This window comes from Pseudomonas thermotolerans DSM 14292, from assembly GCF_000364625.1.
Taxonomy (GTDB): Bacteria; Pseudomonadota; Gammaproteobacteria; order Pseudomonadales; family Pseudomonadaceae; genus Aquipseudomonas; species Aquipseudomonas thermotolerans.
The window spans coordinates 111,957-159,554 of sequence record NZ_KB822607.1 but is presented as its reverse complement, the minus strand read 5'-3'; the positions used below and the strand labels follow the sequence as shown (position 1 = coordinate 159,554).

The window sequence follows — 47,598 nt, the reverse complement described above, 5'->3', positions numbered from 1 at the left end:
CTGGCAGACAAGGGCTACGATGCCGAGCACTTGCGCCAGTACTGCGACCGTTACCGGATGCAGCCTGTGATTCCGCTGCGAACCATGAAACGCAAGCCCAAGCCCGGCCTGCCAAGGCTGTTTGACCGCCCCAAATACCGACAGCGCAACATTATCGAGCGGATGTTCGGCTGGCTGAAGGAGAGCCGCAGGATCGGCACTCGCTACGACAAGTTGGCAAGAAGTTTTGCCGCAATGGTCACGCTGGCTTGCACGCTGCGGTGCCTACGGCAGTACTTTTCGTACAGAACCTAATGCCTGGAGCCTGCCAGGGCGGCGGACTTCGCCCGGCGGGCCTGACGCACTGGAACCGACCGAGGCATTTCCATGGCAGGCAAGCTCATTCTCATCGTCGACGACGAAGCGCCGATCCGCGAAATGATCGCCATCGCCCTCGAGATGGCCGACTACGACTGCCTGGAGGCGGAGAACGCCCAGGATGCCCATGCGCTGATCGTCGACCGCCGGCCGGACCTGGTGCTCCTCGACTGGATGCTGCCCGGCACCTCGGGCATCGAGCTGGCCAGGCGCCTGAAGCGCGACGAGCTGACCCGCGCCCTCCCGCTCATCATGCTCACCGCCAAGGGCGAGGAGGACAACAAGATCCTGGGTCTGGAGGTGGGGGCCGACGACTACATCACCAAGCCCTTCTCGCCGCGCGAGCTGGTCGCTCGCCTCAAGGCGGTGCTGCGCCGCACCACGCCGGGCGGCGGCGACGGCCCCATCGAGGTGAACGGCCTGGTCCTCGACCCGCTCGGCCACCGGGTGACCATCGACGGCCGGCCGACGGAAATGGGCCCCACCGAATACCGCCTGCTGCAGTTCTTCATGACCCACCAGGAGCGCGCCTACACCCGCGGCCAGCTGCTCGACCAAGTGTGGGGTGGCAACGTCTACGTCGAGGAGCGCACCGTGGACGTGCACATCCGCCGCCTGCGCAAGGCGCTCGGCACACGCCACGAGAACCTGGTGCAGACCGTACGCGGCACCGGCTATCGTTTCTCCACCAAGGGCTGAGCCGGGGAACCCGGTGCAAGGAACGGACAGGTGAACCAGGACTGGCGCGGCACGCTGATCCGTCAGCTGCTGCTACTGCTTGCCGGCTGCCTGCTGGTCGGCCTGCTCAGCGGCCAGTACGCCTGGGCGCTGGCCATCGGCCTGGGCGCCTGGCTGGGCTGGACGCTCTGGCAACTGCTGCGCCTGCAGGACTGGCTGAGCAACCGCCCTGACGAACCACCACCCTACAGCCGCGGCTTGTGGGGGGAGGTGTTCGACAGCCTCTACCACCTGCAGCGCCGCCAGCAGCGTGCCCGCGAGCGCCTGCAGGCGGTGATCGAGCGCATCCAGGAGTCCACCACCGCGCTGCGCGACGCGGTGGTGATGCTCGACGCCGACGGCAACCTGGAATGGTGGAACCCCGCGGCGGAGCGCCTGTTAGGCCTGAAGAGCCCGCAGGACCGCGGCCAGCCGGTGACCAACCTGGTCCGCCACCCGCGCTTCAAGGAATACTTCGAGCAGTCCAGCCACCCCGAGCCGCTGGAGCTGCCCTCACCGCTCGACGATCACTGCCGCCTGCAGCTGCACATCACCCACTACGGCCACGGCCAGCGTCTGCTGCTGGCCCGCGACGTGACCCGCATGCACCAGCTGGAGCAGATGCGCAAGGACTTCGTGGCCAACGTCTCCCACGAACTGCGCACCCCGCTGACGGTGATCGGCGGCTACCTGGAAACCCTGCTGGACGCGCCCGACGACGCCAACCCGCGCCGGCGCCGCGCCCTGGAGCGGATGCAGCAGCAGGCCCGGCGCATGCAGGCGCTGCTCGACGACCTGCTGCTGCTCGCCCGCCTGGAGGCCAGCGACTACCCGGCGGACAACCAGCCGGTGCCGGTGGCCGCGCTGCTGCGCCGCATCCAGGCAGACGCCGAGGCACTGTCCGGCGCCCGCGGGCACCGCATCGAGCTGGAAGCCGATCCGCAGCTGCACCTCAAGGGCAGCGAGCTGGAACTGCACAGTGCCTTCGCCAACCTGGTGTTCAACGCGGTCAAGTACACCCAGGACGGCGGGCAGATCCGCATCCGCTGGCGGGCCGACGCCGAGGGCGCGCACCTGGCGGTGGAAGACGACGGCATCGGTATCGAGGAGCGTCACCTGCCGCGTCTCACCGAGCGCTTCTACCGGGTCGACGCCGGGCGCGCCAGTCGCACCGGCGGCACCGGGCTCGGCCTGGCGATCGTCAAGCACGTGCTGGCGCGCCATCGCGGGCGCCTGGAGATCGTCAGCCGGGTTGGCCAGGGCAGCACCTTCACCTGCCATTTCCCGGCCAGCCAACTGCTCCGCCATCAGGAACAGGCCTGAGCCGGGCGGATACTTGCAAAGCGCCTCGTCTGCCTTCACCCTTAGTCAGCCATCAACCACGCCTGCCCGCAATGGACCCTTCCAGTAGCCCCAACCTGCTCACCTACTTCGCCGATTTCGGCCTCGTTCTCTTCGCCCTCTTCCTGGTTCTGCTCAACGGTTTCTTCGTCGCCGCCGAGTTCGCCATCGTCCGCCTCCGCGCCACCAAGGTGGAAGCCCTGGCCGAAGCCCACGGCTGGCGCGGGCATATCCTGCGCACCGTGCACAAGCAGATGGACGCCTACCTGTCGGCCTGCCAGCTGGGCATCACCCTGGCCTCGCTGGGCCTCGGCTGGGTCGGCGAGCCGGCCTTCGCCGAATTGCTGACCCCGCTGCTGCACGCCATCGGCGTGGAGTCGCCGAACGTGGTGCACGGCATCGCCTTCTTCGCCGCCTTCTCGATCATTTCCTACCTGCACATCGTGGTCGGCGAGCTGGCGCCCAAGTCCTGGGCGATCCGCCAGCCGGAGCTGCTCTCGCTGTGGACCGCGGTGCCGCTGTACCTGTTCTACTGGGTGATGTACCCGGCGATCTTCCTGCTCAACGCCAGCGCCAACGCCATCCTGCGCATCGCCGGCCAGGGCGGGCCGGGGGACCATCACGAGCACCACTACAGCCGCGAGGAGCTCAAGCTGATCCTCCACTCCAGCCGTGCCCATGACCCGGGCGACCAGGACATGCGCGTACTGGCCTCGGCGGTGGAGCTCGGCGAGCTGGAAGTGGTGGACTGGGCCAACTCCCGCGAGGACCTGGTGTACATCGAGCGCAACATGCCGCTGCACGAGATCTTCAGCATCTTCCGCCGCCACAAGTACAGCCGCTATCCGGTGTACGACGAGAAGGCCGGCGAGTTCATCGGCCTGCTGCACATCAAGGACCTGCTGCTGCAGCTGTCCCTGCTGGAGATGCTGCCCAACGCCCTCAAGCTGGAGGAGCTGATTCACCCCATCGAGCACGTGTCGCGCAACATGCCGCTGTACGACCTGCTCGAGGAGTTCCGCAAGGGCGGTTCGCACTTCGCCCTGGTCGAGGAGGCCGACGGCAAGGTGATCGGCTACCTGACCATGGAGGATGTGCTGGAAGTGCTGGTTGGCGACATCCAGGACGAGCACCGCAAGGCCGAGCGCGGCGTACTCGCCTACCAGCCCGGCAAGCTGCTGGTGCGCGGCGACACCCCGCTGTTCAAGCTGGAGCGCCTGCTCGGCCTGGACCTCGACCACATCGAGGCGGAGACCCTCGCCGGGCTGGTCTACGAGACCCTCAAGCGGGTTCCCGAGGAGGAGGAGGTCATCGAGGTGGCGGGCCTGCGCATCATCATCAAAAAGATGAAGGGACCGAAGATCGTCCTCGCCAAGGTGCTCAAGCTGGACTGAGGCGCCCGGCCGATTCCGCCACGAAAAAGCCGGCTGCCGGCCGCTCCTGTGAGGGGTACCGGCAGCCGGCGTTTGTTCCGTACAGGCGGAGCCGGCCACCCGGCTCCGCGGCGCCCCTCAGCGGGCCGCCCAAGCGTTGAAGCGCTGCTCCAGCTCCTCGCCGTGATCGACCCAGAACTCGGCGTTGACCAGCTGTGCGTTGATCAGGTTCTCCGCCGCGGTGGGCAGCTGCTGGCGGGTCTGCTCGGGCAGCGCCGCGAGGGCCGCGAGGTTCACCGGGCCGTAGGGGATGTGCTCGGAGAAGGTCTTCTGCGCCTCCGGCTGGCTGGCGAAGGCGATGAAGCGCTCGGCCAGCGCCTTGTTCTTACTGCCGCGGACGATCGCCCAGTATTCCGGGTCATACAGGCTGCCGTCCCAAACGATGCTCAGGCTGGCGCCCTCGCGCTGGGCCACGGCCACCCGGCCGTTGTAGGCGGCGGACATGACCACGTCACCGGCCACCAGCCACTGCGGCGGCTGGGCACCGGCTTCCCACCACTGGATGTAGGGCTTGATCTCGTCCAGCTTGGCGAAGGCGCGGGACACCCCCTCGGCGGTGCCGAGCACCTTGTAGAGATCCTTACGGGCCACACCGTCGGCCAGCAGGGCGGCCTCCAAGGTGTACTTGGCGCTCTTGCGCAGGCCGCGCTTGCCGGGGAATTTCTTCACGTCCCAGAAATCCGCCCAGGAACTCGGCGCTTCTGCCAGACGCTTGGCGTCGTAGGCCAGCACCATGGACCATACGTAGGTGGCCACGCCGCACTCCGTGATCACATTGGGCAGGTACTGCTCGGCATTGCCCAGCAGATCGGGATTCATGGTCTCGAACAGGCCTTCCTCGCAGCCGCGCAGCAGCTCCGGGCTCTCCACCTCCACCACGTCCCAGTTGACCTGGCCGACGTCGACCATCGCCTTGATGCGCGACAGCTCGCCGTTGTACTCGCCGGCCACCACCTTGGCGGCACCGCTGGCTTCGAAGGGTTTGAAATAGGCAGCTTCCTGTGCGGCCTTGGTGGCGCCGCCGAAGGAAATCACCGTCAGCGATTCCGGCTCGGCCGCGCTGGCGGCACCAGCCAGAAGTGCCAGGACGAACCCGGTGCGCATGCACTGCAAGGACTTTTTCATTGGAACTCCCTCACCCACGCTTTCGTGGTTATGGTTGACAGACAAAGGGTTGGGGCAGTCGTGGCCGGCAGGCTGGCCAGGGCGCAAATCCCGCGCGGGTACTCCCTCTTGTTGTAGTTTCGGGACTGCCGTTGCTAGCGGCTCTCACCGCAACCGGAACCAAGCAGTCGGTTGCGCGTACCGATCGAAGGCGTGCGGCGACCGGCCACGGCCGTAGCCGGACTGCCTCGCGCCTGCGAAGGAAATACAGGGAACGAACTCGTCCCCGGTGTTCACCGGGGCGGTGCCGGTATTCAGCTTTCGTGCCACGCAGGGAACACGCTCGAAGCCAGCGTGGCGCCATGCGGCAAGGGTGACGGCCGTCGCCCCGTGTGGAGGGGGCTATCCGCGGCCAGGATGCCTTGTGCCACCAGTCGTCACGTTCGAACACCGCCATAGCCTCGTCGGTTGCTCGTTGTCGGAATGGTCGCGATGGTGGCGCAAGGTCGAAGCCAGGAAAAATATTAAAAATGTGCTTGGGCCATATGAAAAAGCTGTCCAGAGACGCACCAACAAAGAGCGCTTGCCTTGTTATGGTTCACGCAGGGCCGGCCCCGCACCTCACTTCGCCGCGCGGGGCCTGGATTTGCGGCGGTTAGGCAGGACTCTTGCTTGATCTCCGCCCCCGACTAGAACAGCAGGTGCGCGCCCCGGCCCGAGGCATGCCGCACCAAAGAGGAACCGCCCCATGGCGTTCTATACCTTGCGACAACTCAAGTACTTCGTGACCACCGTGGAGTGCGGCAGCGTGGCCGAGGCCTCGCGCAAGCTGTACATTGCCCAGCCGTCCATCTCCACGGCCATCAAAGGGCTGGAGGAGAACTTCGGCCTGCAACTGTTCATCCGCCACCATGCCCAGGGCGTCTCTCTCACGCCCGGCGGCGCGCGCTTCTACCGCAAGGCCCTGGAGCTGCTGCGCATGGCCAAGGAGTTCGAGCAGAACGCCCTGGCCGACAACGACGTAGTGGCCGGGCAGATCGACATCGGCTGCTTCGAAACCGTCGCTCCGCTCTACCTGCCGCGACTGATCGCCGGCTTCAACCGGAAGTACCCCGGCGTGGAGATCCGCCTGCGCGACGGCGAGCAGCAGGAACTGGTGCAGGGCCTGACCAGCGGGCGCTTCGACCTGACCCTCTTCTACGAGCACGACCTGGACAGCACCATCGAGACCGAGCCGCTGATGCCAGCGCAGCAGCCCTACGCCCTGCTCCCGGAGAACCACCGTTTCGCAGCTCAGGAGAAGGTGTCGCTGCGCGACCTGGTGCTGGAGCCGATGATCCTCCTCGACGTGCTGCCCAGCCGTACCTACTTTGTGAGCATCTTCGAGGAGCTGGGCCTGCAGCCGAACATCGTGTTCGGCTCGCCGTCCATCGAGATGGTCCGCGGCATGGTCGGCCAGGGCTTCGGCTTCTCCCTGCTGGTCACCCGCCCGCATACCGACCGCACCTACGACGGCCAGCGGGTGGTCTGCGTGGAACTCGCCGAGCAGGTCACCGGCTCCGGGCTGGTCGCCGCCTGGCTGAAGCGCAGCCAGCTGACCAAGCCGGCACGGCTGTTCGTGGAGTACTGCAAGGAAGAACTGGGCGGAAGTCAGGAGGCTCTGGCAGGAAACTCCTCCGCCTGAAAAAGACCTTCGGTTCGCCCCAGCCTTTAGCTAGGAAGCCAATACCGGAGGAACTTCGACAACTTCCACTCCAGGCGCCGGCCGGAAGACCCCGGCCGGCGCCGTCGCCTCAGAAGATCTCGTAGGGATACTCGATGATCAGACGGATCTGGTCCGCGGAGACGTCGGACTTGTCGTTGCCGATGCGGTGGCTGGCGTGGCGCAGGCGGAAGGACAGGTCCTTGGCCGGGCCTTCCTGGACCACGTACTTGACGTCGATGTCACGCTCCCAGTGGGTCTCGCTGTCCGCGTAGTAGGCGTAGGGGCTGGACGGATCCATCTTGCTGCCGTCCACGTCGGTGCCGCGGATGTAACGGGCGCCAAAGCTCAGCCCCGGCACCCCGTAGGCGGCCATGTCGAGGTTGTAGAGCAGCCCCCAGGACTTCTCGTTCGGGCCGTTGAAGTCGACCAGCTGCGAGGAGTTCGCCAGGTAGATGGAGTCGTGGTAGGTGCCCGGGCCCAGACCGAGGTAGTCGAACGGCTGGTCACCGTCGATCTCCTGGTGGGTCAGGGTGAAGGTGTGCGCGCCGAGGGTGTAGGCGATGGCCAGCGACCAGGCGGTGACGTCGATGTCCCCGGCCAGTTTCTTGCCGTCGTCGTCGGTCTGGTAGATGTTGAAGTCGAAGTTCAGACCCTGGGTGTCGCTCAGCGGCAGGTTGTAGTTGACGTTGGCGTAGTACTGGCGCCAGATGTCCTTGTACTCGGAGCCGTAGAGGCTGACGCTGAACTGGTCGTTGAAGCCGTAACTGCCGCCGATGAAGTCCACGGTGTCGGTGCTCACACCGGCGTAGGCGGCGTAGAAGTCGTCATCGCCATTGGTGCTGTTGAAGTCCTTGGCAGCGGTCAGGTGGGCCGCTTCCAGATCCAGCCCCTCCAGCTCGCTGCTGGTCAGCCACAAACCGGTGGCGGTGCCCGGCACCAGGCGCGCGTCGGCGGCGGCGAATACCGGGTTGTAGGGGCGCAGGTTGTTGCCGTACTTCAGCTCGGTGTCGGAGACGCGCAGCTTCACCGCGCCGCCGGCCGAGGTGGCCTCGCCGCGGGTGCCGTCACCGTCCGGCACCAGCACGTTGGCGGAGCCCGAGTAGCCGCGCCCGCCGTCCAGCTTGATCGCCGCGTAGGCACTCAGGTCGACGCCAAAGCCCACGGTGCCCTGGGTGTAGCCGGAGGTGTAGTCGAGCTGGAAGCCCTGGCCCCATTCGCGCCTGTCGGAACGATTCACCGGATCGCCCGAGGGGGTCTTGCTGTTGTGATCCCAGAAGATGTTGCGGGTCAGGAAGTTGAGGTGACCGTCCTCGATGAAGCCCTTGCTGTCCGCTTGGTTGGCCACGGCCAGGGGGCTGCCCGCTGCGGCGGCAACCGCCAGGGCCAATAGGCGGATTCTGCTGAATGGCATGTTCTTCTTCTCCGTATGTGTGGGACATCTGTTGGCGGCAGTGGAACAGATCGTCGGGCCCTCCCTTGCCTCCTGAACGGGGCGGGAGTGTTGTAATCGGCCGGACCGGACGGGCCCGGACACCCACGGAGGGACATGTGCGAGCTTACGGATCCGGGCAAGCGACGAATGGTCGAGAGCGACAGCCAGCTGCCTGAATCCGACCTGTCGGCGGCGCGGACGGGAAAACGGGCGAACATCGGCCAGCGTCGGGCGCAGCCGCCCTGCCGGAACCCTTCCATGGAGAAGTCGGTGCAGTGCGCCGGACCGTCCGCGCTGGACGAGCCGCGCCGGAAAAGCAAAAGGCCCGCATCTGCGGGCCTTTCGTCGGGAGCACCAGGATCAGTTGATCTTGGCCGCCAGTTCGCCGCTGGCGTAGCGCTTGTACATGTTCTCCAGGGAGATCGGCTTGATCTTGGAGGCATGGCCGGCAGTGCCGAAGGCTTCGTAGCGGGCGATGCAGATGTCGCGCATGGCCTCGATGGACTTGGCCAGGTACTTGCGCGGGTCGAACTCGCTCTTGTTCTGCGCCAGGAAGCGGCGGATGGCGCCGGTGGAGGCCAGGCGCAGGTCGGTGTCGATGTTCACCTTGCGCACGCCGTGCTTGATGCCCTCGACGATCTCCTCGACCGGCACGCCGTAGGTCTCGGGGATCTCGCCGCCGAACTCGTTGATGATCGCCAGCCAGTCCTGCGGCACCGAGGAGGAGCCGTGCATCACCAGGTGGGTGTTGGGGATGCGCTTGTGGATCTCCTTGATGCGCTCGATGGCCAGGATGTCGCCGGTTGGCGGACGGGTGAATTTGTAGGCGCCGTGGCTGGTGCCGATGGCGATGGCCAGGGCGTCGACCTGGGTTTCCTTGACGAACTGCGCCGCTTCTTCCGGATCGGTGAGCATCTGGCTGTGGTCCAGGGTGCCCTCGGCGCCGATGCCGTCTTCCTCGCCGGCCTGGCCGGTTTCCAGGCTGCCCAGGCAGCCCAGCTCGCCTTCCACGGAGACGCCGCAGGCGTGGGCCATTTCCACCACCTGGCGGGTCACCCGCACGTTGTACTCGTAGTCGGTCGGGGTCTTGCCGTCCTCGCCCAGCGAGCCGTCCATCATCACCGAGGAGAAGCCCAGCTGGATGGAGCGCTGGCAGACCGCCGGGCTGGTGCCGTGGTCCTGGTGCATGCACACCGGGATGTGCGGAAATTCTTCGATGGCGGCCAGGATCAGGTGACGCAGGAAAGGCGCACCGGCGTACTTGCGGGCGCCGGCGGAGGCCTGGACGATCACCGGGGAGTCGGTCTTGTCGGCCGCTTCCATGATGGCGCGCATCTGTTCCAGGTTGTTGACGTTGAAGGCCGGCACGCCGTAGCCGTGTTCGGCGGCGTGATCCAGCAACTGGCGCATGCTGATGAGTGCCATGTTTTCCTGTCTCCCGGTTTGGGGTCGTTGTTCGTGCCAAGCCTGCCCCAGGGGCAGGCGGTGTTCAAGCATAAAACTGGGCGGCCCGCCTCGCCGGAAGCGGCGCGGATCCATGCCCGCGCCGCCCGCCGGGACGGCCCGCCACTGGTCAGGGCGCCTGGCAGCCGCGACCGATCAGGTCGTCGTCGCTCACCCAGTAGACCAGGCCTTCCTCACCCTTGGTGTGGAAGGCGATGACGTTGTCGCTGTAGAAAGCGCCCGAGCCAGCCGGCGCCTGGTGCAGGCGGTACACCCGGTCGTCACCGCCGATGCGCAGGTCGACCACGTCCCGGCTGTCATCGGCGAAGCGCCAGAGCACCTCCGCCTGAGTGTCGCAGACCCAGCGGGTCCAGCCGCCCTCACGCTCCGCCGGCGGCAGCTCGCCGCTGGTGGAGCAGGCGCCGAGCAGCGGCAGGGCGGGCAGCAAGGCAATCCATGTCTTCATGGCATCTCCCGTACGGATAGGCTGCCGGTCCACGGGGCGCGCCGGTCAGGACCGGGCGCGCTGTTCCAGCACCTCCACGGCCGGCAGGACCTTGCCCTCGACGAATTCGAGGAAGGCGCCGCCGCCGGTGGAGATGTAGGAAATCTGTTCGGCCACGCCGTACTTGTCGATGGCCGCCAGGGTGTCGCCACCACCGGCGATGGAGAACGCCGGGCTCTGGGCGATGGCCTGGGCCAGGGCCTTGGTGCCGTTGCCGAACTGGTCGAATTCGAACACCCCGACCGGGCCGTTCCACAGGATGGTCTGCGAGGCCTTGAGCATCTCGGCGAACATCGCGGCGGTCTTCGGGCCGATGTCCAGGATCATGTCGTCATCGGCCACCTCGGTGATTTCCTTGACGGTGGCCTCGGCGCTCTCGGCGAACTCCTTGGCGACCACCACGTCCATCGGCAGCGGCACGGAGACCTTGGCGGCGATGGCCTTGGCGGTGTCCACCAGGTCGGCCTCGTACAGGGACTTGCCGACCTTGTAACCGGCCGCGGCGAGGAAGGTGTTGGCGATGCCGCCGCCGACGATCAGCGAGTCGCAGATCTGGCTCAGGGAGTTCAGCACGTCCAGCTTGGTGGACACCTTGGAGCCGGCGACGATCGCGACCATCGGCCGCGCCGGCTTGTCCAGGGCCTTGCCCAGGGCCTCCAGCTCGGCGGCCAGCAGCGGGCCGGCGCAGGCGACCTTGGCGAACTTGGCCACGCCGTGAGTGGAGCCCTCGGCGCGGTGGGCGGTACCGAAGGCGTCCATCACGAACACGTCGCAGAGCGCGGCGTACTTCTGGGCCAGCTCATCGGCGTTCTTCTTCTCGCCCTTGTTGAAGCGCACGTTCTCGAACAGCACGATCTCGCCCGGCTGGATCTCGACGCCGTCCAGGTAGTCGGTGACCAGCGGCACCTCGCGACCGAGGGCCCGGGACAGGTACTCGGCGACCGGCTTGAGGCTGTTCTCCTCGCTGTACTCGCCCTCGGTGGGACGGCCCAGGTGCGAGCAGACCATCACCGCCGCGCCCTTCTCCAGGGCCAGCTTGATGGTCGGCAGCGAGGCGACGATGCGCGCGTCGCTCTTCACCTGGCCGTCCTTCACCGGCACGTTGAGGTCTTCGCGGATCAGCACGCGCTTACCCTGGAGGTCGAGATCGGTCATCTTCAGAACGGTCATGGCATCAGTCCTTCACGGGGCTGGTGGAACGGTGGAGTGGGGCCGCGACGCGCAGGTAGTGGTCGGCGACGTCGAGCATGCGGTTGGCGAACCCCCATTCGTTGTCGAACCAGGCCAGCAGGTTGACCAGCCGGGGGCCGGAAACACGGGTCTGACTGCCGTCGACGATCGCCGAATGCGGGTCGTGGTTGAAATCGCAGCTGGCGTGAGGCAGCTCGGTATAGGCCAGCAGGCCGGCCAGCGGGCCCTGCTCGGCGGCCTCGCGGAGTACCCGGTTGATCTCCGCGGCGCTGGTCGGCCGGGCGGTCTGCAGGGTGATGTCCAGGGCCGAGACGTTGACCGTCGGCACCCGGATGGCCTTGGCCTGAATGCGCCCGGCCAGCTCCGGCAGCAGGCGCTCGATGCCGCGGCCGAGGCCGGTGGACACCGGGATCACCGACTGGAAGGCCGAGCGGGTGCGGCGCAGATCCTCGTGGTGGTAGGCATCGATCACCGGCTGGTCGTTCATCGCCGAGTGGATGGTAGTGATGGACACGTACTCCAGGCCGACGGCCTCGTTGAGCAGCTTGAGCAGCGGCACCCCGCAGTTGGTGGTGCAGGAGGCGTTGGAGACCAGCCGCTCGCGGCCGCTCAGGCGGTCCTGGTTGACCCCGTAGACGATGGTGGCATCGACGTCTGCCTCGCTGGCCATCGGCTGAGAGAACAGCACCCGAGGCGCCCCGGCGGCCAGGAAGCGCTCGCCGTCGGCGCGGGTGTGGTAGACGCCGGAGCATTCCAGCACCAGATCCACGTCCAGGGCGGCCCAGTCGACGGCCTCCGGGGTCTCTGCACGAAGCACCTGCAGGCGCTCGCCGTCGATCAGCAGGTCGCCGCCGTCGACCCGCACCTCGCCAGGGAAACGGCCGTGGGTGGAGTCGAAACGGGTCAGGTATTCGAGGCTGGCCAAGTCGGCCAGGTCGTTGAGCGCCACCACCCGGAAGCCGGCCTGGGCGCCGCGCTCGTAGAGGGCGCGCAGCACGCAGCGGCCGATGCGGCCGTAGCCGTTGAGGGCGACACGATAGGACGGGGTCCGGAACATGGGGGGCTGTCTGCTCGTCGACCTGGAGACGGGGAAAGGCGGCCGGCCGCGGCGCAGGGCCGCCGCGGCCTGGGCGCCGTCAGTCCTCCAGGAGCTCCTCGGCGACTTCCAGCACGTTCTCGACGGTGAAGCCGAAGTGTTCGAACAGGGCCGACGCCGGGGCGGACTCGCCGAAGCTGCTCATGCCGATCACCCGGCCCTCGAGGCCGACGTACTTGTACCAGAAGTCGGTGTGGGCGGCCTCGATGGCGATGCGCGCGCCCACTTCCACGGGCAGCACGCTCTGCTTGTAGGCGGCGTCCTGCTGGTCGAACACGCTGGTCGAGGGCATGGACACCACGCGCACGCGGCGGCCGCGCTGGCTGAGCTGGTCGGCGGCGGCCACCGCCAGGGCGACCTCCGAGCCGGTGGCGATGAGGATCAGCTCGGGCTCGCCGGCGCAGTCCCTGAGCACGTAGCCGCCGCGGGCGATGGCCTCTATCTGCGCGGCATCGCGAGGCTGGTGCGGCAGGTTCTGGCGGCTGAAGATCAGCGCGCTGGGACCGTCGCGACGCTCGATGGCGCACTTCCAGGCCACTGCGGATTCCACCGCGTCGCAGGGTCGCCAGGTGTTGAGGTTGGGGGTGCAGCGCAGGCTGGTCAGCTGTTCCACCGGCTGGTGGGTCGGGCCGTCCTCGCCGAGGCCGATGGAGTCGTGGGTGTAGACGAACAGCACGCGCTGCTTCATCAGCGCGGCCATGCGCACGGCGTTACAGGCGTATTCCATGAACACCAGGAAGGTGGCTCCGTAGGGAATGAAGCCACCGTGCAGGGCGATGCCGTTCATGATCGCGCTCATGCCGAACTCGCGCACGCCGTAGTGCAGGTAGTTGCCGGCAGCGTCCTCGGCGGAGATGGCCTTGCAGCCCTTCCACAGGGTCAGGTTGGAGCCGGCCAGGTCGGCGGAGCCGCCGAGGAATTCCGGCAGCAGCGGGCCGAAGGCGTTCAGGGCGTTCTGGCTGGCCTTGCGGCTGGCGATGGTCTCGCCCTTGGCGGCGACTTCCTGGATGTAGGCGGCGGCCTTGGCGGAGAAGTCGGCGGGCAGCTCGCCCTGCAGGCGGCGCAGGAACTCGGCGGCCAGTTCCGGATAGGCGGCCTGGTAGGCGGCGAAGCGCTGGTTCCACTCGGCCTCGCGGGCCGCGCCGGCCTCGCGGGCGTCCCACTCGGCGTAGATCTCCGCAGGGATCTCGAAGGGGCCGTGGTTCCAGCCCAGCGCGGCGCGGGTCAGGGCGATCTCCTCGGCGCCCAGGGGGGCACCGTGGCACTCCTCCTTGCCGGCCTTGTTCGGCGAGCCGAAGCCGATGGTGGTCTTGCAGCAGATCAGGGTCGGCTGGTCGCCAGTCTTGCGCGCGGTCTCGATGGCGGTCTTGATCTCCTCGGCGTCATGCCCGTCGACGTTGCGGATCACCTGCCAGCCATAAGCCTCGAAGCGCTTCGGGGTATCGTCGGTGAACCAGCCTTCCACCTCGCCGTCGATGGAGATGCCGTTGTCGTCGTAGAAGGCGATCAGCTTGCCGAGGCCGAGGGTGCCGGCCAGAGCGCAGGCTTCGTGGGAGATGCCTTCCATCATGCAGCCGTCGCCGAGGAACACGTAGGTGTAGTGGTCGACGATCCGGTGGCCGTCACGGTTGAACTGGGCGGCCAGGGTCTTCTCGGCGATGGCGAAGCCCACGGCGTTGGCGATCCCCTGGCCGAGCGGGCCGGTGGTGGTCTCCACCCCCGGGGTATAGCCGTATTCCGGGTGACCCGGGGTCTTGCTGTGCAGTTGGCGGAAGTTCTTCAGGTCGTCGATGCTGAGGTCGTAGCCGGTCAGGTGCAGCAGCGAGTAGATCAGCATGGAGCCGTGGCCGTTGGACAGCACGAAGCGGTCGCGATCGGCCCAGTTCGGGTTGCCCGGGTTGTGTCGCAGGTAGTCGCGCCATAGCACTTCGGCGATGTCGGCCATGCCCATCGGGGCGCCTGGGTGGCCGCTGTTGGCTTTCTGCACGGCATCCATGCTGAGGGCGCGGATGGCGTTGGCACGCTCACGACGGCTGGGCATTACTCGAATCTCCTGCGGACTGTAATCACGGCTGGCAAGGCCGGCGCTACGGGGGCGGCCGGGCATCTTGCGCGAAAGGGCGGGTATTTTCGCCCAGCCGCGGCATTGGGGCAATGACGCCGCGACGAGGCCCAGGCCGGAGAGTCAATATCAAAAAAATTTGATACAGCCGTTGCTGTATGAAAATTGACCGACTAGACTGCGTTCCCCATATGAGCCTGCGCCTTTCCCACCTCCCCTGCGAGCCCTGCGACGAGCTGGCCGCCCTCTGCAAGGCCGGCGGTGATCCGCTGCGCCTCAGGGTGCTGCGCGCCCTGGCCAACGACTCGTTCGGGGTGCTGGAGCTGGCGCAGATCTTCGCCATCGGCCAGTCGGGGATGAGCCATCACCTCAAGGTGCTGGCCCAGGCCGGACTGGTGGCCACCCGCCGCGAGGGCAACGCGATCTTTTACCGCCGCGCCCTGGCGCAGGGCGACAGCCTGGGAGGCCGCTTGCACGCCGCGTTGCTCGAGGAGGTGGACGGCCTGGAGCTGCCCGCCGAGGTGCGCCAGCGCATCGCCGTGGTGCATGCCCGGCGCGCCGCGGCGAGCCGCGACTTCTTCGCCCGCGCGGCGGAGCGGCTGCAGGCCCAGCAGGACCTGATCGCCGGCCTGCCGCAGTACCGCGACAGCGTGCTGGCCCTGCTCGACGCCCTGGACTTCGCCCCCGCCGCCACGGCGCTGGAGGTCGGCCCCGGCGACGGCGCCTTCCTCCCCGAGCTGGCGCGGCGCTTCGCGCGGGTCACGGCCCTTGACATCAGTCCGGAGATGCTCGAGCTGGCCCGTGCCCGCTGCGCCGCCGAGCGACTCGGCAACGTCGAGCTGAAGCTCGCCGACGCCCTGGCCGACGACCAGGAAGCGGCGGACTGCGTGGTGCTGAACATGGTCCTGCACCACTTCGCCGACCCGGCCGCGGCCCTGGTCCGCCTGGCCCGGCTGGTGAAGGCCGCTGGCAGCCTGCTGGTCACCGAGCTGTGCAGCCACGACCAGGGCTGGGCGCGCGACGCCTGCGGCGACCTGTGGCTGGGCTTCGAGCAGGACGACCTGGCCCGCTGGGCCGAAGCGGCCGGACTGGTCCCCGGCGAAAGCCTGTACATCGGCTTGAAGAACGGATTTCAGATTCAGGTGCGGCACTTCGCCAAACCCCCATACAACGGGCCCGAGGGCCGGCAAGATAGGAACCGATAGATGAGCGACTACTCCCTGTTTACCTCCGAGTCCGTGTCCGAAGGTCATCCGGACAAGATCGCCGACCAGATTTCCGATGCGGTGCTCGACGCCATCATCACCCAGGACAAGCACGCCCGGGTGGCCGTGGAGACCCTGGTGAAGACCGGCGTGGCCATCGTCGCCGGGGAAGTCACCACCAGCGCCTGGGTCGACCTGGAACAGATCGTCCGCGACGTGATCTGCGACATCGGCTACACCAGCTCCGACGTCGGTTTCGACGGCGCCACCTGCGGGGTGATCAACATCATCGGCAAGCAGTCGGTGGACATCGCCCAGGGCGTCGACCGCGCCAAGCCCGAGGATCAGGGCGCCGGCGACCAGGGCCTGATGTTCGGCTACGCCAGCAACGAGACCGACGTACTGATGCCGGCGCCGATCTGCCTGTCCCACCGCCTGGTGGAACGCCAGGCCGAGGCGCGCAAGTCCGGCCTGCTGCCCTGGCTGCGCCCGGACGCCAAGAGCCAGGTCACCTGCCGCTACGAGAACGGCAAGGTGGTCGGCATCGACGCCGTGGTGCTCTCCACCCAGCACAACCCGGACGTCAAGTACGCCGACCTGCGCGAGGCGGTGATGGAACTGATCGTCAAGCACGTGATCCCTGCCGAACTGCTGCACAAGGACACCCAGTTCCACATCAACCCGACCGGCCAGTTCATCATCGGCGGCCCGGTGGGCGACTGCGGCCTGACCGGGCGCAAGATCATCGTCGACTCCTACGGTGGCATGGCCCGCCACGGCGGCGGCGCCTTCTCCGGCAAGGACCCGTCCAAGGTGGACCGCTCGGCCGCCTACGCCGGCCGCTACGTAGCCAAGAACATCGTCGCCGCCGGCCTCGCCGAGCGCTGCGAGATCCAGGTGTCCTACGCCATCGGCGTGGCCCAGCCCACCTCCATCTCGCTGAACACCTTCGGCACCGGCAGGATCGCCGACGAGAAGATCATCCAGCTGGTCCGCGAGCACTTCGACCTGCGCCCCTACGCGATCACCCGCATGCTCGACCTGCTCCACCCGATGTACCGCGCCACCGCGGCCTACGGCCACTTCGGCCGCACCCCGCAGGAGGTCACGGTGAACGGCGAGACCTTCTCGACCTTCACCTGGGAGCGCACCGACAAGGCCGCCGCGCTGCGCGACGCCGCCGGCCTCTGAGCCCGCCCCCAAACGAAAAACGCCGCCTGGCCTTCCGCCGGCGGCGTTTTCGTTTGCCCGCAAGAAGGCCCGGGCTCAGTAGGCGCGGAACTCCTGGTGGCACGCCTCGCAGGCGTCCTCCACGCGCTGCATGGGCGCCTTGAGCCGTGCCGGCGCCAGCGGCGTGGCGGTGGTCGCCGCTAGCAGCGCGGCGGTGCTGTCCTCCATCTCGCGGACCAGCTCCTGGAAGCGTTCCTGGCGCTGCCAGATCTCATCCCGGGCACTGCTCCGGTCGTCCCGCTCGGCCTGCGGGAAGTGCTGCCAGGGCTGACGCGACAGCGCATCGAGCCTGGCCGCGCCCTCGGCGAAGCGCTTTTCGTCGAAGGCCAACCGGCCGCGCAGCATACCGCTCAAATCTTCGCTGGTGCGCAGCATCTGCTTGAACAGCGCCTTGCGCTGGCCCAGGGGGGAATTCGGATCGATCCGGTCGCAGCCGGCCAACAGCAGGCCGGCGGTCAGGAGCATAACGAGGCTTTTCACGGTCATGGCATCGGGATTCGGGTTGAAACGGCGGGCGACAGTATTCCCGTCCGCCCGGAAAATGCCAAACGCGCGGCACTGCCGCGGCTGACCGGCGGGCGCTCCGGAGCGCCCGGCCCGGCCGCCACAGGCGCACCTCAACGCGCCGGGATGGTGTCGTCCGCGGCGCGCCAGATCAGCTTGTCGACCTTGAAGTCGCGGCGTCGGGCTTCTTCCAGCAACCGCTCGCGGGTCGCCGGGTCCACCTCGGGGGTGCGGGCCAGCAGCCACAGGTAGTCGCGGTCCGGGGTGCCGACCAGCGCGGTGCGGTAGTCGTCGTCCAGGTAAAGAACCCAATAGTCACCCTTGGTCAGCCCCGGCAGCAGGCTGGAGGCCCAGGTGTCGAAGCGCACCCAGAGCTTGTCGGTGTGCTTCGGATGCACCGGCGCGGCCTGGCCGTGGACCTCGCGCCATTCGCCCTCCGCGGTACGGCAGCGGTTGCGCACGTCCAGTCCGCCGTCGGCACGCAGGCTGTAGTGGGCCTCGGCCTGCACGCAGGCGCGCTGCACGAACATCGGCAGGCGGGCCAGCTCGTACCAGGTGCCCTGGTAGCGCTGCAGGTCCACATCGCCCGCGGTCTTCGGCGGCACCGGGCCGGTTCCGGAATTGGCGCAGCCGGCCAGCAGCAGCGCGGCGGCCAGGGCCAGGAAACAAGCCTTGTTCATCACTTCAACCCCTTGCCGGAGAACATCACCACCTTGTCGCCGGCGAACTGCACGCTGATGAAACGTTCCTGGTCACCCCAGGTACAGCTGGTGAAGCCCGCCGCGCCGGCGCACTCGCTGGGATCGCCGAGCAGCTGCTCCACCTCGCCCTTGGCCATGCCGGCCTTGAGCTGGGAATAGTTCTTCTGATTGATCTTGTCGCACGCGGTCAGGGCCACGCAGATCGCCAGCAGGGCGAAACGACGTACGGACATGGACTTCTCCTTGGGCTGAGATTCGTCGACTGAGCATAGGCCAGCCGGTAGCCGCCGTTGGATTCAGAAACCGGCGCCGGGTTCCTGCAGGTAGGCCAGCTCCTCTGCCGTGGAGGCGCGGCCGAGGATGGCGTTGCGGTGCGAGAAGCGGCCGAAGCGGGCGATCACCGCGCGATGGCGCTCGGCATAGTCGAGGAAGTTGGCGAACAGCTCGCGCTCGGCAGGCCCGGCGCCGTCCAGCAGGGTCCGGAAGGCCGCCACGCTGCGCTCCTGGCGCACGGGGTCCTCGGCATGCTCGAGGACCAGGTAGACGAACACCTGGCGGATCGCCGGCAGCCGCTCTGCGAAGCCGCGTTCCAGGCCGTCGTCCACCAGCGCCTGGGCGCGGGCGTCGCCGGCGAAGGCGCGCGGGCCGTCGCGGTGGACCATGCGCGGCAGCTGGTCGAGCAGCAGGATCAGCGCCAGCCAGCCGTCGGGGCTTGCCGCCCAGTCGCCGAGACCACCCTCCAAGGCCTGCTCGACCCAGGCGCCGAAGCGCTCACGCGCCTCAGCGTCCTGGCTGCCGCGCTTGCCGAACCACAGCGAGTGGCGCTGCCCGACCACCTCGGCGGCCGTGCGCCCGGGGCCGAACCACCAGTCGTGCAGCGGCTGCCAGGGCGCCGGCATGGCTCAGGCCTGCTCGCGGTGATAGCGGGTGGCGCGCTCCACCTCTTCCTTCGAGCCGAGGAACACCGCCACGCGCTGGTGCAGGGATTCCGGCTGGATCTCGAGGATCCGCTGGTGGCCGTTGGTGGCCGCGCCGCCAGCCTGCTCGATGATGAAAGACATGGGGTTGGCCTCGTACATCAGGCGCAGCTTGCCGGGCTTCTCCGGCTCGCGGGCGTCGCGCGGGTACATGAAGATGCCGCCGCGGGTCAGGATGCGGTGCACGTCGGCGACCATGGAGGCGATCCAGCGCATGTTGTAGTTCTTGCCCAGCGGGCCCTCGGTGCCGGCCAGCAGTTCGCTGACGTAGCGCTTGACCGGCGGCTCCCAGTGGCGCTGGTTGGACATGTTGATGGCGAACTCGGCGGTGCTCTCCGGCACGCGGATGTTGTCGTGGGTGAGCACGAAGGAGCCCAGCTCGCGATCCAGGGTGAAGCCCTTGACGCCGTCGCCCAGGGTCAGCATCAGCATGGTCTGCGGGCCGTAGATGGCGTAGCCGGCGGCCACCTGCCGGGTGCCCGGCTGCAGGAAGGCCTTCTCGTTGAGGATGTCGTTCTGCGACATGTATTCGCCCGGACAGCGCAGCACCGAGAAGATGGTGCCCACCGAGACGTTGACGTCGATGTTGGAGGAGCCGTCCAGGGGGTCGAAGACCAGCAGGTAGGCGCCCTTCGGGTACTTGCCGGGAATCTGGTAGGCGTGCGCCATCTCCTCGGAGGCCATGCCGGCCAGGTGGCCGCCCCACTCGTTGGCTTCCAGGAGGATCTCGTTGGACAGCACGTCGAGCTTCTTCTGCACCTCGCCCTGCACGTTCTCGGTGCCCATGCTGCCCAGCACGCCGCCCAGCGCGCCCTTGGACACCGCATGGCTGATCTCCTTGCAGGCTCGCGCCACCACTTCGATGAGGAAACGCAGATCGGCCGGGGTGTTGTGGCAGCGGGTCTGCTCGATCAGATAGCGACTCAGGGTGACGCGGGACATGGAAAGCTCCAGAAGAAAGGAAAACCTGCGAAGTTTACCGCGGAACAGGAGCCGATGCCTCGCCGGTCCGACACCTGTTCCGGGTTCCCGCGCGTATGTCGGCCTCAGAAGTCCAGGCTGAGGGCCAGGCCGAGCCCCTGCTGCTCGAGGTCGTCGGCCTTGCGGTAGGTATAGCTGCCGCGCAGCACCAGCCCCGGCGAGAGCTGCTGGCTGAAGCCGAAGCCGGCACGAAGCAGGCGGTCGTCCGGAGTGTAGCCGCGGAGCTGGAAGTCGATGTCCGGCAGGCTGGTCAGCGACATGCGCAGCTCGCGGGTGTCGTCCTCGTACTCGCGCTCCTGGGCCAGCTCGGCGAACAGCGCGGTGGCCGGCGACAGCTGCAGGCGGCCCTGCAGGCCGACGCCGAGGCGCTTGGAGGTGCGCTTCTGGTCGTCGTAGCGCAGCGCGCTGGAGGAGTCGCCGCGCTCGGCGTAACCGTCCACCTCGACCCGCGCGTAGTCGGCGCTGACGAAGGGGCTCAGGTGCCAGTCGCTGCCCGCTTCGGCGATGTCGTAGCCGAAGCGCGCGCCGAACGCCCACAGCCGGCCGTCGGTGTCGCCCTTCTCGCTGCGGGTGGTGACGCCCATGTCGAACCGACGCCTGAGGTCGTGGTAGTCCAGATGGCCGCCGCTCAGCGCCGCCTCGCCCCACCAGCGTTCGTGCTGGTACTGGGCGAAGGCGGTGGCCAGGTAGCTGCGCAGGTCGTAGTCGGAGTCCGCCGCACCGACCTCCAGCTCCTGGCTGTAGAAGCCGGCGGCCAGGCCGATCCGCCAGTCCTCGGTGAGCCGGTAGCTGGCGCCGAGGTTCAGGTTGTAGCCGAAGCCGTCGCCGCTGCTGGCGCTGGCCTGATCGTCGAAGTCCAGGTGCTGACCGCCGGCATCGACGAAGCCACGCCACTGACCGACCGGCTGCCAGGCCTGCCAGTCGCTCTGCCATTGCGCCCGCAGGCGATCCTGGTGGGCCCGCAGGGTGCCGTGGGCCATCTCCGGCAGCAGGGTCAGCTCCCAGGGCGCGGCCAGCAGCGAGTAGGCGTAGTCGGCGAAGATGCGGTGCACCGCGGTGGTCGGGTGCACGCTGTCGTTGAAGACCAGCCGGTTCGGGTCCGGGGTAGCGCTGCCGATCCCCCAGGTGGGGTTCTGGCTGGCGCAGCCGTCGAAGCAGGTGCCGACCAGGTCCTGGCTGGCATCGAAGCCGAAGCGCGCCGCATCGCGGATCACCTCCTCGAACAGCAGCGGCACGTTGAGAGGAATGATCTCCGCATCGATGCCACGCAGCTGGGCGAGCAGCTCGGTATTCAGCGCCGTGCCCAGGGTGCCGAAGGTGTCGGCCAGCGACGTGCCGGACAGCGCCGGGGTGCGACCGACGTTGGGCAGCAGCGAGACCATGATGTAACGCGCCCCGGCGGCCTGCAGGGCGCGCACGCTGTCGGCCAGGCGCACCGCGGCCTCCTGGGCCTGGGCCTCGTTGAGCACGCGACCCTGGAGGAAATCGTTGCCGCCGCCGTTGACGTAGAACAGGGTGTTGGGGTCCAGGCTCAGGCCTCGGCTGGCGAGGTCCACCAGGTAGCCGTCGCGGCTCCGCGAGCCGACCACCGAGCCGCCGGGCTGGGTGATGGAGGCGAGGATCTGGTCGGTGCGGTAGCCGCCGACCGCCCAGTTGTTGCCGTCCGGCAAGCCCGCGGCGGCATGCACCGGGGAGGTCGAGGGGCCGTTATTCGCGACGCCCAGCATCTCGCCGAGCAGCACCGTTGACGGATAGCCGAATTCCTCGCCGCTACCGTGCTGGTAGGTGGGGCCGACCCGGTTGGTGAAGCGGGTGGTGGCATTCGCCGGACCATTGGGATCCGGGGCCTGGCCGGCGTCGCTGAGACTGTCGCCGAACACCACCAGCGCGCTGTAGGGCGCCGGGGCGGCGAGAAGGGGGCTGGCAGAGAGCAGGGAAAGCAGACAGACCGGGGCAAGCCGGTACAACCTCGTACTCATCGCTTTGGGTCCTTGATTGTTATTGGTAGTCGGACGTGCCTTCCACTTTAGCCTAGCGGGGCGCAAGCGCCAGCGCCATGCACGCCCCGAATGCCCCACCCTGCGTCTGGGCATCCCCCGGACGCCCGGCTATCATGCCGTCCCCTGCAGTGCCTCCCCCTCCCTATCCATGAGCAAGCTGATCGTCGGTGCCGATCTGGAGCGCACCGAAACCTGGATCAAATACGAGAAGCACCTCTGCGCCAGCTGCCGAGCCAGCTGCTGCACCATGCCGGTCGAGGCACGCTTCGCCGACCTGCTGCGCATCGGCGTGGTGGACGAGTTGAGCGCGACGAGCCGCCGCGCAACGTCGCCAGACGGCTGATCCGCGAAGGCGTGGTGGAGCGCTTCAACCAGAAGACCGGCCTCTACACCCTGGTGCGCCTGAGCAACAACGATTGCCTGTATCTGGACCGCAAGACCCGCCTCTGCACCATCTACGAGAGGCGTCCGGACACCTGCCGCAACCATCCGCGGATCGGCCCGCGCCCCGGCTACTGCGCCTTCGTGCCCAAGTCGCCGCGCGGCTGATGGCGCGCCCCTGCATGGCAGGCAGCTGATCCATGCCATCCCCGGCGAGGTGGCCAAGCTGCTGCAGCGCCTACCGGGGCGATCTACGCCCCGCACTGCGCCATCATCCAGCCGGCCAAGCTGGCCCGCGGGCTGGCCCCGCCCTGGCGGACCGCATGGAATCCCTGATGCGCCGCCTCCGGAGTGGGACACCCCGTGACGCTGGCGCCGGCAAATCGCCCAGCAGGAGTTCTGCCACTTCGTCGCCGGCCGCCGTACCTTCACCTCGGGTGGCGGCGAGCCGATCCGCGGGGACATCCGCCTCCATCCCCAGGAGGAGCGGATGACCGGACTCTCCTCCTGGCAGCCAGGCCGCGGCAGATCGACCGCCTGCGCACACGCATCTGCAGCCGCCCCGACAGCACCACCAAAAAGAAGCCCCGCGCGGAGCGCTCCGGCGGGGCTTCTTTTGGGCTGGCTCGCGATCAGACCTTGCTGCGCTCGTAGCGCTTGCGGTCGTTCTCGTTGAGCAGCTTCTTGCGCAGGCGGATGGACTTGGGCGTCACTTCCACCAGCTCGTCCTCGTCGATGAACTCCAGGGCCTGTTCCAGGGTGAACTTCAGCGCCGGGGTCAGCTGGATGGTCTCGTCCTTGCCGGAGGCGCGCATGTTGTCGAGCTTCTTGGCCTTGGTGGGGTTGACCACCAGATCGTTGTCGCGGCTGTGGATGCCCACCAACTGGCCTTCGTAGACCTCGTCGCCCGGAGAGAGGAACAGCTTGCCGCGGTCCTGCAAGGTCTCCAGGGAGTAGCTCAGGGCGGTACCGCTAGCCATGGAGACCAGCACGCCGTTCTGGCGGTGGGCCACTTCGCCGCTCTTGATCGGGCCGTAGTGGTCGAAGGTGCTGGTGAGAATGCCGGTGCCCGAGGTCATGGTCAGGAAGGCGTTGCGGAAGCCGATCAGGCCGCGCGCCGGGATGATGTACTCGAGGCGGATGCGGCCCTTGCCGTCGGGGATCATGTTGGTCAGATCGCCCTTGCGCAGGCCCATCTGCTCCATCACCGGCCCCTGGTGCTGTTCCTCGATGTCGATGGTGACGTTCTCGTAGGGCTCCTGCTTGACGCCGTCCTTCTCGATGATCACCACCTCGGGCCGCCCCACGGCCAGCTCGAAGCCCTCGCGGCGCATGGTCTCGATCAGCACCGAGAGGTGCAGCTCGCCGCGCCCGGAGACCTTGAACTTCTCGGCGGAGTCACCCTGCTCGACGCGCAGCGCCACGTTGTGCAGCAGCTCCTTCTCCAGGCGCTCCTTGATGTTGCGGCTGGTGACGAACTTGCCTTCGCGCCCGGCGAACGGCGAGTCGTTGACCTGGAAGGTCATGCTCACGGTGGGCTGGTCCACGGTCAGCGGCGGCAGCGCCTCGACGCACTGCGGATCGCACAGGGTATCGGAGATGAACAGCTCTTCCATGCCCGAGACGCAGACGATGTCGCCCGCCTCGGCTTCCGGCACGTCCACGCGCTGCAGGCCGTGGTGACCCATGATCTTGAGGATACGCCCCTGGCGCTTGTTGCCCTCGGCATCGATGGCCACCACCGGGGAGTTGGCCTTGATGCGCCCGCGGGTGATGCGGCCGATGCCGATCACGCCGAGGAAGCTGTTGTAGTCCAGCTGGGAGATCTGCATCTGGAAGGGGCCGTCGAGGTCCACCTTGGGCGCCGGCACATGGTCGATGATGGCCTGGAACAGGGCGTCCATGTTGTCGTCCATGTTCTCGTGGTCGAGGCCGGCGATGCCGTTCAGGGCACTGGCGTAGACGATCGGGAAGTCCAGCTGTTCGTCGGTGGCGCCGAGGTTGTCGAAGAGGTCGAAGATCTGGTCGATGACCCAGTCCGGACGCGCGCCGGGACGGTCGATCTTGTTCACCACGACGATCGGACGCAGGCCGGCCTTGAAGGCCTTCTGGGTGACGAAGCGGGTCTGCGGCATGGGGCCGTCCTGAGCGTCCACCACCAGCAGCACGGAGTCGACCATGGACATCACCCGCTCCACCTCGCCGCCGAAGTCGGCGTGGCCGGGGGTGTCGACGATGTTGATGCGGTAGTCACCCCACTTGATGGCGGTGTTCTTGGCCAGGATGGTGATGCCGCGTTCCCGTTCCTGGTCATTGGAGTCCATCACCCGCTCGCCTTCGGCTTCCTTGCGGTCCAGGGTGCCGGACAGCTTGAGCAGCTTGTCGACGAGGGTGGTCTTGCCATGGTCGACGTGGGCGATGATGGCGATGTTGCGGAGATTCTCGATCACGGTGTTTTCCTAAAAGAGGGCGGCGGACGTCAGGCCGCAGGCTGCAGACAAGGGCGTAGGCAAGGCTGGGCGCCGCCCGTCGGGGGGATGCCGGCGGCGCCGCGCGCTGCGGCGGATTCGACAGACGCCCATCAGCGCCCCTCTGGCGACTTGTGGCCGGCGGGCCGGTAGACCCGCACGTTCTGATGCCCTTCGGAGAGCAGGTGATGGGCATGCAGTCGGCTCATCACTCCCTTGTCGCAGTACAGCAGGTACTGGCGGGTATCGTCGAGGTGCTTGAACTTGCTGTTCAGGGCGAAGAACGGCAGAGCCTGCACCTCGATGCCGGGCAGCTCCAAGGGCTGCTCCTCCACCGCGTCCGGGTGGCGGATGTCGAGGACGATGTGCCCGGGCAGCGCTTCGCTGACCTCCTCGACCTGCAGATCCTGGCCCAGTTCGTCGATCACCCGGTCGATGGCCACCAGACGGGCGCGCTCCAGGGCGCGCTCCAGTACCGCCATGTCGAACTGGCGCTCCTCGTACTCGACCCGCTCGCGCTTGGCCTTGGTGGTGGGGTTCACCGAAATGACCCCGCAGTACTCCGGCATGTGCTTGGCGAACTCGGCGGTGCCGATCGCGTAGGCGGTGTCGATGATGTCCTGCTTGTGGCTGGCGATCAGCGGGCGCACCACCAGGCGCTCGGTGGCCGAGTCGATCACCGCCAGGTTGGTCAGGGTCTGGCTGGACACCTGGGAGATCGACTCGCCCGTGACCAGGGCGTCGATCTGCAAGCGCTCGGCGATGCCGCTGGCGGCGCGCAGCATCATGCGCTTGAGGACCACGCCCATGTGGCTGTCGTCTACCTTGCCGAGGATCTCGGCGACCACTTCCTCGAAGGGCACGCTGACGAACAGCACCCGGTGCGAGCGGCCATAGCGGCTCCACAGGTAGTGGGCGACTTCCATCACCCCCAGCTCGTGGGCACGGCCGCCGAGGTTGAAGAACACGAAGTGGCTGACCAGGCCGCGGCGCATCATCTGGTAGGCCGCCACCGTGGAATCGAAGCCACCGGACATCAGCACCAGGCATTGCTCCACGGTACCCAGCGGGTAGCCGCCGATGCAGTCGTGCTGGCGGTCCACCACGAACAGCCGCTGGTCGCGGATCTCCATGCGCACCTCGACCTCCGGGTGCTTCAGCGAGACCCCGGCGGCGCCGCACTGCTGGCGCAGCTGGCTGCCCACGTAGCGCTCCACGTCCATGGAGGTGAATTCGTGCTTGCCGGCGCGCTTGCAACGCACCGCGAAGACCTTGCCGGGCAGCTGATCGGCGTAGTGGCGCTTGCACTTCTCGACTATGTCGTCGAAGTCGCCCAGGGGATATTCGTGGACTTCCAGGAACTGGCCGATGCCCGGGGTGCAGCGCAGGCGATCGATCATCTCGCGCAGCAGTTTGGGATCGCTCTGCTCGGTCTGCACCTCCAGATTGTCCCAGGCGCCGGTCACCTCCAGCCGAGGGTCCAGGTCGCGCAGCACCGTGCGGATGTTCCGCGCCAGCTGGCGGATGAAGTGCTTGCGTACCGGCCGGCTCTTGATGGTGATTTCCGGAAAGACTTTGACGATCAGCTTCATGAAAACAGGAGGGCGGGGGCAGGGCCAAAAAACAGGGGCGCGGATTATACCGGAAATTGCTCAAGGTTTAATCAGAATCGTGCAGATTCCCCGCATTGCACCAAAATGATGCGGATGCACCACAAAAGGCACCAAAGGCGTGCAAAAGTGGAAGAGCGTGCACCGTTACAGCCCCCGCCAGCCCTGCATTTCAGGGCGTTCGTCCATCCTGGAGCACTGGCACGCAAATTGCTCCCTTGTGAGGCAGGTTGCCTTGGCGGACCATCCGCCGCGGCTTCACCGAATTACCCCGAGGGCCTCCGACTAAGCCCTCACCTTCTGGAGGACAGCATGTCGAAGTCGATTCAACTGATCAAAGAACACGACGTGAAGTGGGTAGACCTGCGCTTCACCGATACCAAAGGCAAGCAGCAGCACGTGACCATCCCTGCCCGTGAAGCGCTGGACGAAGATTTCTTCGAGCACGGCAAGATGTTCGACGGCTCCTCCATCGCCGGCTGGAAAGGCATCGAAGCCTCCGACATGATCCTCATGCCGGACGACAGCACCGCCGTGCTGGACCCCTTCACCGAAGAGCCGACCCTGATCCTGGTCTGCGACATCATCGAGCCCTCCACCATGCAGGGCTACGACCGTGACCCGCGCGCCATCGCCCGTCGCGCCGAGGAATACCTGAAGTCCACCGGCATCGGCGACACCGCCTTCTTCGGTCCGGAACCGGAGTTCTTCATCTTCGACGAAGTGAAGTTCAAGTCCGACATCTCCGGCTCCATGTTCAAGATCTACTCCGAACAGGCTGCCTGGAACACCGACGCCTCCTTCGAGAGCGGCAACAAGGGCCACCGCCCGGGCGTCAAGGGCGGTTACTTCCCGGTTCCGCCGGTCGACCACGACCACGAAATCCGCACCGCCATGTGCAACGCTCTGGAAGAGTTCGGCCTCAAGGTTGAAGTGCACCACCACGAGGTGGCCACCGCTGGCCAGAACGAGATCGGCGTCAGCTTCAACACCCTGGTGAAGAAGGCCGACGAAGTGCAGACCCTGAAGTACGTGGTGCACAACGTCGCCGACGCCTACGGCAAGACCGCTACCTTCATGCCGAAGCCGCTGTACGGCGACAACGGCTCGGGCATGCACGTGCACATGTCCATCGCCAAGGACGGCAAGAACACCTTCGCCGGTGAAGGCTATGCCGGCCTGTCCGAGACCGCCCTGTACTTCATCGGCGGCATCATCAAGCACGGCAAGGCCCTGAACGGCTTCACCAACCCGTCCACCAACTCCTACAAGCGTCTGGTGCCGGGCTTCGAAGCGCCGGTGATGCTGGCCTACTCGGCCCGCAACCGTTCCGCCTCGATCCGCATTCCGTACGTCAACAGCCCGAAAGCCCGCCGCATCGAAGCGCGCTTCCCGGACCCGTCGGCCAACCCCTACCTGGCCTTCGCGGCTCTGCTGATGGCCGGCCTGGACGGCATCCAGAACAAGATCCACCCCGGCGATGCCGCCGACAAGAACCTGTACGACCTGCCGCCGGAAGAGGCCAAGGAAATCCCGCAGGTTTGCGGCAGCCTGAAGGAGGCTCTGGAAGCCCTGGACGCCGACCGCGCCTTCCTGACCAAGGGCGGCGTGTTCTCCGACGACTTCATCGATGCCTACATCGAGCTGAAGAGCGAAGAAGAAATCAAGGTGCGCACCTTCGTGCACCCGCTGGAATACGACCTGTACTACAGCGTCTGATTCCCGCACTCGCCTGCGTGCAACGCCAAGGGCCACCTTCGGGTGGCCCTTGTTTTTTTCTGGATCGGCGGCAAGGCGAACGGCGGCGACCGGTCGGCCAGCCTGGCCTGGCGGCGCCTCGGCTCACCCTCCGCACACTGGGCCGCTCCACTCATCGGGGCAGGCATTGCCCGACAGCCCCGAGGGCCACCGCCGCGTCGAGCCCGGGAACCTATCCTCCGATGCAGGCTGCCACGAAGACCCGTCACAGCAACTCGCGGGTGCCCTCGTCGCACGGCGGTACCGCCACGGATCGCGCCGGCGCCGCCGGGGTCTTCGGCCGGCTCAGCTGCACGTTGAGGCGCGGCATCGCCAGCTCCAGGCCGCAGGCGTCCAGCTTCTGGCGCAGCAGCAGGTTGAAGGCGCGCTGCACCTCCCACTGCTTGATCGGCGCGGTCTTGAAGCGGAAGCGCAGGATCGCCTGGCCGGCGTCGAAGCCCTCGATACCCTGCATCTCCAGCGGCGACCAGATGTTGCGGCTGACCTGGCGGTCGCGGCGCAGCTCCTCGGCCACCTCGCGAACCAGCGCCTGGGCCTGGTCGATGGGCATGCTGGCCGGCACCGGCCAGCGGAACATGGCGTAGCCGAACTGCCGCGAGTAGTTCTTGATGGTCTTGATCTCGCTGAACGGTACCGTGTGCACCACCCCGTCCAGGTCGCGCAGGCGCACGGTGCGCAGGGTCAGCGCCTCCACCGTGCCCAGGTGGCCGCCAACATCCACATAGTCGTCGATGGACAGCGAGTCCTCGATGATGATGAACAGCCCGGTGATCAGGTCGGCCACCAGCGACTGGGCGCCGAAGCCGATAGCCAGGCCGATCACCCCGGCACCGGCGAGCAGCGGTGTGACGTTCACCCCCATGTTGGCCAGGGCGACGATCAGGGCGATCACTGCAATGGTCACCAGGAGCACGTTGCGGATCAGCGGCAGCATGGTCAGCGCCCGGGCGTTGGTGCGCCCCTTGCCGCCAGCGCCGAAGCTGTGCTGCAGGGCAGTGTCGATGAGCAGCCAGACCAGGCGGGCGACCAGCAGGGTGGCGCCGAAGCTAAACACCTTGGCGCTCACCGCGGCGCCCTCGCCCTCCGCGTAGCGGATCAGCGACAGGTCCCAGACCCGCAGACCGATCTCCACGAAGACCAGCAGCACGCCGATGTGCAGCAGGGTGAAGCAGAAGCCCTGCAACTGCTCCAGGTAGCTGGCGCTGCGCCGCGGCCGTTCGTCGAGGCGCCGCGCGCGGCGGCGGATCAGGCCGAGCAGGGTCATGGCCAGCAGGGCCAGCAGCGCGCAGATCAGCGCCCGGCGCAGCGCCGCGCTGCTGTCCCCGGCGGACAAGAAGGTGGCCACTAGGGAGGTGACCACCAGCAGCAGCACCGGCACGTACCAGAGGTTGCCCATCAGGCGCACCAGGTCGTGCAGGCTGCGCTGCTTGAGACGCCGCTCCAGCGGGCGGTTGCGGATCAGGTGAGCGATCGGTCGGCGGAAGCGCAGCACGAACACCGCGGTGAGCAGCGCCGCGCAGGCGTTGGCCAGGGAACCCAGGCTGATGCACACGTGCTCGCCCAGGGCGGCGACCAGGCGTGGATCGTTGGCCGCCCCTCCGAGTGCAGCCAGGCTGCCGATCAGCCACAGGGGACGGAAGGCGCGGCGCCGGAGGATGTTCAGCGCACGGGTGCTGTGCGGGCCGCTGAACAGCGACAGGGAGATCACACAGAGCGCCGAGAACAGGGTCCCGCAAACCAGCACGTAGGCCATCAGCATGGCCAGGGTCTTGCTCGGCGAGGCCGGCAGTACCACCGACAGATACAGGGTGATCAGGAAAGCGATCAGCCAGGGCCCCAGCTTGCGCAGGGCGAACAGCGCCAGGTCGCGGGTCTTGGGGTGCTGCGGCAGCTCGTCGGCCAGGCCGAAGCGCTCGCGCATGCGCCGGCCGACCCAGAGCAGGCCGCTGGCCAGGCAGGCCCAGAGCAGGATCACCACCGAGAAATCGAAGACCACCGCAGGCAGCGCGCGCCATCCCGGCAGCCGCTCGCGCAGCTCCACGTAGGCCTCGGCGAAACGCCGCTCCCAGCGGCGCAGCGGACTGTTGTCGCCCTGGAAGCGCGCCTCCAGGGCGCCCAAGGTATCGCCGATCAGCGACAGCACGCCCTCCTCGCCCTGCCGGCTCTGCCGCGTGCCGTCGCGCAGCTGCTTGAGCCGCTTCAGCAGGTCGGCGCGCTGCCTGTCGTTCTCCAGGGTCTGGATCACCTGGTTCAGCGAGCGCTCCAGCTCCGCCGGGTCGACCTGCTCCTCGCTGGCCGCGGCACCGCCCAGCAGGCTGGGCAGCGCGGCCTGACCAGGACGCGGCAGGAACACGGCAAACAGCGCCAAGAGCAGCGCAAGCAGGCAATGGCGACGCACGGTGGCAAGCGAGGCGATGGACACGGCTGAAACATCCCTGAAGCGGCGAAGATCCGGGTTGCAGCATAACAAAGCCGGCAGAGCGACCAAGCCGGCTCCGGACGCTGCGCCCGGACAGCAGGGACAGCACCGCGCGGCGGGCGTTCCCCCGCGTGATGCCGACCATTCCGCAAAGCGGGCCGGCGGCGCGTCGCACCCCTTGCCAGGCGGGCGCGGCGGTGCAAGGCTAGCCGCGACCATCTCCGGAGATCGTGCATGCGCCTGTTCGCCGCCTGCCTGCTGCTCGCCCTGGCCCTGCCGGCCGGCGCGCAGATCTACAAGTACACCGACGCCAAGGGCAACACCGTATTCACCGACCAGCCGCCGCAGGGCGTGGCCAGCGAGTCGCTCGACCTGCCGCCGGCCAACACGGTGCAAATGCAGGCCCCGCCGCCCGCCGCCAAGCCGCAGGCCGACGGCAGCGCAACGTCCGCCCAGTCCGCGGCGCCCTACCGGGTGCTGCGGCTGATCAACCTGCCCAGCGAGGAAGCCCTGCGCGCCAACAACGGCAGTTTCAGCGTCGACGTGGAGCTGCAGCCGGCGCTGCGCAGCGGCCACCGCCTGCGCCTGATCCTCGACGGCAAGCCCTACGGCGAACCCAGCACAGTGCCGCGCCTGCAGGTGGTGAACGCCGACCGCGGCGAGCACCGCCTGGCGGTGGAGGTGCTGAGCGGCGACCGGCCTGTGCAGCAGAGCGAAGTCCACACCTTCACCGTGCAGCGGGTCCACACCGGTAGCCCGGCCCTGCGTTCGCGTCCCTGAACTTGAGTCACCGTCCGATCCATGCGTCTCGTCCTGCTCTGCCTCGCCCTGCTCAGCCTGCCCGCCGCCGCCCAGGTGTACACCTACATCGACGCCGAAGGGAACCGGGTGTTCACCGATCGACCGCAGAGCCAGAACGCCCAGCGTCTGAACCTGGCACCGACCAACAGCATGCCTGCACCAAAAGCAGGCACGCCGCGCCCCATGCCGGAACCGGCTGCCACCCCGCAGCCGACGCCCAGCTATCAGCTGCTACGCATCCTTCTCCCGGAGCCGGACGCCGCGGTGCAGAACGGCACCTCCGGCGACCTGATCGTCACCGCCACCAGCGAGCCGGCGCTGCTGCCCGGGCACTTCTACCGCCTGCTGCTGGACGGCGAGCCGGCCGGCGCGCCAAGCCGCAGCCCGGTGTTCCACGTCACCAACATCGACCGCGGCACCCACCAGATTGCCGTGGAGATCCTCGATGCCGAGGGCCGTACCCTGGAGCGCACCCCCAGCCAGCCGGTGCACATCCTGCGCCTGTCGCTGGCCCAGAAGCGCCGGATCAATCCCTGCAAGAAGGGCGATTACGGCGTGCGTCCGGAATGCCCGCTGAAGGACAAGCCCAAGGACGACAAGGTGAGCATCCTGCCGTTCCTCTGACCCAGCATCCGCCGGCGAATCGCCCGCCGATCCACACCATCGAGGTCGCGGCCCGCAGATAAATGCACCAGAATAGTGCATTGCGGCGACCACAGAGCCGGATCCTCCCCATTTTGGTTCACCGCTGGCGCTGATCTGCCCCGACACACAGCGCGGATCGCCGCCAGCCCCTCCAGCTACGCGCCTTTTCGGGGCCTTGGTTTGTTTTTTGCATTTTCCCGGATCAACTGCGGAAGCTGCCTATGACCATCAACGACGCACTGCATCGCCTGCTGCTGGACAACCTGACCACCGCGACCCTGCTGCTCAACGCCGAACTGCGCCTCGAGTACATGAATCCGGCGGCCGAGATGCTGCTGGCGGTCAGCGGCCAGCGCAGCCACGGGCAATTCATCAGCGAGCTGTTCACCGAGTCGCCGGAAGCCCTGGCCGCCCTGCGCCAGGCGGTGGAGCAGGCGCACCCGTTCAACAAGCGCGAGGCGGTGCTCACCGCGCTGACCGGACAGACCCTCACCGTGGACTACTCGGTAACGCCGATCCTCAACGAAGGCGAGACCCTGTTGTTGCTCGAGGTGCTGCCGCGCGACCGCCTGCTGCGCATCACCCGCGAGGAAGCCCAGCTGACCAAGCAGGAGACCACCAAGCAGCTGGTCCGCGGCCTGGCCCACGAGATCAAGAACCCCCTGGGCGGCATCCGCGGCGCCGCGCAGCTGCTGGCCCGCGAACTGCCCGAGGAGCACCTGCGCGACTACACCAACGTGATCATCGAGGAGGCCGACCGCCTGCGCAATCTGGTCGACCGCATGCTCGGCTCCAACAAGCTGCCGAACCTGGCCAGGGCCAACATCCACGAGGTGCTGGAGCGGGTCGCCAGCCTCATCGAGGCGGAAAGCCAGGGCAGCATCACCCTGGTGCGCGACTACGACCCAAGCATCCCCGAGGTGCTCATCGACCGCGAGCAGATGATCCAGGCGGTGCTCAACATCGTGCGCAACGCCATGCAGGCGCTGGCCTCCTGCAACGACCTGCAGCTCGGCCGCATCACCCTACGCAGCCGCACCCTGCGCCAGTTCACCATCGGCTACACCCGCCACCGCCTAGTGGTGAAGGTGGAGATCATCGACAACGGTCCGGGCATCCCGGCCGAGCTCAAGGACACCATCTTCTATCCCATGGTCAGCGGCCGTCCGGACGGTACCGGGCTGGGCCTGGCCATCACCCAGAACATCATCAGTCAGCATCAGGGGTTGATCGAGTGTGAAAGCCACCCCGGCCACACCGTCTTCTCGATCTTCCTGCCGCTGGAACAAGGAGTCAGCCCCTCATGAGCCGCAGTGAGTCCATCTGGATCGTCGACGACGACCGTTCCATCCGCTGGGTACTGGAGAAGGCCTTCCAGCAGGAAGGGATGCAGACCACCACCTTCGACAACGCCGACAGCCTGCTCGCCCGCCTCGGCCGCCAGCAGCCGGACGTGATCATCTCCGACATCCGCATGCCGGGGGCCAGCGGCCTCGACCTGCTGGCGCGCATCCGCGAGCTGTATCCGCGCCTGCCGGTGATCATCATGACCGCCCACTCCGACCTGGACAGCGCGGTGGCCTCCTACCAGGGCGGCGCCTTCGAGTACCTGCCCAAGCCCTTCGACGTGGACGAAGCGGTGTCCCTGGTCAAGCGCGCCTTCCAGCACGCCCAGGAACAGCAGAGCCTGGAGGCGCCGGCCAGCCAGGCGCGCACCCCGGAGATCATCGGCGAGGCACCGGCCATGCAGGAGGTGTTCCGCGCCATCGGCCGCCTGTCCCACTCCAACATCACCGTGCTGATCAACGGCGAGTCCGGCACCGGCAAGGAGCTGGTGGCCCACGCCCTGCACCGTCACAGCCCGCGCGCCAACGCGCCGTTCATCGCTCTGAACATGGCGGCGATTCCCAAGGACCTGATGGAGTCTGAGCTGTTCGGCCACGAGAAGGGCGCCTTCACCGGCGCCGCCAACCAGCGCCGCGGGCGCTTCGAACAGGCCGACGGCGGCACCCTGTTCCTCGACGAGATCGGCGACATGCCGGCGGATACCCAGACCCGTCTGCTGCGCGTGCTGGCCGACGGCGAATTCTACCGGGTCGGGGGACACACCCCGGTCAAGGTGGACGTGCGCATCATCGCCGCCACCCACCAGAACCTCGAGGCCCTGGTACAGGCCGGCAAGTTCCGCGAGGACCTGTTCCACCGCCTCAACGTGATCCGCATCCACATCCCGCGCCTGGCCGACCGCCGCGAGGACATCCCCGCCCTGGCCCGCCACTTCCTGGCCCGCGCCGCCCAGGAACTGGCCGTGGAGCCCAAGCTGCTCAAGCCGGAAACCGAGGAATACATGCGCAACCTGCCCTGGCCGGGCAACGTGCGCCAGCTGGAGAACACCTGCCGGTGGATCACCGTGATGGCCTCCGGCCGCGAAGTGCACATCGACGACCTGCCGCCGGAACTGCTCACCCAGCAGCAGGACGCCGCGCCGGTGACCAACTGGGAGCAGGCCCTGCGCCAGTGGGCCGACCAGGCCCTGACCCGCGGCCAGAGCAACCTGCTCGACCAGGCGGTGCCGGCCTTCGAGCGGATCATGATCGAGACCGCCCTCAAGCACACCGCCGGGCGCCGCCGCGACGCCGCGGTGCTGCTCGGCTGGGGCCGCAACACCCTGACCCGCAAGATCAAGGAGTTGGGCATGAAGGTGGCCGGCGGCGACGACGACGAGGGCGACGACTGAGGCGCCGCGCGGTTCAGGCCGAGGTGACGAACAGGGCGAGGATCAGCCCCAGGCCGACGAACCAGACCAGCGAGCGCAGGGTCGCCCAGTCGGCGATATAGCAGAGGCAGTAGAGGACCCGGCTGATCACGAAGGCCGCCGCCAGGGCGTCAATCAGCGCCTGGCTGGCTCCGCCGCAGAGGTGGGCGATGATCACCGCGGCGGCGAACAGCGGGGCGATCTCGAAGCCGTTGAGTTGGGCATGGTGGGCACGCTGGCGCCAACCCTGCAGGCGGGCGAGAAACTCTCGCGGCGCCCGGTTGGCCTGGGCGCCGTAGTCGCCGCCGCTGAACTTGGCAACGGAGATGCAGGCGTAGGGCAGCAGGAAGACGATCAGCACGCACCAGTAGGCGATGGTCATGGGCAACTCCTCGTCGGCCAGGAAAGTCCCCAGCCTGCCGGGAAACCCGCGGCCGCGCCTTGGCCCAAACGCCACTCGCCGCTGCCGAGCGGATCAGTCGTTGAACTGGTCCTTGATGTAGGTGATCTCGGTCTTGCCGTGGGGCTTGGGCTGACCGTCTTCGCCGAGGTTGACGAACACCAGCTTGTCGATGGTCAGGATGCTCTTGCGGGTGATCTTGTTGCGCACCTCGCAGGTCAGAGTGATGGAAGTACGGCCGAACTCGGTGGCGGTGATGCCCAGCTCGATGATGTCGCCCTGGCGCGCCGAACTGACGAAGTTGATCTCCGAGATGAACTTGGTCACCACCTTCTGGTTGCCGAGCTGGACGATGGCGTAGATGGCCGCCTCCTCGTCCACCCACCTCAGCAGGCTGCCCCCAAAAAGCGTGCCGTTGGCATTCAGGTCTTCGGGCTTGACCCACTTGCGGGTGTGGAAATTCATGACGACTCCTGTCTGTCTGGTCAGGTTCCGCCATTCTCCGCGCCTGGCGCGGGATTGTCCCGACAACTCTCTCAATGGGTCCGATAGCCTCCTAACGGACTTGGGCTGGGCGGCGTGGCCGGCTATAATCCCGTGGTTTCACTCGCCCGGCACCGCCCGGGCGTGCCCGCCACCCATCCGAGGGGCGCTGCAGCAGCCGCTGGCTGTTTCGCACCGGCACAGATCGGCGCGAAATCCGGCCGGCGCCTGTCAGGCTCGGATGGGGCGTTGTCCCGAACGCATCAACGGCGCCCATTCGCACTGAACGAATGGAGACTCATTTCATGAGCGCTGTCATGACGCCTGCCGGTTTCACCGACTACAAGGTCGCCGACATTTCCCTGGCCGCCTGGGGCCGCCGCGAGATCATCATCGCCGAGTCGGAGATGCCGGCCCTGATGGGGCTGCGCCGCAAGTACGCGCCCAGCCAGCCGCTGAAAGGCGCGAAGATTCTCGGCTGCATCCACATGACCATCCAGACCGCGGTGCTCATCGAGACCCTGGTCGCCCTGGGCGCCGAGGTGCGCTGGTCCTCCTGCAACATCTTCTCCACCCAGGACCACGCCGCCGCCGCCATCGCCGCCGCCGGCATCCCGGTGTTCGCCTGGAAGGGCGAGACTGAGGAGGAATACGAGTGGTGCATCGAGCAGACCATCCTCAAGGACGGCCAGCCCTGGGACGCCAACATGGTGCTGGACGACGGCGGCGACCTGACCGCCATCCTGCACCAGAAGTACCCGCAGATGCTCGAGCGCATCCACGGCATCACCGAGGAAACCACCACCGGCGTGCACCGCCTGCTCGACATGCTCAAGGCCGGCACCCTGAAAGTCCCGGCGATCAACGTCAACGACTCGGTGACCAAGAGCAAGAACGACAACAAGTACGGCTGCCGCCACAGCCTGAACGACGCCATCAAGCGCGCCACCGACCACCTGCTGGCCGGCAAGCAGGCTCTGGTGATCGGCTACGGCGACGTAGGCAAGGGCTCCGCCCAGTCGCTGCGTCAGGAAGGCATGATCGTCAAGGTCTCGGAGATCGACCCGATCTGCGCCATGCAGGCCTGCATGGACGGCTTCGAGGTGGTCTCGCCATACCTCGACGGCATCAACGACGGCAGCGACGCCTGCATCAACCGCGAGCTGCTCGGCAAGATCGACCTGATCGTCACCACCACCGGCAACACCAACGTGTGCGATGCCGGCATGCTCAAGGCGCTGAAGAAGCGCGCGGTGGTCTGCAACATCGGCCACTTCGACAACGAGATCGACACCGCCTTCATGCGCGCCAACTGGGCCTGGGAGGAGGTCAAGCCGCAGGTCCACAAGGTGCACCGCACCGGCAAGGACGGCTTCGATCCGCACAACGACGACTACCTGATCCTCCTCGCCGAGGGCCGCCTGGTGAACCTGGGCAACGCCACCGGCCACCCGTCGCGGGTCATGGACGGCTCCTTCGCCAACCAGGTGCTGGCGCAGATCCACCTGTTCCAGCGCAAGTTCGCCGACCTGCCGGCCGCGGAGAAAGCCCGGCACATCAGCGTCGAGGTGCTGCCGAAGAAACTGGACGAGGAAGTCGCCCTGGAGATGGTCAAGGGTTTCGGCGGCGTGGTCACCCGCCTGACCCCGAAGCAGGCCGAGTACATCGGCGTGACCGTGGAAGGTCCGTTCAAGCCGGACAGCTACCGTTACTAAGAGCCCGGGCGGCGGCCGCGGCCTGCGCGATGCGCCGGCCCGGCCCGCTGCCCCGCCGTCGAAGGGAACCTTCATGAGTCAAGAACGCCGCTACAGCTTCGAGTTCTTCCCGGCGAAGACCGAGGCCGGCCACGAAAAGCTGCTGGCCACCGCCCGTGAGCTGGCCGCCTACCACCCCGATTTCTTCTCCTGCACCTACGGCGCCGGCGGTTCGACCCGCGACCGCACCCTGAGCACCGTGCTGCAGCTGGACAGCGAGGTGCAGGTGCCCACCGCGCCGCACCTGTCCTGCGTCGGCGACAGCAAGGCCGAACTGCGCGCCCTGCTCGAGCAGTACCAGAACGCCGGCATCCGCCGCATCGTCGCCCTGCGCGGCGACCTGCCGTCCGGCATGGGCATGGCCAGCGGCGAGCTGCGCCACGCCAGCGACCTGGTGGAGTTCATCCGCGCCGAGACCGGCGACCGCTTCCACATCGAGGTGGCCGCCTATCCGGAAATGCACCCCCAGGCACGCAACTTCGAGGCAGACCTGGCCAACTTCGTGCGCAAGGTCCGGGCCGGCGCCGACAGCGCCATCACCCAGTACTTCTTCAACGCCGACAGCTACTTCTACTTCGTCGACCGGGTGCGCAAGCTGGGCGTGGACGTCCCGGTGGTGCCGGGGATCATGCCGATCACCAACTACAGCAAGCTGGCGCGCTTCTCCGACGCCTGCGGCGCGGAAATCCCGCGCTGGATCCGCAAGCAGCTGGAGGCCTACGGCGACGACGTGGAGAGCATCCAGGCGTTCGGCGAGCAGGTGGTCACCGAGATGTGCGAACGCCTGCTGGCCGGCGGCGCCCCCGGCCTGCACTTCTATACCCTGAACCAGGCCGCCCCCAGCCTGGCGATCTGGAAGAACCTCAACCTCAAACGCTAAAACCGGCAGGGAGCCGCGGCGCGGCTCCCGCTCAAGGACGAGCCCATGATCTTCAAGCGCCTCCTGCCGCTGGCCCTGCTCACCGGCGTACACGTTCCCGCCGCCCTGGCCAGCTCCGACCTGCTCTGCTCGCCGAGCTGGAAGCTGGTCTCCGACCAGCTCTGGATGTGCGACAACCTGGCCTTTCTCAGCCCCGGCAACGACAGCCGGGTCAACCTGCAGCTGCTGCTCGACGCCGACGGCAGGCTGCGCATGAACCGCGCACCACAGGCCGAGGGCGACTACGAGGAGGGCTACGGCCTGGTGCCCTTCACCCTGCGCATGCTCGACCCGCGCCACCGGGTGGACACCGAGGACGCCGCCACCACGGCCACCGATCCGGCAACCGCCGCCCTGCAGGCCGACCTGAAACAGCTGGGCATCGATACGCCGCCGCCCACCCGCGGATTGCAGCTGGCCGAAGGAGAAGGCAGCCGCTGCCGTAGCAACGACCTGCCCAGCGCCCGGCTGTTCGTCGCCGCCCTGGCCGCCAGCAAGGAGCTGCCCCCGGAGGAGCGCCGGGTGCTGGCCGAGGCGCGCCTGAACCTGCTGGGCCGCTGCGGGCCGGACGAGGCGCCCGCCCAGTTGCTCGCCGCCGAACAGTTGCACAGCCCCCAGGCCCGGGATTTCGCCCGCTACCTGGAAGGCGCCGAGGCCTTCTACCGCGGCGACTTCGCCAGCGCCCAGGGCGCCTTCGTCAGCCTCGCCGACAGCCAGCAGCCCTGGCTGCGGGAAACCGCCCGCTACCTGAGCGGCCGGGTGGCGCTCAACCAGGCCCAGGCGGAAGCCTTCGACGAGTACGGCTTCTTCGCCCTGGACAAGGTCGACCGGACCAGCCTGGCGGCCAGCGAGCAGGCCTTCGCCGCCTACCTGGCGGATTATCCCCAGGGCCGCTACGCCGCCTCGGCGCGCGGCCTGCTGCGCCGCCTCTACTGGCTGGGCGGCGACGGCCGGCGTCTGGCCGCGGCCTTTGCCGAAGCCTTCGCCAGCGACGCGGATCAGGCCGGGCTGCTGGCGCTGATCGACGAGCTGGACGCCAAGCTGCTGCCCAACCTCGCCAGCGATGAACTCCAGGACCCACGCCTGTTGGCCATGCTCGACCTGATCCGCCTGCGCGATCCACAAGGGCAGAGCCAGGCGCCCCTCGAGCTGGCCGAGCTACAGGCTCAGCAGCCGCGCTTCGCCAGCCATCCCGGGCTGCATGCCTACCTGGTCGCCGCCTGGCACTTCTACCGCGGCAACGCGCCCCAGGCGGCCCTGGATGCCCTGCCGGCGCCCAGCGCGGGGGCTCTGGACTTCATCGCCTTCAGTCAGGAAACCCTGCGTGGCCTGGCCCTCGAGGCCCTAGGCCGCGGGGAGCAGGCGGAAGAGCACTGGCGGGCGCTGCTGGCGCGCACCCAGGATCCTCTGCAACAGGCCCAGCTGCAGCTGGCCCTGGCCCTCAACCTGGAACGCCGCGGCCAGCTAGCCACGGTGTTCGCCGCCGACTCGCCGATCCGCAGCGCGCCGATCCGCGAGCGCCTGCTCGCCTATGGCGCCGGTCCCGAGCTGCTGCGCCGCCAAGCCAGCGACCGCCAGGCCGCGCCCGGCGAGCGGGCCACCGCGCTCTATACCCTGCTCTACCGCGAGCTGAGCCGCGGCCGCTACGCCGAGTTCCTCGCCGATCTCGAGCTGCTCGCCGAGCAGCCGGCGGCACCCGCCAAGGCCCCCGACCCTCAGCTGTTCGTCTGGGCCGGCGGCAACGACGCCGGCTATGCCTGCCCGGCCCTGGCCGAGGTCGCCCGGCGCCTCGTCGCCGATCCGGAGGACGCCCAAGGGCTGCTCTGCCTGGGCGACTTCCTCCGGACCAAGCGCCTCGACCAGCACTGGCTCGACCAGCCGCCGGAGGCCGGCGAACTGGGCAGCGCGCCCAGCCAGTTCCCGGGCACGCCCCGTTCGCGCCTGATGGGCTACCAGCAGCTGCTGGACAACCCGCAGAGCAGCCGCGAGGAGCGCGCCTACGCGCTGTTCCGCGCGATCAACTGCTACGCGCCCAGCGCCATCAACGGCTGCGACGACCAGGACATCGACAAGGAGCAGCGCCGCCAGTGGTTCCAGACCCTCAAGCGGCAGTACGCCGACACCCCCTGGGCGCAGCGGCTCAAGTACTATTGGTAGCCCTGCTGCTCGGCGCCATCCGGCCAGCCGCGGCGGCGCCGGTGAAGGCCGCCGACTACCAGGCCTTCTGGCTGTGGAGCGGGGTGCGCCCGCAGCCGCTGCTGGCCCAGGCGCGCACCCTCTATGTGCTGCAGGGGCAGATCGACGGCCCGCGACGGCCCGGCGATCCGCCAGCACGGATGACCGCGCAGAACCCGGCCGTGCCGCGACTGTCCAACGAGCTCGAGCTCTGGGTGGTGTACCGCGCCCATACCCTGGACTGGGGCGAGGACGTCCACGCCCTGCTGCTTGCGCAGTTGCAGCGCTGGCAGCGCGCCGGCAACCGGGTCGGCGGCGTGCAGGTCGACTTCGACGCCCGCACCCGCCACCTGGAGCACTACGCCGTCTTTCTCGAGGACCTGCGCCGACGCCTGCCGGACCGCTACCGGCTGAGCATCACCGGCCTGCTCGACTGGGCCGGCAATGCCGACCCGGCAGCGCTCAACCGCCTCGCCGGAGTGGTCGACGAGGTGGTGATGCAGACCTACCAGGGGCGCCGCAGCATCCCCGGCTACCGGCAGTACCTGCCGGCCCTGGCGCGGCTGCGCCTGCCGTTTCGCATCGGGCTGATCCAGGATGGCGACTGGCAGGCGTCGGCCGAGCTGGAAAACAGCCCCTGGTTCCGCGGCTATGTGGTATTTCTGCAGAACCCGGACGGCTCCCGCCAGCACGCCCCGACCGGCCGCCAGCCATAATCAGCCAACGAGCGCCACCCCGGCTTCAGGAACCCGATCGAATCGCTCCGCGCCGCCCGGCGGCGCGCCACAGGACCCGACTACATGCCGAAACGTGCCACCATCAACGCCTCCGTCAGCCCCAAGGGCAGCCTGGAAACCCTCTCCCAGCGCGAAGTGCAGCAGTTGCGCGAGACCGGCTCCGGGCGCGTCTACCGACTGTTCCGCCAGTGCGCCCTGGCGATCCTCAACACCGGCTCGCACAGCGACAACGCCAAGACCATCCTCGAGGCCTACCCGGACTTCGAGGTGCGCATCCACCAGCAGGACCGCGGCATCCGCCTGGAGCTGCTGAACGCCCCGGCGGACGCCTTCGTCGACGGCGAGATGATCGCCAGCACCCGCGAGATGCTGTTCAGCGCCCTGCGCGACATCGTCTACACCCAGAGCGAGCTGGAGCGCCAGCGCATCGACCTGGAAAGCTCGGAAGGCATCACCGACTACGTGTTCCACCTGCTGCGCAACGCCCGCGCCCTGCGCAGCGGCCTGGAGCCGCGCCTGGTGGTCTGCTGGGGCGGCCACTCGATCAGCCGCGACGAGTACCAGTACAGCAAGCGGGTCGGCCACGAGCTGGGGCTGCGCGGCCTGGACATCTGCACCGGCTGCGGCCCGGGAGTGATGAAGGGACCGATGAAGGGCGCGGCCATCGCCCACGCCAAGCAGCGCATCCACCACGGCCGCTACCTGGGCCTCACCGAGCCGGGGATCATCGCCGCCGAGGCGCCCAACCCGATCGTCAACGAGCTGGTGATCCTTCCCGACATCGAGAAGCGCCTGGAGGCCTTCGTGCGCCTCGGCCACGGGGTGATCATCTTTCCCGGCGGGGTCGGCACCGCCGAGGAATTCCTCTACCTGCTGGGCATCCTCACCCACCCGGACAACCGCGAGCTGCCCTTCCCGGTGATCCTCACCGGGCCAAAGAGCGCCGAGCCCTACCTGCAGCAGCTGCACACCTTCATCGGCGCCACCCTCGGCGAGGCCGCCCAGCAGCGCTACAGTCTGGTGCTCGACGATCCGGCGGAGGTCGCCCGGCAGATGGCCAGGGGGCTCAAGGCGGTCACCCAGTTCCGCCGCGAGCGCAACGACGCCTTCCACTTCAACTGGCTGCTGAAGATCGACGAGAGCTTCCAGCACCCCTTCGAGCCGACCCACGCCAACATGGCCAGCCTGCGCCTGAGCCGCGACCTGCCGCTCCACGAGCGGGCCGCCAACCTGCGCCGGGCCTTCTCCGGGATCGTCGCCGGCAACGTCAAGGAGAACGGCATCCGCCTGATCGAGCAGCACGGCCCCTACGAGATCACCGGCGACAAGGCCATCCTCGAGCCGCTGGACCGCCTGCTCCACGCCTTCGTCGAGCAGCACCGCATGAAGCTGCCCGGCGGCAGCGCCTACGTGCCCTGCTACCGGCTGGTGGGCTGACGCCGGGCGGCGCACCCGGGGTCGCTTTTGCACGTGCCGGGTGCGACCTGGATCACGGCCGTCCGACCGCTGGCGGACAAGCGATTGTCGGACTGGCCTCTGGCTCTGTTATACTCGGGGCTCCCGCCAGGCCCGCGTCCGGATGCCGGCCCCCCATCGCCAGCACGACCAGACGGGATCGCTCGAGCCACGAGCGATTCATGCCCAGCGACGTTCCTCGTATTTTTCATTAGCGGGCAGCAGCCCCCAGCAGACAGGATTGCCCATGTCCTTTGCCTCCCTCGGTCTCTCCGAGGCTTTGGCCACCGCCGTTGCGGCGGCCGGCTATGCCGAACCCACTCCGGTGCAACAGCGGGCCATTCCCGCCGTGTTGCAAGGCCGCGACCTGATGGTCGCCGCCCAGACGGGTACTGGTAAAACCGCAGGCTTCGCCCTGCCCGTTCTCGAGCGGCTGTTCCCCAACGGCCACCCGGACAAGGCCCAGCGCCCCGGCCCGCGCCAGGTGCGCGTACTGGTCCTCGCCCCGACCCGCGAGCTGGCCGCCCAGGTCCACGACAGCTTCAGGATCTATGCCCGCGACCTGCCGCTGAGCAGCGCCTGCATCTTCGGCGGAGTCGGCATGAACCCGCAGATCCAGGCCCTGGCCAAGGGCCTCGACCTGCTGGTGGCCTGCCCCGGCCGCCTGCTCGACCTGGCCGGCCAGGGCGCCGTGGATCTTTCCCACGTGCAGACCCTGGTCCTCGACGAAGCCGACCGCATGCTCGACATGGGCTTCATCCACGACGTCAAGAAGGTCCTCGCCCTGCTCCCGGCGAAGCGTCAGAACCTGCTGTTCTCGGCGACCTTCTCCAAGGACATCGTCGAGCTGGCCAGCAAGCTGCTGCACGACCCCGAGCGCATCGAGGTCACCCCGCCGAACACCACGGTGGAACGCATCGAGCAGCGCGTCTACCGTATCCCCGCCGGGCACAAGCGCGCCCTGCTCGCCCACCTGATCACCATGGGCGCCTGGGAACAGGTGCTGGTCTTCACCCGCACCAAGCACGGCGCCAACCGCCTCGCCGAGTACCTCAGCAAGCACGGCCTGCCGGCCCTGGCAATCCACGGCAACAAGAGCCAGAACGCGCGCACCAAGGCGCTCGCCGACTTCAAGGCGAACGCCGTGCGCGTGCTGGTGGCCACCGATATCGCCGCCCGCGGCCTGGACATCGACCAGTTGCCCCACGTAGTCAACTTCGAGCTGCCCAACGTCGAGGAGGACTACGTCCACCGCATCGGTCGCACCGGCCGTGCCGGCCGCAGCGGCGAGGCCATCTCGCTGGTCGCCCCGGACGAGGAGAAGCTGCTGCGCAGCATCGAGAAGCTGACCAAGCAGAAGATCCCCGACGGCGACCTGATGGGCTTCGACGCCAGCGCCCTGGAAGCGGAAAAGCCGGAGGTCCGCGAGCCGCGCCCGCCGCGCAACTCACCCAAGGCCAAGCAGCAGAAGCAGCAGCCGGCCAAGAAGGACAAGGCCGAAGCCAGGGACGCCAAGGCGGAGAAGGCCGAGGAGCATCCCGGCGGCCGCAAGGACAAGGGCAAGGACAAAGGCAAGGAGAAGAGTCGCAAGCGCCGCCGCGGCAAGTCCGCCGAACAGGCCCAGGCGACTCCGATTGGCTTCCCGCCGCTGCCGCCGGACCGTGATCCCGAGGAGTTCCTCGACGACGAGATCGACAACTTCGGCAACCGCGCCGACTACGTCAGCCCCTACCAGCAGAACGGCAAGCAGCCCGGCAACCGCGGCGGCCAGGGCAAGCGCGGCGCCGCCAAGAACCGCCGCCCGGGCCAGGGTAATGCCCAGGCCCGCGGCAACGGCAAGCGCGGCGGCGGCCGCCGTTCCGAATACAAGAGCCTGATGAGCGACGCGCCGCTGCGGCCGGAAGGCAGCGTGATCAACAAGCCGACCCGCCAGCCGATCATCCTGCATAAGGACTCGCGCCGCGACCGCGCGCTGACCGCCGAACTGCTCGAGCAGCTGGAAAGCCGCAAGCGCAACAGCGGCGAGAAGCCCGCTCTGCTGACCCGCAACCACGCCGAGGGCGAATAAGCCCTGCCGCGCTCGTCCACGAAAAACGCCGGCAATTGCCGGCGTTTTCTTGTCCGCGAAAAAACCGCGCTTACTGGCGCACGCCTTCCACGGAGAGGATCAGCTCCACTTCCTGGGAAGCCGGGCCGAGATCCTTCTGGATGTCGAAGTCCTTCAACCGGAGCTTGGTGCTGCCCTCGAAGCCGGCACGGTAGCCACCCCAGGGATCCTGGCCCTCGCCGATGAACTTGGCGGCGATCACCACCGGCTTGGTCACCCCGTTGAGGGTCAGGTTGCCGGTGATCTCGGCAGTGCCCTCGCCGGTGGACTTCACCGCGGTGGACTCGAAGGTGGCGGTCGGATGCTTGCCGACGTTGAGGAAGTCGGCGCTGCGCAGGTGCTTGTCACGCTCGGCGTGGTTGGAATCGACGCTGGCGGTGTTGACGGTCACCTTGACCTTGCTCTCCTCCGGCTTGGCGGCATCGAAGCTGAAGCTGCCGTCGAAATCCTTGAAGGTGCCGTACAGCCAGCTGTAGCCCAGGTGGCTGATCTTGAAGTTGATGAAGGCGTGCTGGCCTTCCTTGTCGATCACGTAGTCGGCGGCCAGGGTCTGGCCGGCGCCCAGCAGGCTGCCGGCGAGAGCCAGGGTGGCGAGGGTTTTCTTCAGCATGGTGGGTCTTTCCTTCCTTGTCGCGGTGGGAGTGGAGGTTCAGCGACTGCACCCGAGCATACGCTTCAGGGTCACATCGCGGTCGATGAAATGGTGCTTGAGGGCCGCCAGGGCATGCAGCACGGAGAGGCTCACCAGGCCCCAGGCCAGGTACTCGTGAACCAGGCCGGCGACGTCCTCCTGGTTGGGCAGGCCGGAGACCAGCGCCGGCACCTCGAACAGCCCGAATACCTCAATGCCGCGGCCGTCGGCGGTGGAGATCAGATAGCCGCTGATGATCACCGCGAACAGCCCGAGGTACAGCAGGCCATGGCCGAGCCTGGCACCCAGGCGGGTCAGCGGGCCGTAACTGTCCAGCAGCGGCGGCGGCGGACTGAGGAAGCGCCAGACCAGGCGCAGCAGCATCGCCGCGAACAGGCACAGGCCGATCGCCTTGTGCAACGCCGGGGCGCTACGGTACCAGCTGCTGTAGTAGTCCAGGCCGACCATCCACAGACCGAGGCCGAAGAGGCCGAAGACCGTCAGCGCCACGCCCCAGTGCAGCAGGATGCTGACCAGACCGTAGCGCGCCGGTGAGTTATGCCATTGCATGGGTTCCTGGCTCCTTGGAAACGAACGGATAGACTAGCGGCAAATTCATCGGTTTGAAGCGGAAAATCCTGCTTCGAAATATCGAGAAAAACGATATTTATAGCGTCTTACCCAGCGGTTGTCCTGCCCACGCGCATTGCATAGGCTTGCCCTTCCCACCCAGGCGACACCTTGAGGAGAACCGTCATGGGCCTGAACGACCAGTGGATGCAACGCGACCTCGCCGTGCTCTGGCATCCCTGCACGCAGATGAAGGACCACGAGCGCCTGCCGCTGGTGCCGATCCGCGCGGCCTCCGGGGTCTGGCTGGAGGACTTCGAGGGCAAGCGCTACCTGGACGCGGTGAGCTCCTGGTGGGTCAACGTCTTCGGCCACGCCAACCCGCGCATCGGCGCACGGGTCAAGGCCCAACTGGACCAGCTGGAGCACGTGATGCTCGCCGGCTTCACCCATCCGCCGGTGATCGAGCTGTCCGAGCGCCTGGTGGCCATTACCCCGGACGGATTGTCCAAGGTGTTCTACGCCGACAATGGCTCCTCGGGCATCGAGGTGGCCCTGAAGATGAGCCACCACTACTGGATCAACAGCGGCCAGCCCGGCAAGAAGCGCTTCGTCACCCTGACCAACAGCTACCACGGCGAGACGGTGGCGGCCATGTCGGTGGGCGACGTGGCGCTGTTCACCGACACCTACAAGGCGCTGCTGCTGGACAGCCTCAAGGTGCCCAGCCCGGACTGCTACCTGCGCCCGGACGGAGCCAGCTGGGAGGAGCACTCACGGGCCATGTTCGCCCACATGGAGCGCACCCTGGAACAGCATGCCCACGAGGTGGCGGCGGTGATCGTCGAGCCGCTGATCCAGGGTGCCGGCGGCATGCGCATGTACCACCCGGTCTATCTGAAGCTGCTGCGCGAGGCCTGCGACCGCCATGGAGTGCACCTGATCCACGACGAGATCGCCGTCGGTTTCGGCCGCACCGGGACCATGTTCGCCTGCGAGCAGGCCGGCATCACCCCGGACTTCCTGGTGCTCTCCAAAGCGCTCACCGGCGGCTACCTGCCAATGGCCGCCGTGCTCACCACCGAAGACGTCTACGCCGCCTTCTACGACGACTACGCGACCCTGCGCGCCTTTCTCCACTCGCACACCTACACCGGCAACCCGCTGGCCTGCGCCGCCGCTCTGGCGACCCTAGACATCTTCGAAGAGGACCAGGTCATCGAGGCCAACCGCGCCCTGGCCGCGCACATGGCCCGCGCCACCGAACACCTCAAGGCGCACCCGCACGTCGCCGAGGTGCGCCAGACCGGCATGGCCCTGGCCATCGAGATGGTCGCCGACAAGGCCAGCCGCACCCCCTACCCCTGGCAGGAACGCCGCGGCCTGCGGGTCTACCAGCATGCCCTCGAGCGCGGAGCCCTGCTGCGCCCGCTGGGCAACGTGGTGTACTTCCTGCCGCCCTACGTGATCACCCCAGAGCAGATCGACTTCCTCGCCGAGGTGGCCAGCGAGGGCATCGACCTGGCCACCCGCGAGGCGCTCAGCG

At 67.8% G+C, this 47,598-nt stretch carries 40 protein-coding genes, 2 pseudogenes and 1 riboswitch (1 of these 43 cut by a window edge); of the genes and pseudogenes, 21 read left to right on the top strand and 21 right to left on the bottom strand.

What is annotated here, in order from left to right:
- From H165_RS0109060 to H165_RS0109045, 4 genes are all read left to right on the top strand, one after another.
- Positions 1-294: IS5/IS1182 family transposase (locus H165_RS0109060; RefSeq protein WP_017938614.1), on the top strand; the 294-nt coding region annotated here is incomplete at its 5' end.
- Positions 295-366: 72 nt separating this feature from the next.
- A complete protein-coding gene (phoB, locus tag H165_RS0109055; protein WP_017938613.1) occupies positions 367-1,056 on the top strand; it encodes a phosphate regulon transcriptional regulator PhoB in 690 nt (229 codons plus the stop codon).
- 30 nt (positions 1,057-1,086) lie between these two features.
- Complete coding sequence (phoR, locus tag H165_RS0109050; RefSeq protein WP_017938612.1) at positions 1,087-2,397, top strand: phosphate regulon sensor histidine kinase PhoR; 1,311 nt, start codon at positions 1,087-1,089, stop codon at positions 2,395-2,397.
- Positions 2,398-2,468: 71 nt separating this feature from the next.
- Entirely contained in the window at positions 2,469-3,809 is a 1,341-nt protein-coding gene (locus H165_RS0109045) for a hemolysin family protein (protein WP_017938611.1), read from the top strand.
- Between the two features lie 117 nt (positions 3,810-3,926).
- Here the strand turns inward: H165_RS0109045 and H165_RS0109040 are convergent, their stop codons facing one another.
- The gene (locus H165_RS0109040; protein WP_017938610.1) at positions 3,927-4,973 is read right to left on the bottom strand and encodes an ABC transporter substrate-binding protein; all 1,047 of its coding nucleotides are present in this window, start codon (positions 4,971-4,973) and stop codon (positions 3,927-3,929) included.
- Positions 4,974-5,117: 144 nt separating this feature from the next.
- On the bottom strand, positions 5,118-5,282 hold the full coding sequence (locus tag H165_RS20230; RefSeq protein ID WP_155943598.1) for an aldehyde dehydrogenase family protein: 165 nt from the start codon (positions 5,280-5,282) through the stop codon (positions 5,118-5,120).
- Positions 5,283-5,700: 418 nt separating this feature from the next.
- On the opposite strand from H165_RS20230, the gene H165_RS0109035 reads away from it, so the two are divergent.
- Positions 5,701-6,636 (top strand): LysR family transcriptional regulator, encoded by a 936-nt coding sequence (locus tag H165_RS0109035; RefSeq protein WP_017938609.1) that lies wholly within the window; start codon positions 5,701-5,703, stop codon positions 6,634-6,636.
- Between the two features lie 109 nt (positions 6,637-6,745).
- On the opposite strand, the gene H165_RS0109030 is transcribed toward H165_RS0109035, so the two are convergent.
- The 6 genes from H165_RS0109030 to tkt all read right to left on the bottom strand — a co-directional run bounded on the left by H165_RS0109030 (position 6,746) and on the right by tkt (position 14,365).
- Positions 6,746-8,068 (bottom strand): OprD family porin, encoded by a 1,323-nt coding sequence (locus tag H165_RS0109030; protein WP_026146493.1) that lies wholly within the window; start codon positions 8,066-8,068, stop codon positions 6,746-6,748.
- Positions 8,069-8,449: 381 nt separating this feature from the next.
- Entirely contained in the window at positions 8,450-9,514 is a 1,065-nt protein-coding gene (gene fba / locus H165_RS0109025; protein WP_017938607.1) for a class II fructose-bisphosphate aldolase, read from the bottom strand.
- Between the two features lie 148 nt (positions 9,515-9,662).
- The gene (locus H165_RS0109020; RefSeq protein ID WP_017938606.1) at positions 9,663-9,998 is read right to left on the bottom strand and encodes an MliC family protein; all 336 of its coding nucleotides are present in this window, start codon (positions 9,996-9,998) and stop codon (positions 9,663-9,665) included.
- 45 nt (positions 9,999-10,043) lie between these two features.
- Positions 10,044-11,207, bottom strand: coding sequence for a phosphoglycerate kinase (locus tag H165_RS0109015; RefSeq protein ID WP_017938605.1), 1,164 nt, complete (start codon positions 11,205-11,207; stop codon positions 10,044-10,046).
- A 4-nt stretch (positions 11,208-11,211) separates the two neighbouring features.
- A complete protein-coding gene (epd, locus tag H165_RS0109010) occupies positions 11,212-12,285 on the bottom strand; it encodes an erythrose-4-phosphate dehydrogenase (RefSeq protein WP_017938604.1) in 1,074 nt (357 codons plus the stop codon).
- 79 nt (positions 12,286-12,364) lie between these two features.
- Positions 12,365-14,365, bottom strand: a complete 2,001-nt coding sequence (gene tkt, locus H165_RS0109005; RefSeq protein WP_017938603.1) for a transketolase — start codon at positions 14,363-14,365, stop codon at positions 12,365-12,367.
- A gap of 212 nt (positions 14,366-14,577) precedes the next feature.
- Between tkt and H165_RS0109000 the strand changes: the two genes are divergently transcribed.
- Both H165_RS0109000 and metK read left to right on the top strand, forming a co-directional pair.
- On the top strand, positions 14,578-15,591 hold the full coding sequence (locus H165_RS0109000; RefSeq protein WP_017938602.1) for an ArsR/SmtB family transcription factor: 1,014 nt from the start codon (positions 14,578-14,580) through the stop codon (positions 15,589-15,591).
- Complete coding sequence (gene metK / locus H165_RS0108995; protein ID WP_017938601.1) at positions 15,592-16,782, top strand: methionine adenosyltransferase; 1,191 nt, start codon at positions 15,592-15,594, stop codon at positions 16,780-16,782.
- A gap of 75 nt (positions 16,783-16,857) precedes the next feature.
- Here the strand turns inward: metK and H165_RS0108990 are convergent, their stop codons facing one another.
- The 6 genes from H165_RS0108990 to estP form a co-directional block, all read right to left on the bottom strand.
- Entirely contained in the window at positions 16,858-17,307 is a 450-nt protein-coding gene (locus H165_RS0108990; protein WP_026146492.1) for a c-type cytochrome, read from the bottom strand.
- A 131-nt stretch (positions 17,308-17,438) separates the two neighbouring features.
- Entirely contained in the window at positions 17,439-18,005 is a 567-nt protein-coding gene (locus H165_RS0108985) for a lipocalin family protein (protein ID WP_017938599.1), read from the bottom strand.
- Entirely contained in the window at positions 18,005-18,259 is a 255-nt protein-coding gene (locus H165_RS0108980) for a hypothetical protein (RefSeq protein WP_017938598.1), read from the bottom strand. Before H165_RS0108980 ends, H165_RS0108985 begins: the two co-directional genes overlap by 1 nt.
- Before the next feature lie 63 nt (positions 18,260-18,322).
- Positions 18,323-18,925: a DUF924 family protein gene (locus H165_RS0108975; RefSeq protein WP_017938597.1), complete on the bottom strand. Its 603-nt coding sequence runs from the start codon at positions 18,923-18,925 to the stop codon at positions 18,323-18,325.
- Between the two features lie 3 nt (positions 18,926-18,928).
- Positions 18,929-19,945, bottom strand: a complete 1,017-nt coding sequence (locus H165_RS0108970) for a class 1 fructose-bisphosphatase (RefSeq protein ID WP_017938596.1) — start codon at positions 19,943-19,945, stop codon at positions 18,929-18,931.
- A 104-nt stretch (positions 19,946-20,049) separates the two neighbouring features.
- Positions 20,050-21,963 carry an esterase EstP gene (gene estP, locus H165_RS0108965; protein ID WP_040640609.1) on the bottom strand — a complete coding sequence of 638 codons (1,914 nt, stop codon included), beginning with the start codon at positions 21,961-21,963 and terminating at the stop codon, positions 20,050-20,052.
- 169 nt (positions 21,964-22,132) lie between these two features.
- Here estP and H165_RS18490 point away from each other — a divergent pair.
- Positions 22,133-22,533: pseudogene (locus tag H165_RS18490) on the top strand (YkgJ family cysteine cluster protein).
- Between the two features lie 199 nt (positions 22,534-22,732).
- A pseudogene (locus tag H165_RS19965) lies at positions 22,733-22,819 on the top strand (cupin domain-containing protein); the annotation flags it as partial.
- Between the two features lie 178 nt (positions 22,820-22,997).
- Here the strand turns inward: H165_RS19965 and typA are convergent.
- Together typA and thiI are read right to left on the bottom strand one after the other, a co-directional pair.
- Complete coding sequence (gene typA / locus H165_RS0108955; RefSeq protein WP_017938593.1) at positions 22,998-24,815, bottom strand: translational GTPase TypA; 1,818 nt, start codon at positions 24,813-24,815, stop codon at positions 22,998-23,000.
- A 131-nt stretch (positions 24,816-24,946) separates the two neighbouring features.
- Positions 24,947-26,425: a tRNA uracil 4-sulfurtransferase ThiI gene (thiI, locus tag H165_RS0108950; protein WP_017938592.1), complete on the bottom strand. Its 1,479-nt coding sequence runs from the start codon at positions 26,423-26,425 to the stop codon at positions 24,947-24,949.
- 330 nt (positions 26,426-26,755) lie between these two features.
- Here thiI and glnA point away from each other — a divergent pair, with 330 nt between their 5' ends.
- Positions 26,756-28,162 (top strand): glutamate--ammonia ligase, encoded by a 1,407-nt coding sequence (glnA, locus tag H165_RS0108945; protein WP_017938591.1) that lies wholly within the window; start codon positions 26,756-26,758, stop codon positions 28,160-28,162.
- A gap of 244 nt (positions 28,163-28,406) precedes the next feature.
- On the opposite strand, the gene H165_RS0108940 is transcribed toward glnA, so the two are convergent.
- Complete coding sequence (locus tag H165_RS0108940) at positions 28,407-30,623, bottom strand: mechanosensitive ion channel family protein (protein ID WP_017938590.1); 2,217 nt, start codon at positions 30,621-30,623, stop codon at positions 28,407-28,409.
- A 231-nt stretch (positions 30,624-30,854) separates the two neighbouring features.
- On the opposite strand from H165_RS0108940, the gene H165_RS0108935 reads away from it, so the two are divergent.
- From H165_RS0108935 to ntrC, 4 genes are all read left to right on the top strand, one after another.
- The gene (locus tag H165_RS0108935; RefSeq protein ID WP_017938589.1) at positions 30,855-31,400 is read left to right on the top strand and encodes a DUF4124 domain-containing protein; all 546 of its coding nucleotides are present in this window, start codon (positions 30,855-30,857) and stop codon (positions 31,398-31,400) included.
- 21 nt (positions 31,401-31,421) lie between these two features.
- A complete protein-coding gene (locus tag H165_RS0108930; RefSeq protein WP_017938588.1) occupies positions 31,422-32,045 on the top strand; it encodes a DUF4124 domain-containing protein in 624 nt (207 codons plus the stop codon).
- Positions 32,046-32,287: 242 nt separating this feature from the next.
- Complete coding sequence (gene glnL / locus H165_RS0108925) at positions 32,288-33,373, top strand: nitrogen regulation protein NR(II) (RefSeq protein WP_017938587.1); 1,086 nt, start codon at positions 32,288-32,290, stop codon at positions 33,371-33,373.
- Positions 33,370-34,803: a nitrogen regulation protein NR(I) gene (gene ntrC / locus H165_RS0108920; RefSeq protein ID WP_017938586.1), complete on the top strand. Its 1,434-nt coding sequence runs from the start codon at positions 33,370-33,372 to the stop codon at positions 34,801-34,803. The genes glnL and ntrC overlap by 4 nt, the downstream gene beginning before the upstream one ends.
- A gap of 13 nt (positions 34,804-34,816) precedes the next feature.
- Here ntrC and H165_RS0108915 read toward each other — a convergent pair whose 3' ends face one another.
- Together H165_RS0108915 and H165_RS0108910 are read right to left on the bottom strand one after the other, a co-directional pair.
- Positions 34,817-35,203 (bottom strand): MAPEG family protein, encoded by a 387-nt coding sequence (locus tag H165_RS0108915; protein WP_017938585.1) that lies wholly within the window; start codon positions 35,201-35,203, stop codon positions 34,817-34,819.
- A 93-nt stretch (positions 35,204-35,296) separates the two neighbouring features.
- A complete protein-coding gene (locus tag H165_RS0108910) occupies positions 35,297-35,686 on the bottom strand; it encodes an acyl-CoA thioesterase (protein WP_017938584.1) in 390 nt (129 codons plus the stop codon).
- A gap of 173 nt (positions 35,687-35,859) precedes the next feature.
- A riboswitch (S-adenosyl-L-homocysteine riboswitch) is annotated at positions 35,860-35,986 on the top strand.
- A gap of 23 nt (positions 35,987-36,009) precedes the next feature.
- On the opposite strand from H165_RS0108910, the gene ahcY reads away from it, so the two are divergent.
- From ahcY to H165_RS0108880, 6 genes are all read left to right on the top strand, one after another.
- The gene (gene ahcY, locus H165_RS0108905) at positions 36,010-37,419 is read left to right on the top strand and encodes an adenosylhomocysteinase (RefSeq protein WP_026146490.1); all 1,410 of its coding nucleotides are present in this window, start codon (positions 36,010-36,012) and stop codon (positions 37,417-37,419) included.
- A gap of 73 nt (positions 37,420-37,492) precedes the next feature.
- Complete coding sequence (gene metF / locus H165_RS0108900; RefSeq protein WP_017938582.1) at positions 37,493-38,338, top strand: methylenetetrahydrofolate reductase [NAD(P)H]; 846 nt, start codon at positions 37,493-37,495, stop codon at positions 38,336-38,338.
- Positions 38,339-38,383: 45 nt separating this feature from the next.
- Entirely contained in the window at positions 38,384-40,534 is a 2,151-nt protein-coding gene (locus H165_RS0108895) for a PA5441 family protein (RefSeq protein WP_017938581.1), read from the top strand.
- Positions 40,504-41,268 (top strand): DUF3142 domain-containing protein, encoded by a 765-nt coding sequence (locus H165_RS0108890; RefSeq protein WP_051059499.1) that lies wholly within the window; start codon positions 40,504-40,506, stop codon positions 41,266-41,268. Before H165_RS0108895 ends, H165_RS0108890 begins: the two co-directional genes overlap by 31 nt.
- Positions 41,269-41,352: 84 nt before the next feature.
- On the top strand, positions 41,353-42,726 hold the full coding sequence (ppnN, locus tag H165_RS0108885; RefSeq protein WP_017938579.1) for a nucleotide 5'-monophosphate nucleosidase PpnN: 1,374 nt from the start codon (positions 41,353-41,355) through the stop codon (positions 42,724-42,726).
- 265 nt (positions 42,727-42,991) lie between these two features.
- Complete coding sequence (locus tag H165_RS0108880; protein ID WP_017938578.1) at positions 42,992-44,812, top strand: RNA helicase RhlE2; 1,821 nt, start codon at positions 42,992-42,994, stop codon at positions 44,810-44,812.
- Positions 44,813-44,882: 70 nt separating this feature from the next.
- Here the strand turns inward: H165_RS0108880 and H165_RS0108875 are convergent, their stop codons facing one another.
- Together H165_RS0108875 and H165_RS0108870 are read right to left on the bottom strand one after the other, a co-directional pair.
- On the bottom strand, positions 44,883-45,461 hold the full coding sequence (locus tag H165_RS0108875; protein WP_017938577.1) for a YceI family protein: 579 nt from the start codon (positions 45,459-45,461) through the stop codon (positions 44,883-44,885).
- Between the two features lie 39 nt (positions 45,462-45,500).
- Positions 45,501-46,052, bottom strand: a complete 552-nt coding sequence (locus H165_RS0108870; RefSeq protein ID WP_017938576.1) for a cytochrome b — start codon at positions 46,050-46,052, stop codon at positions 45,501-45,503.
- A 186-nt stretch (positions 46,053-46,238) separates the two neighbouring features.
- Between H165_RS0108870 and H165_RS0108865 the strand changes: the two genes are divergently transcribed.
- Positions 46,239-47,598 carry the 5' portion of an adenosylmethionine--8-amino-7-oxononanoate transaminase gene (locus H165_RS0108865; RefSeq protein ID WP_017938575.1) on the top strand. It continues 44 nt past the right edge of the window, so the window shows 1,360 of its 1,404 coding nt (coding positions 1-1,360); its start codon is at positions 46,239-46,241; its stop codon lies off the right edge, out of view.

Bases quoted from the DNA above. Each gene is read 5' to 3' on its own strand.
- H165_RS0108975 (WP_017938597.1), bottom strand. From the start codon at position 18,925: ATGCCGGCGCCCTGGCAGCCGCTGCACGACTGGTGGTTCGGCCCCGGG.
- H165_RS0109040 (WP_017938610.1), bottom strand. From the start codon at position 4,973: ATGAAAAAGTCCTTGCAGTGCATGCGCACCGGGTTCGTCCTGGCACTT.
- H165_RS0109000 (WP_017938602.1), top strand. From the start codon at position 14,578: ATGAGCCTGCGCCTTTCCCACCTCCCCTGCGAGCCCTGCGACGAGCTG.
- phoB (WP_017938613.1), top strand. From the start codon at position 367: ATGGCAGGCAAGCTCATTCTCATCGTCGACGACGAAGCGCCGATCCGC.
- H165_RS0108930 (WP_017938588.1), top strand. From the start codon at position 31,422: ATGCGTCTCGTCCTGCTCTGCCTCGCCCTGCTCAGCCTGCCCGCCGCC.
- H165_RS0108980 (WP_017938598.1), bottom strand. From the start codon at position 18,259: ATGTCCGTACGTCGTTTCGCCCTGCTGGCGATCTGCGTGGCCCTGACC.
- H165_RS0109020 (WP_017938606.1), bottom strand. From the start codon at position 9,998: ATGAAGACATGGATTGCCTTGCTGCCCGCCCTGCCGCTGCTCGGCGCC.
- H165_RS0109035 (WP_017938609.1), top strand. From the start codon at position 5,701: ATGGCGTTCTATACCTTGCGACAACTCAAGTACTTCGTGACCACCGTG.
- H165_RS0108880 (WP_017938578.1), top strand. From the start codon at position 42,992: ATGTCCTTTGCCTCCCTCGGTCTCTCCGAGGCTTTGGCCACCGCCGTT.
- H165_RS0108875 (WP_017938577.1), bottom strand. From the start codon at position 45,461: ATGCTGAAGAAAACCCTCGCCACCCTGGCTCTCGCCGGCAGCCTGCTG.
- H165_RS0108990 (WP_026146492.1), bottom strand. From the start codon at position 17,307: ATGACCGTGAAAAGCCTCGTTATGCTCCTGACCGCCGGCCTGCTGTTG.
- glnL (WP_017938587.1), top strand. From the start codon at position 32,288: ATGACCATCAACGACGCACTGCATCGCCTGCTGCTGGACAACCTGACC.
- H165_RS0108895 (WP_017938581.1), top strand. From the start codon at position 38,384: ATGATCTTCAAGCGCCTCCTGCCGCTGGCCCTGCTCACCGGCGTACAC.
- fba (WP_017938607.1), bottom strand. From the start codon at position 9,514: ATGGCACTCATCAGCATGCGCCAGTTGCTGGATCACGCCGCCGAACAC.
- H165_RS0108970 (WP_017938596.1), bottom strand. From the start codon at position 19,945: ATGTCCCGCGTCACCCTGAGTCGCTATCTGATCGAGCAGACCCGCTGC.
- ntrC (WP_017938586.1), top strand. From the start codon at position 33,370: ATGAGCCGCAGTGAGTCCATCTGGATCGTCGACGACGACCGTTCCATC.
- epd (WP_017938604.1), bottom strand. From the start codon at position 12,285: ATGTTCCGGACCCCGTCCTATCGTGTCGCCCTCAACGGCTACGGCCGC.
- estP (WP_040640609.1), bottom strand. From the start codon at position 21,963: ATGAGTACGAGGTTGTACCGGCTTGCCCCGGTCTGTCTGCTTTCCCTG.
- H165_RS0108985 (WP_017938599.1), bottom strand. From the start codon at position 18,005: ATGAACAAGGCTTGTTTCCTGGCCCTGGCCGCCGCGCTGCTGCTGGCC.
- metK (WP_017938601.1), top strand. From the start codon at position 15,592: ATGAGCGACTACTCCCTGTTTACCTCCGAGTCCGTGTCCGAAGGTCAT.
- glnA (WP_017938591.1), top strand. From the start codon at position 26,756: ATGTCGAAGTCGATTCAACTGATCAAAGAACACGACGTGAAGTGGGTA.
- H165_RS0109030 (WP_026146493.1), bottom strand. From the start codon at position 8,068: ATGCCATTCAGCAGAATCCGCCTATTGGCCCTGGCGGTTGCCGCCGCA.
- H165_RS0109045 (WP_017938611.1), top strand. From the start codon at position 2,469: ATGGACCCTTCCAGTAGCCCCAACCTGCTCACCTACTTCGCCGATTTC.
- metF (WP_017938582.1), top strand. From the start codon at position 37,493: ATGAGTCAAGAACGCCGCTACAGCTTCGAGTTCTTCCCGGCGAAGACC.
- H165_RS0108910 (WP_017938584.1), bottom strand. From the start codon at position 35,686: ATGAATTTCCACACCCGCAAGTGGGTCAAGCCCGAAGACCTGAATGCC.
- ahcY (WP_026146490.1), top strand. From the start codon at position 36,010: ATGAGCGCTGTCATGACGCCTGCCGGTTTCACCGACTACAAGGTCGCC.
- H165_RS0109015 (WP_017938605.1), bottom strand. From the start codon at position 11,207: ATGACCGTTCTGAAGATGACCGATCTCGACCTCCAGGGTAAGCGCGTG.
- H165_RS0108915 (WP_017938585.1), bottom strand. From the start codon at position 35,203: ATGACCATCGCCTACTGGTGCGTGCTGATCGTCTTCCTGCTGCCCTAC.
- thiI (WP_017938592.1), bottom strand. From the start codon at position 26,425: ATGAAGCTGATCGTCAAAGTCTTTCCGGAAATCACCATCAAGAGCCGG.
- H165_RS0108870 (WP_017938576.1), bottom strand. From the start codon at position 46,052: ATGCAATGGCATAACTCACCGGCGCGCTACGGTCTGGTCAGCATCCTG.
- tkt (WP_017938603.1), bottom strand. From the start codon at position 14,365: ATGCCCAGCCGTCGTGAGCGTGCCAACGCCATCCGCGCCCTCAGCATG.
- ppnN (WP_017938579.1), top strand. From the start codon at position 41,353: ATGCCGAAACGTGCCACCATCAACGCCTCCGTCAGCCCCAAGGGCAGC.
- H165_RS0108935 (WP_017938589.1), top strand. From the start codon at position 30,855: ATGCGCCTGTTCGCCGCCTGCCTGCTGCTCGCCCTGGCCCTGCCGGCC.